Annotated in this window: 54 protein-coding genes and 1 pseudogene (2 of these 55 cut by a window edge); 23 read left to right on the top strand and 32 right to left on the bottom strand. The window is 57.3% G+C overall.

The features are described 5' to 3' along the window. Both ACXJGX_RS05065 and ACXJGX_RS05070 read right to left on the bottom strand, forming a co-directional pair. Positions 1 to 595: the 5' end (the start) of a Mur ligase family protein gene (locus tag ACXJGX_RS05065; RefSeq protein WP_474779297.1), read on the bottom strand. The gene continues 986 nt to the left of window position 1, outside the view; the window shows 595 of its 1,581 coding nt (coding positions 1-595); it begins with the start codon at positions 593 to 595; the stop codon falls past the left edge of the window. Further along, positions 592 to 1,350, bottom strand: a complete 759-nt coding sequence (locus ACXJGX_RS05070) for an alpha/beta fold hydrolase (RefSeq protein ID WP_474779299.1) — start codon at positions 1,348 to 1,350, stop codon at positions 592 to 594. Before ACXJGX_RS05070 ends, ACXJGX_RS05065 begins: the two co-directional genes overlap by 4 nt. Between ACXJGX_RS05070 and ACXJGX_RS05075 the strand changes: the two genes are divergently transcribed. After that, positions 1,288 to 2,625 carry an ATP-binding protein gene (locus ACXJGX_RS05075; RefSeq protein WP_474779301.1) on the top strand — a complete coding sequence of 446 codons (1,338 nt, stop codon included), beginning with the start codon at positions 1,288 to 1,290 and terminating at the stop codon, positions 2,623 to 2,625. The genes ACXJGX_RS05070 and ACXJGX_RS05075 overlap by 63 nt on opposite strands. Here the strand turns inward: ACXJGX_RS05075 and ACXJGX_RS05080 are convergent. From ACXJGX_RS05080 to ACXJGX_RS05105, 6 genes are all read right to left on the bottom strand, one after another. Further along, entirely contained in the window at positions 2,622 to 3,113 is a 492-nt protein-coding gene (locus ACXJGX_RS05080; RefSeq protein WP_474779303.1) for a D-Ala-D-Ala carboxypeptidase family metallohydrolase, read from the bottom strand. The two genes, ACXJGX_RS05075 and ACXJGX_RS05080, sit on opposite strands and share 4 nt — an antisense overlap. Positions 3,114 to 3,170: 57 nt before the next feature. Beyond that, a complete protein-coding gene (locus tag ACXJGX_RS05085) occupies positions 3,171 to 4,286 on the bottom strand; it encodes a transporter substrate-binding domain-containing protein (protein ID WP_474779305.1) in 1,116 nt (371 codons plus the stop codon). Continuing rightward, complete coding sequence (locus ACXJGX_RS05090) at positions 4,283 to 4,981, bottom strand: HAD family hydrolase (RefSeq protein WP_474779307.1); 699 nt, start codon at positions 4,979 to 4,981, stop codon at positions 4,283 to 4,285. The genes ACXJGX_RS05085 and ACXJGX_RS05090 overlap by 4 nt, the downstream gene beginning before the upstream one ends. Further along, entirely contained in the window at positions 4,978 to 6,174 is a 1,197-nt protein-coding gene (locus ACXJGX_RS05095; protein ID WP_474779309.1) for a hypothetical protein, read from the bottom strand. Before ACXJGX_RS05095 ends, ACXJGX_RS05090 begins: the two co-directional genes overlap by 4 nt. Before the next feature lie 8 nt (positions 6,175 to 6,182). Then, complete coding sequence (locus tag ACXJGX_RS05100; protein ID WP_474779311.1) at positions 6,183 to 7,496, bottom strand: SLC13 family permease; 1,314 nt, start codon at positions 7,494 to 7,496, stop codon at positions 6,183 to 6,185. A gap of 181 nt (positions 7,497 to 7,677) precedes the next feature. Then, positions 7,678 to 8,574: a hydrogen peroxide-inducible genes activator gene (locus tag ACXJGX_RS05105; protein WP_474779313.1), complete on the bottom strand. Its 897-nt coding sequence runs from the start codon at positions 8,572 to 8,574 to the stop codon at positions 7,678 to 7,680. A 146-nt stretch (positions 8,575 to 8,720) separates the two neighbouring features. Here ACXJGX_RS05105 and katG point away from each other — a divergent pair, with 146 nt between their 5' ends. Next, entirely contained in the window at positions 8,721 to 10,934 is a 2,214-nt protein-coding gene (gene katG, locus ACXJGX_RS05110) for a catalase/peroxidase HPI (protein ID WP_474779315.1), read from the top strand. Positions 10,935 to 11,004: 70 nt separating this feature from the next. Here katG and ACXJGX_RS05115 read toward each other — a convergent pair whose 3' ends face one another. Together ACXJGX_RS05115 and ACXJGX_RS05120 are read right to left on the bottom strand one after the other, a co-directional pair. Continuing rightward, positions 11,005 to 14,124 (bottom strand): efflux RND transporter permease subunit, encoded by a 3,120-nt coding sequence (locus ACXJGX_RS05115; RefSeq protein ID WP_474779317.1) that lies wholly within the window; start codon positions 14,122 to 14,124, stop codon positions 11,005 to 11,007. Next, positions 14,121 to 15,260 carry an efflux RND transporter periplasmic adaptor subunit gene (locus tag ACXJGX_RS05120; protein ID WP_474779319.1) on the bottom strand — a complete coding sequence of 380 codons (1,140 nt, stop codon included), beginning with the start codon at positions 15,258 to 15,260 and terminating at the stop codon, positions 14,121 to 14,123. Before ACXJGX_RS05120 ends, ACXJGX_RS05115 begins: the two co-directional genes overlap by 4 nt. 601 nt (positions 15,261 to 15,861) lie before the next feature. Between ACXJGX_RS05120 and ACXJGX_RS05125 the strand changes: the two genes are divergently transcribed. The 5 genes from ACXJGX_RS05125 (at position 15,862) to ACXJGX_RS05145 (ending at position 19,667) form a co-directional block, all read left to right on the top strand. Continuing rightward, a complete protein-coding gene (locus tag ACXJGX_RS05125) occupies positions 15,862 to 16,254 on the top strand; it encodes a rhodanese-like domain-containing protein (RefSeq protein WP_474779321.1) in 393 nt (130 codons plus the stop codon). Then, positions 16,245 to 16,973, top strand: coding sequence for a 5-oxoprolinase subunit B family protein (locus ACXJGX_RS05130; RefSeq protein ID WP_474779323.1), 729 nt, complete (start codon positions 16,245 to 16,247; stop codon positions 16,971 to 16,973). Before ACXJGX_RS05125 ends, ACXJGX_RS05130 begins: the two co-directional genes overlap by 10 nt. Further along, the gene (locus ACXJGX_RS05135) at positions 16,973 to 17,980 is read left to right on the top strand and encodes a 5-oxoprolinase subunit C family protein (protein WP_474779325.1); all 1,008 of its coding nucleotides are present in this window, start codon (positions 16,973 to 16,975) and stop codon (positions 17,978 to 17,980) included. The genes ACXJGX_RS05130 and ACXJGX_RS05135 overlap by 1 nt, the downstream gene beginning before the upstream one ends. Positions 17,981 to 17,988: 8 nt before the next feature. Further along, entirely contained in the window at positions 17,989 to 18,747 is a 759-nt protein-coding gene (locus ACXJGX_RS05140; RefSeq protein WP_474779327.1) for a LamB/YcsF family protein, read from the top strand. Between the two features lie 95 nt (positions 18,748 to 18,842). Next, complete coding sequence (locus ACXJGX_RS05145; protein ID WP_474779329.1) at positions 18,843 to 19,667, top strand: bifunctional allantoicase/(S)-ureidoglycine aminohydrolase; 825 nt, start codon at positions 18,843 to 18,845, stop codon at positions 19,665 to 19,667. 98 nt (positions 19,668 to 19,765) lie between these two features. Here ACXJGX_RS05145 and ACXJGX_RS05150 read toward each other — a convergent pair whose 3' ends face one another. Beyond that, complete coding sequence (locus ACXJGX_RS05150) at positions 19,766 to 20,521, bottom strand: LysR family transcriptional regulator (RefSeq protein ID WP_474779331.1); 756 nt, start codon at positions 20,519 to 20,521, stop codon at positions 19,766 to 19,768. Positions 20,522 to 20,665: 144 nt separating this feature from the next. Here ACXJGX_RS05150 and ACXJGX_RS05155 point away from each other — a divergent pair, with 144 nt between their 5' ends. Then, entirely contained in the window at positions 20,666 to 21,001 is a 336-nt protein-coding gene (locus ACXJGX_RS05155; RefSeq protein ID WP_474779333.1) for an MAPEG family protein, read from the top strand. A 107-nt stretch (positions 21,002 to 21,108) separates the two neighbouring features. Beyond that, positions 21,109 to 22,326: an MFS transporter gene (locus ACXJGX_RS05160; RefSeq protein ID WP_474779335.1), complete on the top strand. Its 1,218-nt coding sequence runs from the start codon at positions 21,109 to 21,111 to the stop codon at positions 22,324 to 22,326. Positions 22,327 to 22,339: 13 nt separating this feature from the next. On the opposite strand, the gene ACXJGX_RS05165 is transcribed toward ACXJGX_RS05160, so the two are convergent. Then, positions 22,340 to 23,020, bottom strand: a complete 681-nt coding sequence (locus ACXJGX_RS05165) for an endonuclease/exonuclease/phosphatase family protein (protein ID WP_474779337.1) — start codon at positions 23,018 to 23,020, stop codon at positions 22,340 to 22,342. Between the two features lie 44 nt (positions 23,021 to 23,064). On the opposite strand from ACXJGX_RS05165, the gene ACXJGX_RS05170 reads away from it, so the two are divergent. Continuing rightward, entirely contained in the window at positions 23,065 to 23,724 is a 660-nt protein-coding gene (locus ACXJGX_RS05170) for a DUF2238 domain-containing protein (protein WP_474779339.1), read from the top strand. 3 nt (positions 23,725 to 23,727) lie between these two features. Here ACXJGX_RS05170 and ACXJGX_RS05175 read toward each other — a convergent pair whose 3' ends face one another. After that, entirely contained in the window at positions 23,728 to 24,735 is a 1,008-nt protein-coding gene (locus ACXJGX_RS05175) for an NAD(P)/FAD-dependent oxidoreductase (RefSeq protein WP_474779341.1), read from the bottom strand. Between the two features lie 48 nt (positions 24,736 to 24,783). Between ACXJGX_RS05175 and mnmC2 the strand changes: the two genes are divergently transcribed. Next, positions 24,784 to 25,467, top strand: coding sequence for a tRNA (5-methylaminomethyl-2-thiouridine)(34)-methyltransferase MnmC2 (mnmC2, locus tag ACXJGX_RS05180; protein WP_474779343.1), 684 nt, complete (start codon positions 24,784 to 24,786; stop codon positions 25,465 to 25,467). Continuing rightward, entirely contained in the window at positions 25,457 to 26,332 is an 876-nt protein-coding gene (locus tag ACXJGX_RS05185; protein WP_474779345.1) for a DMT family transporter, read from the top strand. Before mnmC2 ends, ACXJGX_RS05185 begins: the two co-directional genes overlap by 11 nt. Here ACXJGX_RS05185 and ACXJGX_RS05190 read toward each other — a convergent pair. After that, positions 26,329 to 28,317, bottom strand: coding sequence for a lytic transglycosylase domain-containing protein (locus ACXJGX_RS05190; RefSeq protein ID WP_474779347.1), 1,989 nt, complete (start codon positions 28,315 to 28,317; stop codon positions 26,329 to 26,331). The two genes, ACXJGX_RS05185 and ACXJGX_RS05190, sit on opposite strands and share 4 nt — an antisense overlap. Positions 28,318 to 28,486: 169 nt before the next feature. On the opposite strand from ACXJGX_RS05190, the gene dapA reads away from it, so the two are divergent. Continuing rightward, positions 28,487 to 29,359 (top strand): 4-hydroxy-tetrahydrodipicolinate synthase, encoded by an 873-nt coding sequence (gene dapA, locus ACXJGX_RS05195; RefSeq protein ID WP_474779349.1) that lies wholly within the window; start codon positions 28,487 to 28,489, stop codon positions 29,357 to 29,359. 90 nt (positions 29,360 to 29,449) lie between these two features. Here the strand turns inward: dapA and ACXJGX_RS05200 are convergent, their stop codons facing one another. From ACXJGX_RS05200 to ACXJGX_RS05210, 3 genes are read right to left on the bottom strand one after another with little or no spacing between them, the layout of a single operon-like run. Next, positions 29,450 to 30,643: a hypothetical protein gene (locus tag ACXJGX_RS05200; RefSeq protein ID WP_474779350.1), complete on the bottom strand. Its 1,194-nt coding sequence runs from the start codon at positions 30,641 to 30,643 to the stop codon at positions 29,450 to 29,452. Positions 30,644 to 30,694: 51 nt separating this feature from the next. Next, positions 30,695 to 31,900 (bottom strand): winged helix-turn-helix domain-containing protein, encoded by a 1,206-nt coding sequence (locus tag ACXJGX_RS05205; protein WP_474779352.1) that lies wholly within the window; start codon positions 31,898 to 31,900, stop codon positions 30,695 to 30,697. Continuing rightward, positions 31,897 to 32,340, bottom strand: a complete 444-nt coding sequence (locus ACXJGX_RS05210) for an ion channel (protein ID WP_474779354.1) — start codon at positions 32,338 to 32,340, stop codon at positions 31,897 to 31,899. The genes ACXJGX_RS05205 and ACXJGX_RS05210 overlap by 4 nt, the downstream gene beginning before the upstream one ends. A 67-nt stretch (positions 32,341 to 32,407) precedes the next feature. Here ACXJGX_RS05210 and smpB point away from each other — a divergent pair, with 67 nt between their 5' ends. From smpB to ACXJGX_RS05235, 5 genes are all read left to right on the top strand, one after another. Continuing rightward, the gene (smpB, locus tag ACXJGX_RS05215) at positions 32,408 to 32,881 is read left to right on the top strand and encodes an SsrA-binding protein SmpB (protein WP_474780743.1); all 474 of its coding nucleotides are present in this window, start codon (positions 32,408 to 32,410) and stop codon (positions 32,879 to 32,881) included. A gap of 122 nt (positions 32,882 to 33,003) precedes the next feature. Continuing rightward, positions 33,004 to 33,285 (top strand): hypothetical protein, encoded by a 282-nt coding sequence (locus tag ACXJGX_RS05220; protein ID WP_474779356.1) that lies wholly within the window; start codon positions 33,004 to 33,006, stop codon positions 33,283 to 33,285. 169 nt (positions 33,286 to 33,454) lie between these two features. Beyond that, on the top strand, positions 33,455 to 34,321 hold the full coding sequence (sseA, locus tag ACXJGX_RS05225; protein WP_474779358.1) for a 3-mercaptopyruvate sulfurtransferase: 867 nt from the start codon (positions 33,455 to 33,457) through the stop codon (positions 34,319 to 34,321). After that, entirely contained in the window at positions 34,321 to 35,505 is a 1,185-nt protein-coding gene (locus tag ACXJGX_RS05230) for an amino acid aminotransferase (RefSeq protein ID WP_474779360.1), read from the top strand. The genes sseA and ACXJGX_RS05230 overlap by 1 nt, the downstream gene beginning before the upstream one ends. A gap of 139 nt (positions 35,506 to 35,644) precedes the next feature. Beyond that, on the top strand, positions 35,645 to 36,604 hold the full coding sequence (locus tag ACXJGX_RS05235) for an L-malyl-CoA/beta-methylmalyl-CoA lyase (RefSeq protein WP_474779362.1): 960 nt from the start codon (positions 35,645 to 35,647) through the stop codon (positions 36,602 to 36,604). On the opposite strand, the gene ACXJGX_RS05240 is transcribed toward ACXJGX_RS05235, so the two are convergent. Continuing rightward, positions 36,605 to 37,042, bottom strand: a complete 438-nt coding sequence (locus ACXJGX_RS05240) for a hypothetical protein (protein ID WP_474779364.1) — start codon at positions 37,040 to 37,042, stop codon at positions 36,605 to 36,607. Between the two features lie 152 nt (positions 37,043 to 37,194). Here ACXJGX_RS05240 and ACXJGX_RS05245 point away from each other — a divergent pair, with 152 nt between their 5' ends. Next, positions 37,195 to 38,157, top strand: coding sequence for an acetyl-CoA carboxylase carboxyltransferase subunit alpha (locus tag ACXJGX_RS05245; protein ID WP_474779366.1), 963 nt, complete (start codon positions 37,195 to 37,197; stop codon positions 38,155 to 38,157). Positions 38,158 to 38,162: 5 nt separating this feature from the next. Next, positions 38,163 to 38,864, top strand: a complete 702-nt coding sequence (locus ACXJGX_RS05250) for a M50 family metallopeptidase (protein ID WP_474779368.1) — start codon at positions 38,163 to 38,165, stop codon at positions 38,862 to 38,864. Here the strand turns inward: ACXJGX_RS05250 and ACXJGX_RS05255 are convergent. From ACXJGX_RS05255 to ACXJGX_RS05270, 4 genes and pseudogenes are all read right to left on the bottom strand, one after another. After that, positions 38,845 to 39,452 (bottom strand): annotated as a pseudogene (locus tag ACXJGX_RS05255) (pyridoxamine 5'-phosphate oxidase family protein). The gene ACXJGX_RS05250 and the pseudogene ACXJGX_RS05255 sit on opposite strands and share 20 nt — an antisense overlap. Further along, positions 39,445 to 40,173 (bottom strand): lysophospholipid acyltransferase family protein, encoded by a 729-nt coding sequence (locus tag ACXJGX_RS05260; RefSeq protein ID WP_474779370.1) that lies wholly within the window; start codon positions 40,171 to 40,173, stop codon positions 39,445 to 39,447. Before ACXJGX_RS05260 ends, ACXJGX_RS05255 begins: the two are co-directional and overlap by 8 nt. Continuing rightward, complete coding sequence (locus ACXJGX_RS05265; RefSeq protein WP_474779372.1) at positions 40,170 to 41,054, bottom strand: cell division protein FtsX; 885 nt, start codon at positions 41,052 to 41,054, stop codon at positions 40,170 to 40,172. The genes ACXJGX_RS05260 and ACXJGX_RS05265 overlap by 4 nt, the downstream gene beginning before the upstream one ends. Beyond that, positions 41,051 to 41,725: a cell division ATP-binding protein FtsE gene (locus tag ACXJGX_RS05270; protein ID WP_474779374.1), complete on the bottom strand. Its 675-nt coding sequence runs from the start codon at positions 41,723 to 41,725 to the stop codon at positions 41,051 to 41,053. The genes ACXJGX_RS05265 and ACXJGX_RS05270 overlap by 4 nt, the downstream gene beginning before the upstream one ends. Before the next feature lie 165 nt (positions 41,726 to 41,890). Between ACXJGX_RS05270 and ACXJGX_RS05275 the strand changes: the two genes are divergently transcribed. Next, positions 41,891 to 42,679: a zinc-ribbon domain-containing protein gene (locus tag ACXJGX_RS05275; protein ID WP_474779376.1), complete on the top strand. Its 789-nt coding sequence runs from the start codon at positions 41,891 to 41,893 to the stop codon at positions 42,677 to 42,679. A 1-nt stretch (position 42,680) separates the two neighbouring features. Here ACXJGX_RS05275 and ACXJGX_RS05280 read toward each other — a convergent pair whose 3' ends face one another. The 5 genes from ACXJGX_RS05280 to argH form a co-directional block, all read right to left on the bottom strand. Further along, positions 42,681 to 45,209, bottom strand: a complete 2,529-nt coding sequence (locus tag ACXJGX_RS05280) for a TIGR02302 family protein (RefSeq protein ID WP_474780745.1) — start codon at positions 45,207 to 45,209, stop codon at positions 42,681 to 42,683. A 73-nt stretch (positions 45,210 to 45,282) separates the two neighbouring features. Then, positions 45,283 to 46,563 (bottom strand): diaminopimelate decarboxylase, encoded by a 1,281-nt coding sequence (lysA, locus tag ACXJGX_RS05285; RefSeq protein WP_474779378.1) that lies wholly within the window; start codon positions 46,561 to 46,563, stop codon positions 45,283 to 45,285. Positions 46,564 to 46,634: 71 nt separating this feature from the next. Beyond that, on the bottom strand, positions 46,635 to 46,973 hold the full coding sequence (locus ACXJGX_RS05290) for a DUF2834 domain-containing protein (RefSeq protein WP_474779380.1): 339 nt from the start codon (positions 46,971 to 46,973) through the stop codon (positions 46,635 to 46,637). Further along, positions 46,973 to 47,146: a hypothetical protein gene (locus ACXJGX_RS05295; RefSeq protein WP_474779382.1), complete on the bottom strand. Its 174-nt coding sequence runs from the start codon at positions 47,144 to 47,146 to the stop codon at positions 46,973 to 46,975. Before ACXJGX_RS05295 ends, ACXJGX_RS05290 begins: the two co-directional genes overlap by 1 nt. Then, a complete protein-coding gene (gene argH / locus ACXJGX_RS05300) occupies positions 47,143 to 48,531 on the bottom strand; it encodes an argininosuccinate lyase (RefSeq protein ID WP_474779384.1) in 1,389 nt (462 codons plus the stop codon). Before argH ends, ACXJGX_RS05295 begins: the two co-directional genes overlap by 4 nt. A 13-nt stretch (positions 48,532 to 48,544) precedes the next feature. On the opposite strand from argH, the gene ACXJGX_RS05305 reads away from it, so the two are divergent. Then, entirely contained in the window at positions 48,545 to 49,099 is a 555-nt protein-coding gene (locus ACXJGX_RS05305; protein ID WP_474779386.1) for a TlpA disulfide reductase family protein, read from the top strand. On the opposite strand, the gene ACXJGX_RS05310 is transcribed toward ACXJGX_RS05305, so the two are convergent. Then, positions 49,100 to 49,666: a YqgE/AlgH family protein gene (locus ACXJGX_RS05310; protein WP_474779388.1), complete on the bottom strand. Its 567-nt coding sequence runs from the start codon at positions 49,664 to 49,666 to the stop codon at positions 49,100 to 49,102. 105 nt (positions 49,667 to 49,771) lie between these two features. Between ACXJGX_RS05310 and ACXJGX_RS05315 the strand changes: the two genes are divergently transcribed. Then, positions 49,772 to 50,572: a protein-disulfide reductase DsbD domain-containing protein gene (locus ACXJGX_RS05315; RefSeq protein ID WP_474779390.1), complete on the top strand. Its 801-nt coding sequence runs from the start codon at positions 49,772 to 49,774 to the stop codon at positions 50,570 to 50,572. Positions 50,573 to 50,791: 219 nt separating this feature from the next. Here the strand turns inward: ACXJGX_RS05315 and ACXJGX_RS05320 are convergent, their stop codons facing one another. The 4 genes from ACXJGX_RS05320 to ACXJGX_RS05335 all read right to left on the bottom strand — a co-directional run. After that, positions 50,792 to 54,184 carry an efflux RND transporter permease subunit gene (locus ACXJGX_RS05320; RefSeq protein ID WP_474779392.1) on the bottom strand — a complete coding sequence of 1,131 codons (3,393 nt, stop codon included), beginning with the start codon at positions 54,182 to 54,184 and terminating at the stop codon, positions 50,792 to 50,794. Continuing rightward, entirely contained in the window at positions 54,184 to 55,644 is a 1,461-nt protein-coding gene (locus ACXJGX_RS05325; RefSeq protein ID WP_474779394.1) for an efflux RND transporter periplasmic adaptor subunit, read from the bottom strand. The genes ACXJGX_RS05320 and ACXJGX_RS05325 overlap by 1 nt, the downstream gene beginning before the upstream one ends. Positions 55,645 to 55,717: 73 nt before the next feature. Beyond that, on the bottom strand, positions 55,718 to 56,260 hold the full coding sequence (gene moaB, locus ACXJGX_RS05330; protein ID WP_474779396.1) for a molybdenum cofactor biosynthesis protein B: 543 nt from the start codon (positions 56,258 to 56,260) through the stop codon (positions 55,718 to 55,720). Next, a protein-coding gene (locus tag ACXJGX_RS05335) for a uracil-DNA glycosylase (RefSeq protein ID WP_474779397.1) crosses the window boundary here: on the bottom strand, positions 56,257 to 57,032 show its 3' portion. 4 nt of this gene lie beyond the right edge of the window; only the last 776 of its 780 coding nucleotides appear in the window; the start codon falls outside the window, past its right edge — the gene reads right to left on this strand; its stop codon occupies positions 56,257 to 56,259. The genes moaB and ACXJGX_RS05335 overlap by 4 nt, the downstream gene beginning before the upstream one ends.

The raw sequence follows: 57,032 nt of genomic DNA on the forward strand, positions 1-57,032 counted from the left end.
AAAAGACTGGCGCTGATCCTTCGAGGATTTCGGCAAGGATGTGTTTAACCGTGGTTTTCCCAAAGCTGCCAGTGATCCCGATCCGGGTTGGATCCATGCGCGCCAGCTTTTCGCGCGCCTCTACTATATACTTGTCATTGATGCGTTGCTGGAACGGAACCAACACCTGATTTGCGGCGATCAAGGCAAAGGGCGCAAGTTGCAGGGCGACAACGGCGAAAACCACCCAATACGCAGAGGCCACAACGGGCAACACCATGAAGCAAATCGCCAGCACATAGATCCGCCGGGCGCGTTCGGTCATCGCCAATGGTTTTTTGAACCGATAGGTCTTTTCATGCCAGGCAATCGCTGCGAGTGCGCCAGCGAGAAGAAGCGTGATAATCACGCTTGGCCCGGTCAACAACATGATGACAACAGCAATCAGGATCGCGCCACTGGCACGCACGTCATAAAGACGCACGGATCGCAGCGCGCCAACATAACGCCCGCCATCATATTCCTCTTGCTGGAAATAGGCGAGCAAGGTGCGCAGCCGGGTTTGTAGCAAATACCCGAAGGCTGCAAAAAAGATCAGCTTGGCGAGAATGATCATGTGCGGGCCTCGGTCAGGATATCTTTGAGAACGTTCGCGATCTGATGCCGACCACGGGTCAGAACCGACAGGTGATCGAATTCGGGACACTCTATATATACAGAGTTCGGAATCCGGTCATGCAGGATGCGTCCCTCGGCGGGTGGGGTCTCGGTATCTTTGGCACCGTAGATCAAATAGGTCGGCGCAATGATGCGACCGACATCATTTGTCTGATCCTCTTTTACGGTCTGGATAAAGATGTCGCGCATCCCAATCTCGCGGCTATGGACATAATCTGCACTGCCATAGATTTTTTCCAATGCGATGACCTGATAGTCATCTGTGGTTCGGGCTTTTTTGCGTTTGAATTGCGCACTGCGCCATCTGCTGCGCAGCTGCTGCCAGATTGGGCGCGGACGTTTGACCCCTGCCCCCGCAACAATGACCAGATCCGAGATAGGGCTTTGCGGTTGCGCAGCCAGCCTTAGCCCAACGCGCCCCCCGAAACTGTGGCCGACCCAGATGCAGGGCGTGTCGCCGATTTTATCAAGCAACACCTGCCGCATATAATCGGCATAATCATTGGTGTCCCATGCCGTATCAGGGCGCGCCGTGTCGCCAAAACCCGGTAGATCAAACATGATGCAGCGGGCCTGCCCTGCAATTAATTCGGCAACAGGAAGGAAATCCGCGCGGGTCCGGCCCCAACCATGGGCAAACACAATAACAGGCGCATCTGGCTGCCCCAGTTCGACACTTGCGATTGGTTTCATCCGCGTACCCTTTTTATCTCTGGGCACCACCTACTGTGGTGCTTGCCTGCTCTTGACCCTATAACTATCACTGAGGCAAATAATATTCTAGGACAGCACACCGTGACCAAGCTAAATATTGCAGTTGTCTTTGGCGGCCCCACCCAAGAGCACGATGTGAGCGTCGTGAGCGCCCAACAGCTGATGGATGCCGCTGACGCACGCAAACTGAACATCATCCCGGTTTATTTGGATTTTCAGGGGCGGTTTATGCAAGGTCCGCGCCTGCGCGATCTATCCGCATTTCGGCCCAGCCCCAGTGGCTTAAAAGAAGTCATCTTTGCATGGGGCGACAATGGGCCCTGCATTCAGACGCGTGATGGCAGCAGCATGCAAAACATTGATTGCGTCCTGCCGGTGTTTCACGGGCCATACGGCGAAGACGGGCGCATCCAAGGCATGATGGAATTGCTTGGCATTCCTGTCACCGGCTTTAACGCCACCAATTCAGCCATTGCGATGCGCAAAGACGCGACCAAGGCGATTGTGAAAACGGTCGGCGTGAATGTTTTGAACCATGTGGTCGCGAACCATGCCACCCTGCAAAACCCCAAAGCGTTTTCCGCGAAGGTCGCGCAGGAAATCGGCTATCCTGCGATTGTGAAGCCCGCCAACCTTGGGTCAAGCATCGGGGTCGGGATCGCGACGGACCATGATACACTTATTGCGCTCAGCCAGGCTGTGCTGCGCCAGGATGGGTTTGCGCTCGTTGAACCGAAGGTGCAAAATCTTGTCGAATACAATATCGCGCTTACCTATCGTGACGGGCAGATTTGCCACTCTGCGATTGAACGCCCCAAATCTTCCGCCGATTTATTGGATTTCAAGGAAAAGTATCTGGCATCCGGTGACGGCGGCCCACCTAAAAAGGGTGGCAAGCTTGGCAACTCTCCTGTGCCATCGCAAGGTATGTTGTCACTGACACGCGACATCAACCCTGACATCCCGGTCGGTTTGAAGTCGCGTATTCATGAATATGCATCAGCCGCGTTTTCGGTTCTTGGCCTGCGCGGTGCCCCACGGATCGACTTTATGGTCGATGATAAAACCGGCGAACTTTGGTTCAACGAGATCAACCCGATTCCCGGATCATACGGGTTTTTTCTATGGGAAGCAGCAGATCCTCCGTTGCTGTTTTCAGAGCTGATCCAGCACCTTGTCGAAGAGGCTATCCACGATAGCCTGAAAACCTTTGATGATCCGGTGCCGCAGGGCGCGCACCTGCTACCGCGTTAGGACAGATCAAAATAGTGAAAGCCATCATGAAAGGTGTCGCCATCGAAGGTCGACACTTTTTTCCGGTTTCCGCTTTCGCAGCACGACACATGCACCCAGCCATATTCACCACATCGTGGATCGAATTTTTCCAAAATGACTTCATCAAACTGCGTATTGTCGATGATCCAGCGGGCCAACACATCGTTGCCAATTCCGCCCATCATGATGTCCGCGGCCTCTCCTGTCAGATGCTGCGAATTGGGCAGACCGCCGATCTGCGTGTTCAAACGTGGACAGCGATAGCCGCTGGTCACAAACAGCGGCAAATCGAAGTGCGTGATTGCCGGCTGCAAAACCTGCTGACAAAGCCGCGTCAACCTGCTGATAATCGCCGGATCATGCGGTAAGTTATAAATCCCCAGTTCCGCAGCCGTATCACTGTGGCAAAGGGTGAACAGGTCAAGATCTGCCGACAGCATCGGGTTCAGCGGGTTTGCCTTGTACATCGTTGGGTCCGTCATTGTTACGCGGGCAGCCTATACCCTACCCGCGCGTCCTCCAAGTCAGCGCGAACCAAAATACGCCTGCTGGATATCGCGCCAAACAGGATCTTCCAAAATGCTTAAAAGCGTCAAATTGACCGGCTCGCGCAGCGGGCTTTGCGGCGAAAATGCGATCGCATACCGGGTCGGCGCAACCCTGAGCGGGGCCATTTTAACCCCCGTCAACGTCCGCCCGTTTACAAGATACTGCAGGACCGCCTCATCATGCATAAAAACGTCGATCTGGTCTTCGTCGAAATTACGCTGCACCTGCGAAAATGCTTGCATTGGCTGAACATTCAGGCCCGCACGAACGGCCCATTCCGAACCATGGCTTTGGCTGATCACTGCCACAGAGCGATTTTCCAGATCTTCCACGGTGTTTACCTCTGGCTCGAGCGCTTGCAGGGTCAAGCTAGAGGTAATGATCGCGGTGAAACTCGAAATGATCGTCACACCGACGAACATCAAAAGCAGAACAAACAACTGGCCAAAGCGGGACCGAAGTTCAAAGGGATTCCCCTGCCCCTGAAACACCAAAAGCGCGGCCCAGATCATGGATCGGTACAGGCCGGAAAACGGACCTTGGGTGAAAAATTCATTCCCACTGCGCCGTTCCATCCACCAATAGATGAGCCCTACGAAGACCATAAAACCGAACAGGCCGGCAACGATCAGCAGAATATTCGAATGGAATATGCGCGTCAAAAGTACCGCAAAATTGGCCCCGCGACTGCGATCAGGCACCAGTGTGCCTAGCGCGTCTTCAAAGTACGCAAACGAAAAATCCACGATTTTCTCATGCGCAACTGTGATCGGCAAATCCGACATCGCAAGATCGACATTTCCCACAGCCGCAGCCAGCACAAGTTCGGCATTGGTGCCATACTCGACGTAGCGAAAATCAGCAGGGGTAAGGTCAAGACATGCGGCAATCATCCCCCACAAGTCGATGATCAGGCCTTCGGGGGCGTCCTTTGACCCCATGACAAACGGAGGAGAGAATTTCGTGCCCACCGTGATCGGCAAATTGGTCCTGTCAAATGACACTGCGGGGCAGTAAGCCTGCGCCATTGACGTGCTCGCGACGAGGCAAAGCCACATCACCACGGCGAAGTTGGCGATAAACCTGGTCAACGCGGGTACTCCTCTACGGCGATCATCCCGCTCAGTTGCACACGCGCATCGTCGGGTGTTTCAAATAGGTAGGTTGGTGCCAGCGCGCGCAAGGTCACGCGGTCAGTATATCCCCACGCCGCTGCCGCCGTACGACAGCCTGCGGCCTGACCACACTGAATGTCCGCCGCAGCGTCACCGATCAGAATAATATCGCTGACGGTCAGTCCCGTATCTGCCGCAAACCGCAACGCCATTTCCGGATCAGGTTTTGGCGCGCTGACGCTATCGCTGGCGTAAACCGCACAAAAGTAGTCTATTATGTTCAACTGCGTCAGTAGTTCCAACGTCCGTTCAAGATCTTTTCCTGTGGCAATCCCCATCAACAACCCGTTTTCACGCGCCCACGTCAGGATATCCACCGCGCCGGCGTATAGCCGCACATAGGGTGCCAGAATCCTGCTGTGCCGCCGAAACGGATCGAACATGTCTGGTGATAGATCCAGCCTGCGCATAATCTCGGGAAATCCCATGCCAAGGTATTTTTTGTACTCGGCAAAAAGCGCCGCATGCGGCAGTTGCTGATCGCGGTACACATCATCCAAAGCTGCCGAAAACGCCAGTTGCATCACAGGAAGACTGTTGATCAGGACACCATCAAAATCGAAAAGCAGCGCCTTGGGCCTAAACAGCGGATGTGGGTCATGCATGGTCATTTACCCTCACCATCCTGAACCACATAAAGCTGCTCGATAACATCGACAAAAGTGCCAATTTCGCGACTGAACGCCTGATAAATTGCAGGTAAAGCTAGGTCGCGCTTACGCACCAAGCTTTGGTTCATGCCAATCAAAAACTGCTTTGCATCACGCTGCGGGCGCTCTACAGCGCCGCTGATGGCCGACAGCGCGAGGTTCATCGCCACTTCGCCCTGTTCAGACCCCGCGATTGCCACAGTCATCATACCACCGTCCGCGACAAAGCGTGTATTCACGCCAAGCACCGGCAGTTTCGCGGTCAATTCCGTCCACGCGATCAGGGCATCCGCTGGGACCGTTTGCCCACTCGCATCAACCACGTTTTGATAGTTGGCGATCAACAACATCAAATTTCGATCGTTGGCATCGTGAACTGCGGCCTCCCATTGCGCTAGCGTCGCGGCCCCGACCGGGGTGGCCGCCGCGAAGGGCGCCCAATCTTGCGCAAGATAATTTTCATTTTCGGTCTGTCCGGTCGGCGACGCATCATTCAGCATCATGATACCAGCGACATCGCCACCATACGCGTCCCGCAAGGAGACGAGCGTTTCAATCAGCGCTGGATAATTTTTGCGTTCAAAGATGCCAGACACATTGCTTGCATGATCATAGCCGTACAGCCCAACCCCGCCATTCACCCCCGCAAAAACCACTTGCGGCAATGGCGCCTGTGCGGGTTTATCAAGACCGAAAAAATCAACCGATGGGGTTTCACAGCGGCTACCCGAAATCCAGGCATTTAAATCTTGCGCCATTTTGTAGCGATCGACGCCGGCCTCTAAATCAAGCTGATCAAACCCGACAAGCGCCTGCGCAAGATCATCCACCAAAATCACAACCTCTGGCCGCCAATCATCAATCGTAAAACGCACATCTGCAGCAGCATTCTTGTAGAAATTACAGTCAGGATGATTGCGCAGGTTCATGTAGTGGGTGCGCAGATTCAGCCGCGGAAAATCACCCCGCCCGGCAGCAGCGACAGCGCTGCGTATTCCGCCATCAACGTCATTCACCCAAGCAAGGTCGTTATTATACGAATGGACAACCAGCATTTTCACCTGCTCGCTATTCTGGGTAAGAACAAGGCGAACAACCACCGCAAGAAGTGCTGCGATCACAACGTATTTGGCAACAGAAAAGAATTGTCTCATCAGACCCTCTAAATCAGGTTCAGTGCCTTCCAGAACGGAATGCTCAGAAAGATTGCGCCGCAGCGCAGCAGATAAAAAATAACATTGAAAACAATCAGGCTCGACGCGCGGTAGGATACACGATCCGCATCAAGCATCGTAATATTTTGAGAAAAGACACCGTGTTGATAGGGCCAGATAAACCCTTCAGACACGGTAAGAATGACAAAGCCCAACACCCAAGGCGACAGACCAATGGTTTGTGCAAACGGTAACAGCGCACTGGCTAAAATGATGAACGCCGGTGCGCCAGGCACTGCAAGCCTGACCACAAAAACCCCCGCCATCAGAATCGTGATGCCCAGATAAAGACTTTTTTCAAAGATCGGGATCAGCATTGGTAACTGGTTCGCCAAAAGCGTGCTTAGCCCAAGATGATCCATCATCGGACCCCAAGCAACGACTGTCGCGACAAAGATGAGCGTCGGCCAGTCGAACCTATGTCGCAACGTTGCGAGGGACAGTCCGGAAAAAAAGAACACCGCCAAGGCCAAGGACAAAACCAGCCATTCGAGGGGGATTTGGTGGATGGATCGAGATAAAATTGCGATGAACAAGATCGCGTACAGTCCCAGCGTGGCCCAATCCCGGACCGGGTCCGATTGTACGGTCAACGGGATGTCAGGACGCCCGTCTTTTTTGTCAGAACGGGTTTTGATGGAAAAAAAGAACAGCACAGCGATAAACCCTATCGCCAGAACCAAACCGGCCACGCTGGTCGCACGCAACCATCCAAGCCACTGGAATCGTCCGCGCGTTTGTTCGTCAAGCATTCCGATAAGAACGAAATTTAACGGGTTCCCCGTCAGGATGATTGTCGACAGCAGCGTGGTGCCATGAATATGCGCCAATGCAAGAAAGCTATTGTTGCGCGCACGATCAGTGCGAAAGAACCGGTGCACCAACGGTTGAACCATACTGGCCCGGCCCAACGGCGATGGCACCACCAAGGTCAGTAAAACGCCGGACGCGACGACAGCAAAAAGACGTGTCGGAAACGAGGCATCTTTTCGCACCAGCAGCGCCTCGAGCTTATTCAACCAAGACGTTTCAGCCAGTAACGCTGCTAAAATAAATATCCCGAAGACAAGAAAGAAAACCTGAGAGTAAAACCCGCTGAAGGCAATTTCTTGAGGAACGATATCCAACAAAACAACGATAAGAAGCAGCGCAAGTCCCGGCACAAAATCCGGCGTCAGCCGGAATATCCACATGACGATTGCCGCCAAAGAAAAGCATAAAAACTCTGTCTGAGATAAGGGCAGTACCGTCCGCAGTTGCATGTAAAGCAACCAAGGTAGAAGCCCAACCAAGCTCCACGCTATAAAGTCACGAATCGCGGTATAGGGGCGCTGCGCGCCTCCAGAATGAGCGTTATCCGACAAAATTAAATTCCTAAAAATAATCCGAGCACCCTATCCGGCCCTACGTTATTTTTAAAGTCTCATTTTTTCGTAAATACCGTCACGCCTGCAGGCGATGTACCTGCTGCACAATCTCGGCGATCATCGCGAATTGTGCCGCCAGCGGATTTGTTTTGCGCCAGATCATACCCAAGGTGCGCGAAGGCTGTGTCCCTTGAAAGCGACTGATACAAACAGGTGCCGCACGCACCTCGACCGGAATTGCCATTTCGGGGATCAGCGTTACGCCAATTCCTGCACCCACCATCTGAACCAGCGTCGACAGCGAACTACCGTCCAGACCTTCGCGCGGTACAGCCGTTTGCATGTTGCAAAACGACAGCGCCTGGTCCCGGAAACAATGCCCTTCCTCAAGCAGCAAAAGCCGCATTTCTCGCAACGCATCCGGGCTGGGGACCGGCTGCCCGCTTTGGGATTGATGGCGCACCAAAACCATGTCTTCGCTGAACAACGCAAGTTCGGTCAACCATGGCTCTGAAACCGGCAGTGCGACAATTGCAGTGTCGATACGTCCATCCGCCAACTCGTCAATCAGGCGCGGCGTTACCGTTTCGCGAATATGGACATCAATGTCGGGATACGTCCGATCCAGTCGCGCAATCAAACCTGGCAAAAGATAGGGCGCGATCGTGGGAATCACGCCGATGCGCAGCCGCCCAATCAGACCACCATCTGCTGCACGGGCCATCTCGCCCAATTCATCAATCGATTGAAGAATTTGACGAACGCGCCCTGCAAAGCTTTCACCGAAGGACGTCAGGCGCACCATCCGCGGGCCGCGTTCAAACAAAACGGTGCCAAGGCTTTCTTCAAGCGCCTTAATTTGCACGGACAAGGCAGGCTGCGATATCGCGCATGCATCCGCCGCATGCCCAAAGTGACCATGGCGGGCCAAGGCCTCGAAATAACGCAGCTGCTTGAGTGTGAGATTCTTCATAACTTAAATTTATCGCAATGATTAGAAAACGCAACTTATACTAATTCTAAATTCATGGTATCGCACGGGCGACCGGTGGCGTGACACATCGCTCTACCGCGAAAAAATAACGCACGACGAAAAGTGCATCAAATTCGGAGACAGACATGGACGGAAATAACGCTGGAAAATGCCCCGTAGTGCACGGTAACGCTGCGCACACAACATTTGCTGGAAGGTCTAACCGCGACTGGTGGCCAGACCAGCTGAACCTGCGCATCCTGCATCAAAATACGCCTGCGTCTGACCCACTTGGCGCCGATTTCAACTATGCCGAAGCATTCAAAAACCTCGATCTTGCCGCGTTGAAAGCAGATCTGGTGTCGTTGATGACCGACAGCCAAGACTGGTGGCCTGCCGATTATGGTCATTATGGCCCATTTTTTATCCGTATGGCGTGGCACAGCGCGGGCACATACCGGACCGCAGACGGTCGCGGCGGATCACGTTCGGGTTCGCAGCGCTTTGCGCCGCTGAATAGCTGGCCGGACAACGGCAACCTCGATAAAGCGCGCCGTCTGCTGTGGCCGATCAAACAAAAGTACGGCAACCAGATTTCTTGGGCCGATCTGATGATCCTGACCGGAAACGTCGCGCTTGAATCAATGGGCTTTGACACCTTTGGTTTTGCTGGCGGCCGCGAAGACATCTTTGAACCAGAAGAAGACATTTATTGGGGTTCCGAAGCCGAATGGCTGGCGACATCTGATAAAGAAGGCACACGCTATTCCGGTGACCGCGAATTGGAAAACCCGCTGGCCGCTGTGCAAATGGGCCTGATATATGTGAACCCCGAAGGTCCAGACGGAAACCCGGATCCTTTGGCCTCGGCCAGAGATATTCGTGATACTTTCGCGCGGATGGCGATGAATGACGAAGAAACCGTAGCGCTTACCGCGGGTGGCCACACGTTTGGCAAATCGCATGGCGCAGGCGACGCAAGCCTTGTCGGCACCGAGCCCGAAGGCGCGCCGATGGAAGCCATGGGGTTTGGTTGGAAAAACGCGTTTGAGTCGGGGCGCGGTGTGCATACGACGACAAGCGGCATCGAAGGTGCGTGGAGCCCGACACCGATCACGTGGGACATGTCCTACTTGGAAACGTTGTTGAATAACGACTGGGAACTGACCAAAAGCCCCGCTGGCGCGCATCAATGGAAGCCTGCAAATGGCGCATTGTCAGACGCTGTGCCAGATGCGCATGACCCGACACGCCGTCATGCACCCATGATGACAACCGCAGACATGGCGATGAAGCTTGACCCTGATTACGCGCGTATTTCGCAGCACTATCTGGAAAACCCAGAGGTCTTTGCCGATGCCTTTGCACGCGCCTGGTTCAAACTGACCCACCGCGACATGGGCCCGAAATCGCTGTATCTGGGTGCCGAAGTCCCACAAGAAGATTTGCTATGGCAAGATCCGATCCCCGCTGTTGATCATGACCTGATTGACGCGTCCGATATTGCCAAACTGAAATCAGATCTGTTGCGATCTGGTCTGTCTATCTCCGAACTGGTGTCAACGGCGTGGGCCTCGGCTTCGACGTTCCGTGGTTCTGATAACCGTGGCGGCGCCAATGGTGCGCGCATCCGTTTGACACCTGCCAAAGACTGGGAAGTCAACGAACCGGCTAAACTGGCCAAGGTGATCGCGGTTCTGGAGGGCATCCAAAGCACGTTCAACGCGGCGTCCGGAAACAAGAAAGTTTCAATCGCCGATCTGATCGTTCTAGGCGGGTCTGCCGCTGTCGAACAGGCTGCCGCAAATGCGGGCGTCACCCTAAGTGTCCCATTCACGCCCGGCCGCACCGACGCAACCCAAGACCAAACCGACGTCGAAAGCTATGGCGTGCTGGAACCCAGTGCAGATGGTTTCCGCAACTACCTGAAAACCGACTACACCGTACCCGCAGAGAAACTGCTGGTGGATCGCGCGCAGCTTTTGACCTTGTCAGCACCGGAAATGACGGTACTGGTCGGTGGTTTGCGTGTTCTGGGGGCAAATGTGGGTGCGCGTAAACATGGTGTATTCACTGACAAAGTGGACGCGCTGACCAACGACTTCTTTGTGAACTTGCTGGACATGAAGGCAGAGTGGGCGCCTGTTGCCGGCGATTCCAACCTGTTCGTTGGTGTTGATCGTAAAACGGGTGAAACCATCGGTCACGGGACACGCGCTGACCTGGTCTTTGGGTCAAATTCGCAACTCAGAGCGATTGCCGAAGTATACGCGCAGGACGATGCCAAGACAAAGTTCGCGAAAGACTTTGTCGCGGCTTGGACCAAAGTGATGGAGCTGGATCGCTTTGATCTGAAGTAACCACCTGTAAAACAAAACAAAAGAGCGCGGCCATCGCTGGCCGCGCTCTTTTTTGTTCTTTGCGTCAGGGTTATTCCGCAGGCATCGGGGCCGCGCTGCCAATAAACCGTTTCGCGCGGCGTTCGCCCAACATCAACATCGCAGGGGTGACAAGCAAGGTCAGCACCGTCGCAAACACCAACCCACCCGCGATTGCGCTGGACAGTTCGGTCCACCACTGGCTGGACGGCGCGCCATAGACGATTTCACGGGTGAAGAAATTGATGTTCAACCCGATGACCATTGGCATGAGTCCCAGCGCGGTCGTCACCGACGTTAACACCACCGGGCGCAGACGCTGTGCCCCCGACCGCAGTGCCGCCTCGAGCGACGACAACCCCTGTTGTTTAAATTCGTTGAAGGCATCGATCAGGACGATGTTGTTATTCACAACGATCCCCGCCAACGCAATCACGCCGATCCCGCCCATAACGACACCAAATGGGCGGCCCGTCACCATCAGGCCCAGCAAAACCCCCGCGATCGAAAAGATGATCGCCGACATCACAACAAACGACTGCCAAAAACTGTTGAATTGGGTCAACAGGATCAGGAACATCAACCCAATCGCCGAAATGAACGCGCCGACCAAGAAGATCATGGACGATGCCTGATCCTCTGCTTCGCCTCCGAACTTTACGTCGATACTGGGTGGCAGGCCCAAATCATCCAGTGACGTTTGCAACGCAACGGTCAAATCATTCGCCAGCTTTCCGGGCGCCACGTCCGCCGAAATGGTGACGACACGCTCTTGGTCAATGCGGGTAATCACGCCGCTGCGCGGCGCCGGAATGAACGACACAAAATTGGAAATTGGTACAAGGCCCGATGACGTCGGCACCCGTAATGATTCCAACTCTGCAAGGGTACGGTCGACGGCCGGAAAGCGAACAACAATGTCCACCTCTGTATCGGTATCGTCCGGGCGATAATCGGCGACAGTAATGCCCCGCGTTAACAATTGCACCGCTTGCCCCAGCAACGCGATGTCAGCGCCGGAACGGGCGGCTTCGGATCGGTTTACGCTAATTTGCCATTCAACGCCCGGGCTTGGCCTGCTGTCAACAACGTCAATAAAGCCACCGATCTTTTCCATTTCATCAAGCAACAGCTGCACCGCTGCTTCCTGATCTTCTGGGTTTTTCCCGCGCACTTCCAAATTGATCGGCTTGCCCCCGCCCGGCCCACCAGAATCTGTTTGCACCTGCACATCAATACCCGGAATTGTGGCCATATCGGCGCGGATATCCTCGGCGATCAAAGCAACCGGGCGGCGGGTATCCCAATCGCCCAGCTCTAGCTGGATTGAACCAATGACATCGCCACCGCTATTGGTGCTTCCCGACCGCGCATAGATGCTGGCGATTTCGTCGTACGTTTCAAGACGCCCTTCAACTTGGCGAACAAGCTCGTCCTGTTCATAGACAGAAAAATTGTCTTTGGCGCGGACTTCGACCTGGGCATAATCGGGTTCAACCGACGGAAAAAACGTAAGCCCGTTTCCAAAATGACCGTATGCCACGAAAGACCCAACCAGCGCGACCATCGCAAAGCTAAGCGTGATCCATGGGCGCAAGATCGACCATTCCAGAACACGAATGTACCCGCCCATGAACCCGGTCATATTGCGTGGATCACCCATTTCAGCGGCATATAGCTGTGCTTTTGCTTTGGCCGATTGGCTCGGCCGGCGACCAATAAGACCGCCGACAACCGGAATAAAAATCAGTGCCATAAACAATGATGCGATAAGGGTCGCGATGACCGTGATCGGCAAAAACTTCATGAACTGACCGACGATATCGCCCCAGAACAGCAGGGGGAAAAACACACAAAGTGTGGTTAGCGTCGATGCGATGATTGGCCAAGCCATGCGTTTGGCGGCCTCTGCATAGGCTTCTTTTGGGCTCTGACCTTCGTGCAGATACCGATCTGCCAGTTCCACGGTCACAATCGCACCATCCACCAGCATCCCAACGACCAGAATAAGCGCGAACAGGACGATGATATTCATCGTGTAGCCCATCATATATAGCGCCGCGACCCCGGTAAGGAACGCCCCCGGAATAGCCAACCCGACGAGCAGAGACGACCGCACACCCAAAGCGAATACAACAACGACCATCACAAGGAAAATCGCTGCGATGACGTTTGCTTCCAGGTCGGACAACATGGAAATGACGGTTTCGCTTTCGTCTAAGGTATAGCGGATTTGAACGCTTTCCGGCCACGCCCCGCTTGCTGCGGTCACAACATCGCGGACAGCATCAACCGTTTCGATGATATTTGCGCCAGACCGTTTCTTGATCTCAAGTGCCAGTGCCGGCTGCCCGTCGATGCGGGCAAACCCGGATGGGTCCACAAATGTACGCCGAATGGTCGCGACATCAGCGAATGTCACCACCGTCTGCCCGCGCACAAGAATAGGAAGATCCATCACGTCTTCGATATTTTCGATCAGACCCGGCACCTTTAGAACCAAACGCCCGGCTTCGCTTTCGATCGCACCCGCTGCAATCAACTGGTTATTGCGGGTAATTGACCCGATCAGTTCATCAAACGAAATATTATATGTCTCGAATACCGTCGGGTCGATCAGAACCTCAAGCAGCTCCGTCCGCTTGCCTCCGACATCCACCTCAAGAACACCGCCTAGCGCCTCAATATCGTCTTTCAGATCTTCGGCGATCGTATTCAGGGTCCGTTCGGGGACGGGGCCTGACAGGATGACAGTCAAAATCGGAAAAAGCGCGGTGTTGATTTCGGTGATCGTGATGTTCGCGTCTTGCGGCAGCTCGTTTTCAGCCTTGTCGGATGCCTCACGGACTTTATCCAGTGCTTCGGCTGAATCAAACCCCGGCTCAAATTCAAGCTGGACACTTGCATGTCCTTCGCTCGCGTTGCTGGTCATCGACTTAAGACCCGTCAAAGACGCAAATTCGACCTCCATCGGCCCAACAAGCACGTCCTCGGCATCTTCCGGTGAAATTCCGTCAAGACCGGTCGAGACGTAAACAATCGGAATCGGAATTTCCGGGTTACTTTCCTTGGGGATAGCCGAATAGGAGTAGGCGCCAACAGCCAACAGGAAAACCAATATCAGCTGCACGACTTTGCTGCGCTGAAACGCGGCGTTAATTATAGCATTCATTTGGATGCATCCGCTGTTTGCTCCGCCACGGGCGCTTGTGGGTTGACCTCGTCGCCGGCATTCACGAAACCCTGACCGACAGTGATAATGTCCACTTGTTCAGGCAGACCCGTCACCCAAATTCCATCGGGCTGGGCACGCACGATTTCGACCGGACTGAACCCCACTATATTGCCTTCACCTACAAATTTGACCCCAAGATCGCCATTCACCCCCAGCGAAAGAATAGCCGGCGAAACGAAGTGGCCGCGCGCCTGCCCTGTTGGAATTTCGATCCGTGCGCTTAAACCTGCCGGCATCTCGCTCTCGGGGTTATCGACGATCACTTCGACCCGGAAAGTCCGCGTTTGGGAGTCCGCGTTGCTGCCGATAAACCCAATCACACCATCCCGGTTTTCACCGGTGATGAACGCGACGGTCGCTGCGTCCCCTTTGCTGAGCCGCGACAGCACCTGTTGTGGCACCTGCACCACGACTGTCAAAGGGTCGTTATCGACCACTTCTGCGACGGTATCACCGCTGGTGACAAATTCACCTTCATCCAGTGTCAGATCATTCAAACGGCCCGAAAACGGGGCCGTGATGATCGTATTTTCCAACTGCTCTTGCGCCGCCGTAACGGCCGCTTCTGCAGCCGCTTGCGCCGCGCGCGCCTGCGATACGCGGTCTTCGGTGGCAATTCCACGCGCCTGCAATGCAACAGCGTTTTCATAATCGCGGCTGGCTTGTTCTTGCTGCGTCTGCGCCTGCAAAAGCTGCGCCGCGATCGTTTCGGAATCAACGCGTCCGATTTCCTGACCCGCAGCAACCAAATCGCCGCGTTCAACCATGACTTGGGTAACCTGCCCGCCCGCCTTTGCACGGATATCGGTTGCACGGTCTGGGACAGACTGCCCTTCGGCAGCCAAGGTCAATTGCACATCCATCGCAGCAGACGGCAACACCGCAACAGTGACAAGCTTCACCACATTTTCTTCGGCAACGTCTGTTTCTTCGGCAGGTGCGAAATAGCCGCTTGTCATCCAGCCAACCATCGCCAACATCAAAATGATCGAAACCCACTTTGAAAGCCCCGCACCCTTGTCGCTTTCAAAAGTCAATTTTCCGGTCAAATCCGGGGCGCTATCTTGGGACATCTGGGCTTCCTCTAAATTCAAAATAAAGTGAGCGGGATCAAATTGTCGCGCCTTTGTTGGGCATTAATTAGGGGCGCACGCGTTTGGTTGCTAGTGCCGCAAAGCAGAAAACACAGGCAAAAGCGAGACTTTGTGCAACCATTATGCACTAATGCCCAGCAAACTATCATCAGACTTGTGGGATGGTCGCGCATAAGACGCCATATTGACACGCCTGCTGGTCCCTGTCCTGCAACCGGGGCCGTCCGCGACACCCGATATTATCCCACGAAAGAACGGCCAAGATTGATGAGGCAATCGCCAACATGGAAACAGCCGCCGATGGCCGCGTCTGACGCACGCCTATCTGGGCGGCCGGGATCATGACGCGATCCATCTGGAAAAGCTGGGGGTTGCGTGGTTTAGAGCCATCCTTGAATCCCCCGCGCGAGCCAGCGGATTGGTTGTATCAGGAACATCATTAGCGACACTGATCGCGCTTAAGGTGGCGCGCCCGCTTTGCATGTGAACATTGCCAACCAACGCACAACCCGTGCCGATCTGGACATCCGGCTGCAAGGCGTGCGAAACATCGGTGCGCAACTGATTAAGGACGGGCGCTATGCCACAGCTTAGTATGACAGCGGCGGATATGGTCGCAAAGGCCCGCGAAAAGATCATTGAAATATCAACGCCGCATGCGATCGCCATGCTAGACGACCCCAAAGTTGTGTTTGTGGATCTGCGCGATATACGCGAACGCGAGCGAAGCGGCGCAATCCCCGGCAGCTTTCATTGCCCCCGCGGCATGGTGGAATTCTGGGTCGACCCAGACAGCCCCTACTTCAAAGACATCTTCGGGCAGGACAAACAGTTCGTGTTTCATTGTGCTTCGGGTTGGCGGTCGGCCCTGACGGTTGCGACACTGCAGGACATGGGATTTCCCGCGGCGCACCTGAAAGACGGCTTTACCGGTTGGCTTGCGGCGGGTGGACCGGTGATACCTTGCCGCTGACCTCGCCTGAAATCTGCCCGCTGGGTATCAGCGGTCTATTGGTGCGTTTTGCACGCGACCTGTCGGATGAAGCCAACGCGCATGCGCTTGCGTTTCGTGACCAGGTCAGCGCCGCCGCCCTGCCCGGCGTGACCGACGTGATCCCGGCGCTGGTATCGGTGCATGTGACCTTTGACCCCGATCAGACCACCCGCGAACGTGTCACGAAAGACCTGCAACAACTGCTGTCGCGCAACACGGGCGCTGTCATGTCTCCGCGCCGCCAGTGGCGTATTCCCGTGGCCTTTGGCCCCGACCATACCCCACAACTGGCCGAAGCCGCGCAGTTGGCAGGCATCACCCCGGATCAGGCAGTCGCGGACATCCTGACCGCCAAGTTGCGCGTGATCGCCATTGGGTTTGCCCCCGGTCAACCCTATTTGGGCATGTTGCCCGGTCATTGGGATATGCCGCGCCAACCCACGCTAACACCGCAAATGCCCCGCGGCGCGCTGGTCGTGGCTGTACGGCAGCTGATCATCTTTGCGGCCGACGCCCCAACAGGTTGGCGCCACATCGGGCAGACCGCATTCCGCGTTTACCAACCCGATGCGCCTGAACCCTTTGCCTTCGCGCCGGGCGATCTGGTGACGTTTTCGCAGATCGCAGATGACGTGTTGGACGGCCTGAAAAACCGCACCGACACCAATGGTGGCGCGATCTGCGAGGTGCTGCGCTGATGCCGACCCTGACAGTACACAGCGCCGGACCCGGGGTCAGCCTGCAAGATATGGGCAGACCCGGCTTTGCCGCGCAGGGTCTTTCGACGGGCGGCGCGACCGATCGTTTGGCGCTGCTAGAGGCCGCTGCCATTTTGGGAACCCGCCCGGCCGCCGCGCTTGAGATGTTCGGTTTTGGCGGAACCTTTACCACCGATACCTTGACGCGGATCGTCCTGACGGGCGCGCAGATGCAAGCGCAGATTGCCAGAAATCCGGTAAAGCCCAATATCAGCGCCCAGCTACGACCGGGGGAAAAGTTGACCATCGGTGGCACCACCCAAGGCAGTTATGGCTATCTGTCATTTGCAGGGGGGATCACGCAACCACCGGTCATGGGGAGCAGATCAACCCATCTGACCGCCGGAATTGGCCGCGCCTTGCGGCAAGGTGATACCCTGCCGATCGGACACGATCCCCGCCCGCTTACCGGGCCGATGTGCCTGCCACGGGACGATCGATTTTGTGGTGGTGTCATCCGCGTCATGCCCGGCCCCCAAACCGATTTTTTTGATGCCGCGACCCTTGTCAGGTTTCAAGAGACATCGTTCACCCGCAGTCCACGCGCCAATCGTCAAGGGGTGCGGTTGGATCAAGATGGCAGTGGTTTTACGATGACCGACGGACATAACATTCCATCCGATGCGATTGTGTCCGGCGATGTACAGATGACCGGCGACGGCATTCCCTATGTTCTATTAAGCGAATGTCAAACGATGGGAGGCTACCCGCGGATCGCAACAGTGATCCCCGCAGATTTGCCAAAACTGGCGCAGGCCGCAGTGGGCGCAAAACTGCAATTTCAGTGGCTGACAGTCGCCGAAGCCGACGCAACCGCGATCAGTGACACAGCGGTGCTGCGCGCGCTGGTGCAATCTTGCACGCCTGTCGTGCGCGACCCGCATGACATCGCGGACCTGCTTAGCTATCAACTTATCAGCGGTGTAACCGCCGGAAACGACGGATAAGGGCGCAGATGACACGCACGGTAGACCTGAACGCAGACATGGGCGAAGGTTTTGGCCCTTGGGCCATGGGCGACGACGCGGCGCTGTTGGATGTCGTGACGTCAGCCAATATTGCCTGCGGATTTCATGCGGGCGATCCTGACATCATGGCACGCACGATGGGGCTTGCGGTTGCGAAAGGTGTCGGTATTGGCGCGCACCCCGGCTTTGCAGACCTGAAAGGGTTCGGTCGGCGGCAATTACCACTGGCGCATGATGAAATCGCCAATGCCGTGGCTTATCAACTGGGCGCGGCACAGGCGATGGCACGGCGCGCGGGTGGCAGCGTGCGGCACCTAAAATTGCACGGTGCGCTGTCGAATATGGCGAGCATCGACGCCGATTTGGCCCGCGCCTGCTATCAGGCTGTGCTGGCAGTCGATCCCGATATTACGATCATGGTGCTGGCCGCCACGGCAATGGAACAGGTTGTGCGCGACTTGGGCTGTGCGTGGGCTGGCGAAATTTTCGCCGACAGGGCCTATAATGACGACGGCACCTTGGTGGACCGAAGTTTGCCCGGCGCTGTGCTGCACGACGCGGACATTGCCGCGCCGCGTATCCTCGAGATGGTGACCGCGGGCGCAATCATCGCCCAAAGTGGCAAACATATTCCTTGCCGGATCGACACCATTTGCCTGCACGGCGACACGCCGCAAGCCGTGTCAATGGCGCGGGGCGTGCGCCGCCATCTCGAAACGGCTGGCCTGACGCTGAAACCGCTCTAGCGACCTTCAAAGATTTCCGAATTATCCTATTCTGCCTGCACATCTATCATTTGCGGTCCGAACCGCATTAGATGGACGAAAAAAGGAAGCAATCCATGACGCAATCGCCATATTATAGTCCCAAGGGTGGCCTGCCCCCACAGACACAGCTGCTAACAGATCGCGCCATGTTCACCGAGGCCTATGCCGTCATTCCCAAAGGGACGATGACAGATATCGTCACCAGCTACCTGCCATTTTGGGACAAAACGCGGGCTTGGGTCATTGCGCGCCCCATGTCCGGTTTCGCGGAAACCTTTAGCCAATATATCATGGAAGTCGCCCCCGGCGGCGGAAGCATCCGCCCCGAGCCAGACGCGACAGCCCAAGGGGTGCTATTCGTTGTGGACGGCGGGTTCACCTTGCGGATCGCCGGCGAAACGCACGAACTGACCACGGGCGGCTATGCCTACTTGCCCGCGGGATGCGATTGGTCGCTGTCCAACACCACTAAAACCGCCGCAAAATTCCATTGGGTGCGCAAGATTTATCAGGCGGTGGATGGGATCGCCGCGCCGGAACCTTTTGTCACGCACGAGGCACAAGCAACCAAAGTTGCGATGCCAGACACCGATGGCAAATGGGCCACCACCCGTTTTGTTGACCCGACAGACATGCGGCACGATATGCATGTCAACATCGTGACATTGGAACCGGGCGGCGTGATCCCGTTTGCTGAAACCCATGTGATGGAACACGGTCTTTATGTGTTGCAGGGCAAAGCCGTTTACCGCCTGAACCAAGACTGGGTCGAGGTCGAAGCAGGCGATTTCATGTGGCTGCGGGCGTTCTGCCCCCAAGCCTGTTACGCAGGCGGGCCAGAGCCGTTTCGATATTTGCTATATAAAGACGTCAATCGGCACATGCCGCTAAAACGATAGCGTTGGCATCCTGACTTTACGACGCCGCAAGCAGCCGTTGGCCAAATTGCAAAATTTCATCTTCGATGCGCCCGATAACGGCTGACCCACGGCTATCCTTATTGCGCAACAGCCAAACGGACCGTGTTGCGTCCAGAGAAATCGTGCGGGAGCACGGCGACCCCCATGCCATGCCGGACAACGTTCACAAGTGTTGCAAAGTCGTTGACTGTGATCGTGCGCTGGAACATCTCGTCTTTCACAGGCCATATTTCACCATGTTGCGATTGGCCGTGCAGCCGGACGATTGGGATATTTTGCGTGCGATCAGCATCGAGATGGTCAATCAAATGAGCCCTGCCATAAACGCCCATGGCAAGCTGGCCAACTTTACGTCCCAGCAAATCAAGCGGCGGCATGTCGACGACCCGCAAAGCCAAATCAGCATTGCCGCTTTGCACATCCAGTGGATCATCGCCCGCAATCAGATCAAAGCCCAAATCAGGAAAGCTGTGCCGCAAGTCCCGTAAAACAGGCAAAACCAGCAGGTCAAATCCCCACGCGTTGCTCGCAATTGAAACCCGCGTAACCATATCGCGTTGTTCGCTTTGTACGTATCGCGCCACATCCCGCGAGACGGCGTTCATACGCGCGGCGTATGCGCAAACCGACTTGCCTTTCTTGGTCAAAATCCACGGGTGCCTTTCACGATTGACAAGCCGCAACCCAAGCACATCCTCCAGCCTACTCAAGCGACGCGAGACGGTTTGATGGCTCAGGCCCAGTGCAGCGCCCGCATTTGATGCACCGCCGTAGTCTTGAATGAGCAAGAGTACCCGTAAGTCAGACCAGTCGAGCCGGGAAAGTTTGTCCATAATCGCACCTAGTATGGGTGAATTTATCCATATCAGCACTTTCATGCTGTTGGTATGAAAAATCAAACACGCAAGGAGCGCGCATGAACCCGTCAATAATTTTAGTGATCGCCGGATTACTACAACTGACCCTACTGCTGATGCATGGGCTTTATATTGCTTTTGCGCATGGTGTCCTTTGGGGGGACGGGGCGACGAACGACTACTGCGAACCTCACAGATCTGGATCGCCGCTTTGAGCGCACAATCGTGAACAATTCCGAAAGCATGATCGCTTTTTTACCAGTCTTTGTGGCTGCAACGATGATCGGGCCTCTACCGAAGGTCGCGCTGCTTGCGGCAACGATCTACCTTGCGGCCCGGCTGGCCTTCGCGGTCATATACCTTTTGAACGTTCCCTATATTCGGACAGCTATCTGGTTTGTGAGCGTTGTTTGTATCATCATTATCGCGGCAACCACACTTTGGAACATGCGCTAAACGATGGCATGACCCGCCTTGAAAATACGGGTACATCGGGCGTTTGGCGTTGACTGCACGACAGGGGCAATCGCACTGTTGTTCGTGCAGATCGCAGGAACGTCACAATGACCTCGTCTCTTTTAATGCGGAACCGGAATTACCGCCTTTTGCTGACGGCGGGGTCGATGACCAACCTCGGTGATGGGATGGTTGCGCTTGCGCTGCCGTGGCTCGCATCTCTTATCACCCGCGAACCGCTGGCCATTGCATCGGTCGCGGCGGCGGGGCGCCTTCCGTGGCTGTTCTTTTCGATACCCGCAGGTGTTATCGTCGACCGGACCGACCGGCGCATGTTGATTGTGCGCGCTGATCTAATCCGCGCGGCAACGGTGTTTGCCATTCTGCTGCTGGCGCTTAGCGAACCTGCGGCTGGGACGATCTGGGTCTTGACCGGGCTGGCCTTCGTCCTGGGTTCTGCCGAAGTGTTAAGGGATAATGCCGCACAGACAATCCTGCCGTCTATCGTTGCCCAAAGCGACCTTGAGGCAGCGAATGCCCAGATGTGGAGCGCCGAGCAACTGACGGGCCAGTTCATAGGGCCGCCGCTTGCCGGTGTATTGATCGCGATTGGCATCGGTCTGCCCTTTGGGCTTGACGTCGCGGCGCTTGTTCTTGCGGCAGGTTTGATCTGGTTGATCACGGCGCAGCCCCATCAACCGTCCCGCGCACGGTTTTTCAGCGCGCTAACCGAAGGTGTCAGTTACATGCGATCTGACCCGATGCTTTTGCGGCTTGCCATTGTGCTGGGGGTCGCAAACTTTCTGGCGACGGCCACGATCACTGTTCAAATTCTATTTGCACAGGATGTATTGGACCTGAGTGCGGTCGCCTACGGCTATGCCCTATCTGTTCAGGCCCTTGGCGCGATTGTTGGCAGCTTGTCCGCGCCCTATTTGATCGCAAAGCTTGGCATGCACCGTTGTCTGTTTCTGTCGGTTGGAATCTGGGCGATTGGCTATGCCACCGTCGGTCTGAGCAGCAGTGTTTTTCCCATGGCGACAGCCCTATTCGCCGTGATCGCCGCTGCGATGGTATGGAACGTCATTACCGTATCATGGCGCCAGCGGCGGATACCACCTGCCCTGCTGGGCCGCGTGAACAGCATTTACCGCTTTTTCGGCTGGGGTTCGATGCCGCTTGGTGCGCTGGCAGGCGGGTTTGTTGTCTGGCTGATCGAGGACAGTGCCGGCAGGGAAATTGCGCTGCGTGCGCCGTTCCTTTTGGCGGCAGTGTGCTGTGCCGCACTTTTCGCGTACGCGGTGTCCCACCTTCGGCTTGATTAGTTGCCAGCCTATATCAAAGCAAATCCGCCCAGATTGGCAAGTGATCAGAGGCATGGCGCGCGGGCCCGTCTTGCACGACGCCAGCATCGTGCAGCGTGATCGCTGCAGAGTGGGCGATGCGGTCCAGCGCCGCAATGGGTCGCGCGGCGTGAAAGCTGTGTCCGGGGGAATGCACGGTAAAATGGCTTAGGCTTTCAAGCCCCTTATGCGGCGACCATTCATTGAAGTCCCCAGCAACAACCACACGTTCCGTCCCGTCCACGGCTTTGGCAATGGCATGCAATTGGTGCACGCGATTTCGCCGCATCAGCCCCAGATGCGCCGCCACAAATGTGAATGCGGGCAGTTCGACACGGACCGCGCCGCGCGGCTCTAACCCCGGCAGATCAATATGGTTGACCGCGCCGATTTCCATGCCTTTACGGACCAAAATCGCGTTTCCGTGCCAGCCAATGCTGACCGCATTGCGCGCAACGGGCACGATTTCGAAATCTGTTTCGGACTCGATCAAGTTGCGCGCAAGCGCCGAAGGCCGCGCCCCAAGACGCATATCTGCCTCTTGCAATGCAACCACATCGGCATCAAGTCCGTTAAGAACTTGTAAAATACGCATCGGGTCACGACGTCGGTCAAGGCCCTTTGCTTTTCGGATATTATAACTGGCGACCCGAAGGCTCTTATTTGATGGTTTCATGCTATTAAAATGGGGCCGCCGTCACAAAATGGAAAGGGCACCACATGCATTTGAATCAGGTTTACGGCCAAAGCCGTGTAATGCTGGTACTATGGGGGCTGTTGTTACTGGCCGCGCTCAGCGCGTTGATCACGGGACGTTGGTCATTGGTTTTCGTGTCCCTTAGCACACTTGCGCTCGCGTTGACCCCCGTCATATTGGCATCGCGGTTCCACTTGACCCTTCCGTTGCCATTCTTGCTGGCGACAACCCTGTTTACATTTGCGACCGTCTTTCTGGGTGAAGCATTTGATTTTTATAACAAATTCTGGTGGTGGGATATCTTTTTGCACGGCGGCTCCGCCGTTGGTTTCGGACTGATGGGATTTCTATTCGTCTTTATGCTGTTCGAGGGTGACCGCTATGCCGCCCCACCCATCTTTATTGCCTTCATTACATTTTGCGTTGCGATGACTGTCGGGGCAACGTGGGAGATTTTCGAATTTCTCATGGACAAGTCCTTTGGGCTTAACATGCAAAAGTCGGGCCTGCCTGACACTATGGGCGACCTGATTGTCGATGCCATGGGCGCGATGTTTGCCGCACTGTGTGGATTTATCTATCTGAAGGGACAGAAAGCCGGGGTCATGACAGGGTTGATTCAGCAATTCGTTGAACTGAACCGCCAACTGTATCGCAAATCAAAGAACCGGCTGCGCAAATAGGGTTCAGGTCGACCGAAACCCGTCTGGGATCGTGTCGCGCCCATCCAACAGAAGGTCGGCCATAACGACACCTACTTTTGGCGCCATACCAAAGCCGATTTTGAAACCGCCATTGGCCACAAATTCACCGCGCCGCAATGGATGCGCCCCCAAAATCGGCGCACGACTGCGGCTGCGGGGGCGCACCCCCGCCCAGCGCTCTAGAACCGGGGCATTTGCCAAGACAGGAAATGCGGCAAACGCCCGTTCCAGAACGTCATCCAGTTGTGTGTCAGTCGCCGCGGGGTCACTAAAATCACGCTCCGAGGTGGAGCCGATAGCGACGGTCCCGTCATAATGCGGGATAATGTGCAGTGCGTCCGCAAAAAGCTGCGGTTTTCCGACGGCATTATGGGCCAGCACAGCTGCTTGCCCTTTGACGCCTCCGCCGCCCAATTCAGTGACGCCGTGCCAGCCGGTTGCCCAAACGACCATGCCTTGGGCGGACCCCGCGCGCACGACCGCGCCGCCTAACGCGGTCACCGCTTTGGCAAGCGCTCGCGTCGCGCGGCGCGGATGAATAAGGGCCGACAGGGTGTCATGCACCACCAACCCCGTGGGCGATGCCGGCATCCATGACGCATCACCTGCCGGGACCACCGCCCAGGTGGCTTTGCCTTGCCACAGATCACCCGCGGTCACTGCACGTGCCTGTGCCAGTGCGACCGCCCTTTCATCCAGCAAAGGTTGCAGACGCCCTGACCGGCTATAACCCACGTCAGCGCCGGTGATTTGTTCGACCCGAGCCCAAAAATCAGCGGCCATCATCAGGCTTTCGAATTGGAATGCCTTTTTTTCGTTCCAGTTTTCGGGGACATGGGGCGCCAATGCGCCGACAACGCCACCGCTTGACCCGGATGCGACACCATTGGGATCAATCACCTGCACTTTGGCCCCGCGCTGCGCACAGGCATAGGCGACCGACAGACCAAAGATGCCCGCACCCATTACCGTCACATCAGCCGTTGCCATTCCGTGCCCTTCCGCCCAAAGATGGGGCAACACCTAAGGCATGGCTTCATGACAGACCAGACAGCAAAACTCGACTGGCGCGACGGGCGCGTGCCGATCTCGACCCAATTTGACGATCCGTATTATTCGCTGGATAACGGTCTGGATGAAACGCGACATGTGTTTTTGGCTGGCAACGATTTGCCCGCGCGCTTTGGCGATGATTTCCAGATCGCGGAACTGGGGTTTGGAACAGGTCTGAACCTGCTTGTGACATGGGCGTTGTGGGATCAATGCGGGCGACCCGGCACCTTGCGGTTTACGTCGTTCGAAGCCTATCCGATGGCCAAAGACGATATGCGGGCAGCATTGGCACATTTCCTCGAAATCGCGGCCTACAGCGCAATTCTACTGGAACACTGGTCACCCGGTGACGGACCGACGCACCTACCTGATGGTCCCATTCTGGAAGTCATCATCGGGGATGCCCGCCAAGCCGTGCCCAATTGGGAAAGGATGGCGGATACATGGTTTTTGGATGGCTTCTCGCCCGCGAAAAATCCTGAATTGTGGGAACCCGCGTTGATGATTGCCGTCGGGCATCACACGCATTCGGATGGCACCGCCGCGACCTATAGCGCCGCCGGTCATGTCCGCCAAAGCCTGACTGCTGCGGGGTTCACCGTTGACCGGATACCCGGTTACGGCCGCAAACGTCACATGACCCGCGCAAGGAAAAACAATGCAAAATAACGCCCGTCTGGGGATCATGTTGATGATCGCCACGACTTTTATCTTTGCGATCCAAGATGGAATCTCGCGCCATTTGGCAGGCAACTACAACGTGCTGATGATCGTCATGATCCGCTACTGGTTCTTTGCGGCCTTTGTGATCACCGTCGCCACACGGCAAACCGGGTCGATCCGCGCTGCTGCTGCCACCAAACAGCCCATTTTGCAGATCACCCGTGGTGTGCTGTTGTCGCTGGAAATCTGCGTCATGGTCACAGGTTTTGTGGCGCTTGGGCTGGTTGAAAGTCACGCGGTCTTTGCGTGTTACCCGCTTTTGATCGCCGCCCTGTCCGGCCCTGTTTTGGGCGAAAAAGTCGGCTGGCGCCGCTGGGCCGCGATTGGCATCGGCTTCGTGGGGGTAATGATCATCCTGGAACCGGGTTATGCGGTCTTTGCACCCGCTGCCGTCATCCCGCTGATTGCGGCCCTGATGTTTGCGCTATACGGACTGCTGACACGCCATGTATCGCGCAAAGACACCGCAGCCACATCGTTCTTTTGGACAGGCGTTGCGGGCGCCGTGGTGATGACCGTTGCGGGCGCTTGGTCATGGGAACCGATGACAGCGGGTGATTGGGTCTGGATGTCCACGCTTTGCGTCACGGGCGCCGCAGGTCACTGGCTTTTGATCAAAACTTACGAAGTCGCCGAAGCCAGCACCGTGCAGCCCTTTGCCTATCTGCAACTGGTTTTTGCCAGCGCCATCGGCATATTCCTGTTGGGCGAAACGCTGCGCCCCAATGTGGCGGTTGGCGCAGGGATCGTCATTTGCGCGGGGCTGTTTACGCTATGGCGGGCGCGGGCCAAAACGATCGCACACACCTAACCATCTTCGACAGACTGCGCGGGATCAGTGTCTTCAACAGTTTGTGCGACGGGACGGGTGCGGGGGCGCAACAAAGGTTTTTCGCCGATCAGCAGCGCGGTGAAATCAAGAGGGCCAGTGGCTTTGGTCAATCGCGCCTCGTAGACCGGAATGCTTTCGGTGACGCGCATCACATAATTGCGGGTTTCCCGAAACGGGATGTGTTCGATCCAGTCTATCACATCCATTTCGCGCAAGCGCGGGTCGCCGCGTTCTTCCATCCATGTTCGTGGTCGTCCGGGGCCTGCGTTATATCCTGCCGCGATCATCACAGGGGTCGGGCCAAAGGTTTCTTGCAAGCCCGCAAGATACGCCGCGCCTAACGTCGCGTTATACTGCCAGTCGTTCGTCAACTGTGCTTTGGAATAGGGCATGCCCAAATTGGTCGCGACCTCTTCGGCGGTGCCGGGCATCACCTGCATCAGGCCCAACGCCCCAACAGGGCTGCCGATTGTCGTGTTGAATTCGCTTTCGCGGCGCGCGATCGACAACGAAAGGCTGGCGTCGACGGGCAAATCCATCTGCGCCAGATCATGGATGGGATAGTAGATCGCAGGGATCACGATGCCACGCGTCGCGGCGGTCTTGCCCAACAAAAGCATGTAATACTGTTCGTCAATCTCGTTCAGGTAGGCGCCGATTTGCCCAAGCTCTGCTGGATCAAGAGTTTGACCGAGCTGCGCAAAAAACGTCACGGCCGCGCCGCGTTCGCCAGCGGCCAACAGAAGAAATGCGGCGCGGGTCAGGTCTTGGTCAAAGACCGCCGCGCCTTGCCACGCGACATCTTCGCCTGCCAAAACAGGGTCCAAGGGACGCCCGAGTTTTTCAGCGGCAAGCAGCCCATAAAAGCTGGTCTGATGTGCTGCCGCGGCACCATAAGCCAGTGCTGCCTGCGCGGAATCATTCATCACGGCATAGGTACGGCCCAGCCAATAATACATCCGGCTCAGCGATATCGGGGTGCCGACCGCATCTGCGGCTTTTTGAAAATGGTCCAGCGCGCGTGGCGGATCACCCAAATAGGTTAGCGCGATATAGCCCGACAGCCATTCCAGATCGGCATACGCCTCGCCTTCTGTTGCAGCCAGATAGTGGCGCGATGCGATGATATAAGCCTGATCGGCGCGGCCTTCGCGCATTTCCCAACGCGCCAGTTCACGCCGCCAGCCCGCCCAGCGAAACGGTTCCCCCAACGCCGAAGCACTGGTGGACCGGTCCCGCAGCATGGCCACCGCATCGGTCCAGTCGCCACGCTGCGCGTACCAGTTATAGCGGTCATATGCGAACCCGGGGTCTTCGCGCAGGCCAGCACGCACGGCAGTGTACAGCGGCAACATGTTGCGGGTGCCCGCGATATAGCCGATGCGCGCCGCGGCAACTGCACGCTGATCAGTGTCTAACAAAGGTAACATGCGGGTGGCATCGCTGCGGCGCGATCGCCATAGCATCGCATCGGTACGCGCCCAATGGAACGGGGCAAGCACATCCGCGAACCCTGCCATCAACGCAGCCTGCCCGTCGTCTGTCAGCCCCAAATCAAGCCAAGCACGGCGTAGCACGGCATGGGCCTGGTCAATCTGGCCGGTCGTCATCAGCGCCTCGGCCAGACGGGTTGCCCCCTCGCCCGTTTGCGGCGCGTCATTGGCAAACCACGCGATCACCTCTGATGCAGGGTGCCCTTTGGGGATCAGCGGTTCAGCGGTCGAGCGCAGGCGCGACACCCCCGGCCAATCAGGTTTCGCCGCGACAAAGGCTTGGTAGTCCGCAAACGCGGCGTCGCCCGCGCGCAACCGCAACCACATGATCACGTCCGCAGTCAAAGGGTCCGACTGCGCAGCCAGATCAGCCGCAGCCTCCCAATCGATGCTGGCGGTGCTGACAGCGGTCACAGCTGCAGGATCAGCCTCTTGCCCAGAGACCGCCCCCGCCCAGCATGTGAAGGCCATCAAAATGGTCGTTTTTTGCATAAAAGTCACCGCGCTGCCTGTTTTGAAAATAAACTAACGTGAGGCGGCGCAATAACAACTCACAAACTTGGCAATCGGCAGAAACCCCGTTAGGGTCCGCGCGATTTTACCCGGGCGATTCAGCCCATACACACAAAGGAAGCGCGTCATGTTCAAAGGGTCTCTCCCTGCACTCGTCACGCCGTTTAACAACGGCACAGTGGACATTGATGCGCTGAAAAAGCTGGTGAACTGGCACATCGCCCAAGGTTCGCATGGGTTGGTACCCGTGGGCACAACTGGCGAAAGCCCGACACTGACCCACGAAGAACACGACCAAGTCGTTGAAATCGTGGTTAAAGAGGCGGCAGGACGCATTCCGGTCATCGCTGGTGCGGGGTCCAACAACACCATTGAAACCGTCCGTTTGGTGCAGGCTGCCAAGGCAGCGGGTGCGGCAGCGGCGCTGGTGGTGACACCTTATTACAACAAGCCAACCCAAGCAGGGTTAATTGCCCACTTCACGGCTGCCGCGAACTGTGGCCTGCCGATTGTGATCTACAACATTCCTGGCCGATCGGTGGTTGATATGACCCCCGCGACCATGGGTGAACTTGCGAAACTGGACATGATTATCGGCGTCAAAGATGCGACCGGTGATCTGTCGCGCGTCCCCAAGCAGCGGATGACCTGCGGCACAGGCTTTGTGCAACTGTCTGGCGAAGACGCAACCGCGCTTGGCTTTAACGCTCACGGCGGGGTTGGCTGTATTTCGGTGACGGCGAACGTCGCGCCGAAACTTTGCGCGGAATTTCAGGCCAGTACGTTGGCAGGCGACTACGCCACGGCGCTGACACAACTGGACCGCCTGATGCCACTGCACGAGGCGATCTTTACAGAGCCGGGTGTGGCGGGTGCGAAATATGGCATGTCGTTGCTGGGACTATGCAGCGAAGACGTACGGTCGCCGCTGACGCCACTGACCGACGCCACCAAAGCAAAAATGCGGGCGGCGATGGTGCATGCAGGTCTGCTGAACTAAACCTTTGGGGATCGATGGCCCGCGCGCGGCGTGTTCGTGTACGGGGCCACCGCATGGGGTGGGTTCGAACCCACCCCCGGTTTCACGTTGTTATTCAGCGGATTCGAACCAGATGTGGTTCAGTCGCCACAGACCGAAGGCCAACGGAATTGCCGCCAAGCCAGCGATCACATATGCCAATGGTTGGTCGTAAAAGCTTTCGAACATCTGGGTGTAGGCATGGATCCCTGCAAAGGTCATGCCCGCATTAAACAGCCCACGGCGATTCGTCATGGCGGCCCACACGATCAATCCAATCAGGATCACCGCCCAAACGATGCTAAAGACATGTTCGCTAATGACAAATGCGTTTGCGACAAACGCTTCATGCGCGCGCTGCCATTTGTCATAGTCATCATTGTAGACATAGCGCCCTGGCCCCCAAAGCGTTTCACCAACGACATCGCCCCACAGGCTGCCCACAAGGAATGCGAGGCTCGCGACGATAAACGCCATCACCGCCAAGATACCGGCATTGCGTGCGATCCGGCCCGTCCACCGGTTCGCCGCCCACAAGGACACGCCAATCAGGACCGACATTTGCAGAATAGTGAGCGCGGATTCAGGCGAATAAAACACATATGCGGCATGGAAATATCCGGTGCCAGCGTCCAGCATTTGCGCGAACGGAGCAATGGCAAGTGCCGTCACCAGTCGGACATCCAAAAGCATCCCGCAGGCCGCGACAATTGCAAATGCGTAGAAGTTAACAACCGGCGAGACCCAGTGCGCATAGGTCTGACTGTAATCATCCGCAAACACATATGCGCCGCACAAATGCATGGCAGCGCCCATCAACAGCACCGCCCCATAAGAAAAGCGCAAGTGCGCCAACGCCACGGTGAAACGCCATGCGCACAGACCCGCAATGATGCCCCCCATTGCAAACATCACCGCACCTGCCAGGTCCGGGTGCTTGTCCATCAATTCAATGCCAGACCCGCTGATCAGCATTCCCGCCCCGATCAGCGCGCTTGCGTTGCCGAACATCCGGTAGACCGGCGTGCCGAAGCGTAAGATCAGCAGCCCAACCCCAAGGAACAAACCGCCGCACAGTGCGACGCTAAGCGCGCTGGCAAGGTAAAACACCAGACCAAGCGTCGCGGCGAGGATCCCCGCGATCAGCAGCGTATTCACGCAAAGGGCAATCATTGCCCCACGCGCACGATGTTTGATTTCGGCCGCCTGCGCGGGGTTAATCACCCCGTCGGCAACCAGTTTTCCTGTTTCAGCGACGTAATACATTGATGTCTCCGCGTTTGTATTTCCACGGGCTAACACAATATTGAACGACGTTCAATTCATATTTAGTGACTGTTCGCGCAGCCAATCACGATTGTACACAACGTCTTCGCATCGCCCAAATCGGGCGGCGCGCTGTAGCTCGGATTGCAATGCGTTTAGCCGTGCAGCGCCCATCCGCACGCCCGCTTCGGGCCAGAACGCAATAACATTGAGCGTGGTTCCGTCCCGTTTCATATCCATGCGGCCGATCATTTGGTCGCCTTCCATCACCGGAAAAACGTAGTATCCATACTGCCGCTGCGGTGCGGGCACAAAGATCTCGATCCGGTAGTGAAAGCCGAACAGCCGTTCTGCCCGTTTGCGGTCGCGCAGGGCCGGGTCGAACGGTGACAGAATGCGCAGGCGTGGGCTGGGCGTGATGATTGTGTCCATCACATCAGGCCAAGCAAAGGACCGGCGCAGGGTTCCATCAACGCTCGTGACGTCCACCGCGATGATCCGCCCTTGGGCAAGCGCATCTGCGCACCATATCCGTGCCTCTGCGGGGGTCACTGTTGCCCAAAACGCGGCGAGTTCGCCGCTGGTCGCGAACCCCAACCGGTCGAGCGCATTGCGACAGCACCAGTCAACTGTCTGTTGCGGATCGGGGCGATGGGCGCGCAGGTCGGCGGGGATCACACGGTCGGTCAGGTCATAAACCTTGGTGAACCCGTCGCGGCGCATCACAGATAATTGGCCCGACCGCCACAGATATTCAAGCGCGGTTTTCGATGGGTGCCAGTCCCACCAGCCGCCCGATCCGCGGCTTTCGTCGGTACCAACATCGCCAGATGTGCAGGGCCCGTTGTCAGAAATGTGGCGCAGCACGTCATCGATTTTCGACATAAAGTCGTCACGGCGACTGTCTTTCCAACGGCCCTCAAGCCGTGCGGCATCACGTGCGAACCGCAAGTGCCAATGTGGGAACTGCGCCATCGGGATAACGGCAGCGTCATGGGTCCAGTGTTCAAACACGGCACGGTCGCGGTGCAGCAGGTTTTGCAGCGCATCGGGGCGGTACTGCTGCCTGCGCGACCACAAGATCAGGTCATGGGCGCGGGCAAAGGTATTCACACTGTCAAGCTGCACAAACCCAAGGTCGCTGATCAATCCCGCCAAATCAGCGCCTTTACCCGGCCCCGAAGGCCGTGTCGCCAACCCGTGCCGGTCCAGAAAGATGTGGCGGGCGGCGCGGTTGGTCAGGATTGGGGTGGTCATTGGGCGCGCCTGCGATTGGCCAATTGCTGCAAGCGGACTTGGCGCAATGCCTCGACCAGCAGCGCGGTGACCAGCCCGATATTCAGCAATCCGTTCGCGGCAGCCATGCCCCCTAGCAATCGCCACTCCATCGGCAGCAAAATGTCCCCGAACCCAAGCGTAGTGAAAGCGACAAGCGAGAAATAGACGGCTGGTTCAAGGTCGGTGAACACCCCAAGGCCAAGCAACGTCAACGCCCAAAGCCAGACCCCCAGCGTCATTTGTGCAAGTATCCAGATCGCGGACAGGCACAGAACCAGCATCAGCTTTGGTCGGTGCGGTTCCCGGGCGAGCCATGGATGCAAACGCATGATGATTTCCTCCATCGCCCAAAAGCTAAGGCCGGCGATCAGGATCGACAAAAGCAAAAGGCCAGTGCCAAGTGCAAGCTGAATAAGCATGTATCGTTTCCTTGTCCTGCTGCGGTCTCTTGTCCCGACGGTCGTTCTGCCCTATCTCATCGCGACCATGGCAAAGAAACAAGAAAACAAAAACTATAAAGTCATCGCTGAAAACCGGCGTGCCCGCTACGACTATGCGATTGAATCCGACCTTGAGGTCGGGATCATGCTGAACGGGTCCGAGGTGAAGTCGCTGCGCACGGGCCAATCCAACATCGCGGACAGCTATGCGTCTGTTGATGAAGGCGAATTGTGGCTGACCAACGCCTATATCGCCCCTTATGAACGCGCCATGTTCGGGCACGAACCCCGTCGCAAGCGCAAGTTGCTGGTCAGCCGCAAAGAGCTGTCCCGCCTCTGGAGCGCGACAAAGCGCGAGGGAATGACGCTTGTTCCGCTGGTCATGTATTTTAACGACCGTGGTTTGGTGAAGCTGAAAATCGGCGTCGCCAAAGGTAAGAAAAATCACGACAAACGCGCGTCAGATGCCAAGCGTGATTGGGGTCGCCAAAAGCAACGGTTATTGAAACACGGCGAATAATTCGGCCTACACCGCAAGGTAGTTCTTGCCACAACACCAATCATCGTTAACGTTTCCTTCACGCGCGGCTTTAGATCACGCCGGCGCGGGCAAAAATTAAGATCTGTAGGAAGGGACGAAAAATGGAACAACTTATCATTCAGCTTATCTCTGGTGCTGTTGGTGGTAACGCCGCTGGTGCTGCGATGAAGGACTTGTCGCTGGGTACATTGGGCAACACCATCGCTGGCCTTATTGGTGGCGCAGGTGGCGGCCAGTTGATTGCGATGCTGGGCAGCGGTGCTGCGATGGCCGCTGGTGGCACCGACATCATGGGTATGGTCACACAGATCGCTGGCGGCGCTGGCGGCGGTGCAATCCTGACTGCCATTGCCGGCATGATCAAAAACAAGATGGCAAGCTAAGCTTGCGTGTTGGTGCGTCCCGCACGCCGGGGCGCAGCAACACTCTTTCGGCCGGGCGTTTGATTTCGCATCAAAATGCGCCCAGATGGTCTTTGCATTCGCGGCACCCACTTGTCATGATCGGCTGCGCAGGCTACCCCTGCGGCGATTTCAAACAAAGGTGACCGCGATGACGACGACTGCATCCGATGATCCCAAAACGCTTGTCAGCACCGACTGGCTTGCTGCGCACATCAAAGATCCGGACCTAAGAATATTTGATGCCTCTTGGTATATGCCCGACAGCGGGCGCGACGCGCTGGCGGAATATACCAAAGGCCACATTCCGGGCGCACGTTTCTTTGACATCGACGAAATTAGCGATTTGCGCTCTGAACTGCCACATATGGCGCCCCCAGTGGAAAAATTTATGTCCCGCATGCGTGCGATGGGCGTCGGTGATGGCCATCAAGTGGTGGTCTATGATGGCACCGGGCTGTTTTCTGCCGCGCGCGTGTGGTGGCTGTTTCGACTGATGGGCCAAACCAATATTGCGGTGTTGGACGGCGGGTTACCGAAATGGTTGGCAGACGGTCACAAGACCACCAAAACCATGCCCACCATCCGCGACCGCCACATGACGGTCAAACCCCGTAATGCATTGGTCAAAGATGTCACCGAAGTCGCCCGTGCCGCCAAGTTGCGCGATCACACCATTGTTGATGCCCGGTCGCCTGCGCGTTTCAAAGGCGAAGTGCCTGAACCACGCGAAGGTCTGCGTGCCGGCCACATCCCCGGTGCGCGTAATGTGTTCTATCAGGACCTGCTGAACACGGACGGCACCATGAAAGCCCCCAACGCACTGCGCACGATATTTATCGATGCGGGCGTTGATTTACAAAAGCCCGTAATCACCACTTGCGGGTCGGGGGTGACAGCCGCGATCCTGTCTCTCGCCTTTGAACGGATCGGCAAAACCGACCATTCGCTATACGATGGCTCATGGTCCGAATGGGGCATGTACGCCGACCTTCCCATCGCTACCGGAGCCGCATAATGCTGGAAACCCTCACGTCCCTGCCTGCCGATAAAATCCTCGCCTTGATGGCGCAGTTCAAAGAAGACCCGCGCACAGATAAGGTTGATCTGGGCGTCGGTGTTTACAAAGATGCCAGCGGCAACACCCCCGTCATGCGTGCCGTGAAAGAGGCAGAGCGCCGGATTTTGGCAGAGCAAACCAGCAAATCCTACACCGGCCTTGCGGGTGATCCTGCCTTTGGCGCGGCGATGCGCGAACTGGTGCTGGCTGACAGCGTCCCTGCCGCACGTGTGGCCGCTGTTGCCACGCCCGGCGGTACAGGTGCCATTCGTCAGGCGCTTGAGCTGATCAAAATGGCATCCCCTAACGCCACCGTCTGGCTGTCCAATCCGACATGGCCCAACCACCCGTCGATCATCAAATACCTTGGGATGAAGATGGCGGAATACCGCTATTTCGACGAGGACACCCGCGGTGTGGATTTTGACGGATTGCTTGCCGATCTGGACGGGCTTTCCGCTGGTGATGTGGTTCTGCTGCACGGGTGCTGCCACAACCCGACCGGCGCAAACCTGACATATGCGCAAATGGCGCAGGTCATCGCCAAGATGCAGGAAAAAGGCGCGGTGCCGTTGGTCGATATCGCCTATCAGGGCTTTGGCGATGGGTTGGACGCGGATGCGTTGATCACCCGTCAAATCGCCAGCAGCTTTGAAAATGTGTTGATCGCCGCAAGCTGTTCCAAGAACTTTGGGATCTACCGCGAACGCACTGGCCTGCTGATGGCCATTGCCAAAGACGCGGACCAGCAAAAGCTGGCGCAGCAGACACTGGCGTTCTTGAACCGCCAGAACTATTCCTTTCCACCCGATCATGGCGCACGGATTGTCACGACAATTCTGAACGACCCTGACCTGCGTGCAGATTGGGAAGCCGAATTGGAAGAAACCCGCAACGGGATGCTGGCCCTGCGTCAACAGTTGGCGGACGAGCTGAAGCGGCTGACGAACAGCGACAGGTTCAACTTTTTGGCGGATCACCGGGGCATGTTCAGTCGCCTTGGCACCACGCCAGAAAAGGTCGAAAAGCTGCGTGCAGAGCATGGGATCTATATGGTCGGGGACAGCCGGATGAACATCGCCGGGCTGAATGCGCAGACAGTCCCGATTTTGGCCAAAGCCATCATCGACGCAGGCATTTAATCCGCCACATACGGGAACGTTTTTTTGCGCCCGCAGCATAACTTGCTGCGGGCGCACTCTTTTTGACTTGCGATTTGCAGCGCAACATTATACCAAAATGAACAACCGTTTTGGAACTTTGATACGCTAGGAAAACCGCATGTCCTTTCGCCTGCAACCAACGCCGCCTGCCCGTCCAAACCGCTGCCAATTGTTTGGCCCCGGGTCCAACACCAAATTGTTTGCGAAAATGGCGGCAAGCGCGGCAGACGTGATCAACCTTGATCTGGAAGACAGCGTTTCACCGTCGGACAAAGACACGGCGCGCGCAAATGTCATCGCGGCGATCAATACGGTCGACTGGAACACCAAATACCTGTCAGTGCGTATCAACGGTCTGGATACGCCCTATTGGTATCGGGACGTGGTGGATTTGTTGGAACAGGCAGGCGATCGGCTGGATCAAATCATGATCCCAAAGGTCGGCTGCGCCGCCGATGTTTATGCAGTTGACGCGCTGGTGACGGCGATTGAGCGCGCCAAGGGCCGGACCAAGCCGATCAGCTTTGAGGTGATTATCGAATCTGCGGCAGGCATCGCCCATGTCGAAGAAATCGCAGCAAGTTCCCCGCGGATGGCAGCGATGTCGCTGGGGGCTGCGGATTTTGCGGCATCGATGGGGATGCAAACCACCGGGATCGGCGGCACGCAGGACAATTACTACATGCTGCACGGCGACACCCGGCATTATTCTGACCCGTGGCACTGGGCGCAAACCGCGATTGTCGCTGCATGCCGCACGCACGGTGTGCTGCCCGTTGATGGCCCGTTTGGTGATTTTTCGGATGATGAAGGCTACCGTGCGCAGGCGCGTCGGTCGGCCACATTGGGGATGGTAGGCAAATGGGCAATCCACCCGAAACAAATCGCACTCGCCAACGAGGTGTTCACACCGTCTGACGCCGCTGTAGCAGAAGCACGCGAAATTTTGGCGGCAATGGAAGACGCCAAAGCCCGTGGCGAAGGGGCCACCGTCTACAAAGGCCGCTTGGTCGATATTGCGTCGATCAAGCAAGCCGAAGTGATTGTGCGTCAATCCGAGATGATTGCCGGGGCCTGATTAATAGTCCCGCAAGCTGACGATACCCGCGTCGCAGAAGCGGCTGCAATCGGACGCATCGCTGCCGGTGTGCTCTTGTCCGACACTTGACGCCATACCGATGCCTTCAAAACGCGCATCGTCGCATTCGTCGTCGTTGGCGAATTCACCAGAGTCATCGCCAAAGTCGATGGCTTCGCAGGCGGTCGCCTTCAGGGATGCCGCCAATGACCACACGCGCAACGCGCCGCTTTCAACGCCCGCCTGACAATCGGTGGCATCGCGGCCCACGTCTTCGTTATTCAGAATCGCGGTCATGGTTGCCCCGATAAAGCGGCGGTCGTCGCACTCGTTGTTGTTGGCCCACTGGCTGGAATCGTCGCCATAATTGACGTCTTGGGCAACGGCAGCGCCAGCGGCAAATACAAAAATGGCGCTCATCATACTAATCTTTCGCATCGCGAGAGTTCCTTGTTGGTAAAGCAAGAGCAAATTGCTCGCGACCTCATACAATGTGGCACCAGCCAGCGCCAACAATTTGCGCGTCCCGTTGCCATCGCGGTGACGTTACGCCATATATCACCTAGCTAGTTACAAGGTGCGCATCGCTCATGACCCAATATCTTGATTTCGAAAAACCCCTGGCCGAGATTGAAGGCAAAGCCGAAGAGCTGCGCGCAATGGCCCGTGATAACCCCGAGATGGATATTGAAAAAGAGGCGAAAGCCCTTGATAAAAAGGCCGCCGACCTATTGGTGTCCCTGTACGCTGACCTGTCGCCTTGGCGCAAATGCATGGTCGCGCGCCACCCGGAGCGCCCCCATTGCAAAGATTATATCGAGGCTCTTTTTACCGAATACACGCCGCTGGCCGGTGATCGGAATTTCGCCGATGACCACGCGATCATGGGCGGAATCGCGCGATTGAACGGTAAACCTGTCATGGTGATCGGCCATGAAAAGGGCAACGACACCAAATCCCGCATTGAACGCAATTTCGGCATGGCCCGTCCAGAAGGCTACCGCAAAGCGATCCGTCTGATGACCCTTGCCGACCGGTTCGGGATTCCCGTGATCACGTTGGTCGACACTCCCGGTGCTTACCCCGGTAAAGGCGCCGAAGAACGTGGCCAATCCGAAGCGATCGCCCGCTCGACCGAGAAATGCCTTGAACTGGGTGTGCCGTTGATCAGCGTCGTGATTGGCGAAGGGGGATCCGGTGGCGCGGTCGCATTTGCCACCGCCAACCGTGTTGTGATGTTAGAGCATTCGATCTATTCCGTCATCAGCCCCGAAGGCTGTGCGTCGATCCTGTGGAAAGACGGCGCAAAGATGCGTGAAGCAGCCGAAGCATTACGCCTGACCGCCAAAGATTTGAACGAACTGGGCGTCTGTGATGTGATCATCCCCGAACCCAAAGGTGGCGCGCACCGCAATGCGGATGCTGCAATCAAGGCTGTGGGGGCCAAGCTGCAAACATTGCTGGCTGAAATGGACGGTAAAACACCCGCCAAACTGCGCGCTGACCGTCGTAGCAAATACCTAAAGCTCGGGTCCAAGGGCCTCGCGGCCTAGGGGCCATGCTGGCGTTCTTTAGGGGGCATTGGCAGTTGGTCGGCCTGACCGCCATTGTCTTTGCCCTGTGGCCAACGCCTGTGGTCACACCGCTGAAAATTCTGATCGTGTTTTTGCACGAAATGTCCCATGCGATCGCCACGGTTTTGACAGGTGGTAAGGTGATCGACCTGACGATTAGCCCGGCCCAAGGCGGGATGGTCATCAGCCAAGGCGGCAGCCGATTCATCACTCTCACAGCGGGCTATCTGGGGTCGCTGGTGATCGGGGTGGCGTTGCTGGTCACGGCCCTGCGCACCAATGCCGACCGGGTGATCATGGCGGGCTTTGGCGTGATCATGTTGGTGGTATCCCTGCTGTATATCCGGTCCGCTTTTGCACTGTCGTTTGCGATTGGGACTGGGGGCGCCATGCTGATAACCGCACGTTATTTCGGGCATACAGTCAACGATTTGGCCCTGCGGGTGATCGGCCTAAGCAGTATGTTTTACGTGCCGTATGACATTGTCAGTGACACAATTTTACGGTCTCACCTGCGGTCTGACGCCCGGATGCTGGCCGAAGAAATAGGCGGCGCGACCATTTTGTGGGGACTGATTTGGCTGGTGATCAGCCTTGGCGTGATTGGTCTGTGCCTGCGCTATGGGCTGGGGCGCAACAGCAACGTTGTGCTACGCCCTGCGTCGCCTACCACATCGTCTCTTTAGCGCGCGAGCCCCAGCTCGCGTCATACTCAGCCCCGTCGAAACCTGCCTTTTGTTCGGCTAGCATTTCACCCACAGTCGGCACCCTGCGCTTTCGTCGTCCGCCCCCCAAAGCCCGGCCCGCATCAAAGCACGCGCACACTGACTGTACACTTCGGCGATGGTGATGACGGCAACGCTGCGGGGGTGTTTGCCGTTTTGGTCAAAACGCCTGATCAGCGCAGGGTCTAACGACACAATACCGCGCCCGTTGACGCGGATCACGTTGTTCGACCCGGGCACAAAGAACATCAGGCTGACGCGTCCATCAGTGACAATATTGCGCAAGGTGTCCATCCGGTTATTGCCGCGCCAATCGGGCAGCAGCAGGGTGCGGGCATCCAATGCCTGCACCACCGGACCGTCATCGCCGCGCGGGCTTCCATCCGTTCCGTCAGCACCCACCGTCGACACCACGCAGAACCGTGACGCCATGACCCATTGCTGATAAAGCGGGGTCAAATGATCAGCGACCTTGATGATGGATGCTTCGCCGGGGGTCCCGTAAAGCGCCTCGAGTGCGGCAACATCGGTGATGGTGTGGTTAGCCATGAAACCCCGCCTCTGCGTTGAGGCGATCACATGCGTCTTCGATCTGTGCTTCGAGTGTTTGCATAAATTCCGAGATTTCAAGACCCGGCGCGATGCGCGGTAAAAACTCGAACACGGCAGTGCCGGGTTTGCGGTAAACGCCACGTTTTGGCCAAAATACCCCGACGTTGGTCGCCACAGGCACAACAGGCTGATTCAGTTCACGATAAAGCGCGCCCGTGCCAATTTTGTATTTGGCTTTGACACCCGGTGCGATCCGCGTGCCTTGGGGATAGATGATCAACTGTCCCGGCAGGGCGCGCCCGGCGTTAACGTCTGCCAGCATCCGTTTGATCGCCATGCCGCGTTTGCCGCGATTGACGGGAATGCACCCGATCCGCAAACCGAACCAGCCGATAATCGGCGCATATTTCAAGATTGCCTTCATGATGAATTTACCACGGGGGATCGAATGGAACACCGACAGCACATCCAGAAACGACTGGTGTTTGGCGGCTACCATCACCTCGTCGGTGGGGGGGGTGCCGCGGATTTCGACCTTAAGCCCGATCATCCACCGTGCGGACCATTGAATGTAGGCGCAATAGGCGTGACAGGCGGCCAGCGCTCCGTCGCGCGACAGGATGGCCGCAGGCAGATAAAGCACCCCGACGACCAACATGGCGACATACATCTGGAGATTAAAGATCAGGGATCGCACCCATTGGATCGCATACTTCATGTCTGTTCCCTTAGCCTTGCAAACGCCGCAGCGCGGGTCGCGAAAAACGCCACAACGGCGGCCAGCAGCGGAACAATGACCGGCCAAATCCAACCCGCGCCCGCAAATCCGACCTCGGCGATAAAGCCACCATCGTCCGGCAGAAGTTGCAACACAATCAACGCCGACACAACGCCAACAATCGCGCCAAGCCCCGTGCGCAGCGTATAGCGCCGCACGAAAGCGCGGGCGATATAGACGTCACGCGCACCGATTTGGCGCAGAACCCGGATCACCTGCGCATTCGCGGACAGGGACGCATGAGCGGCCAGCGTGATCATCGCGGCAACGCTGGCCGCGATCAGTAGGATCACAGCCCCGCCAATCAGCCGCACGCGACTGGCCGCGGCCAGCAACGGCGCGCGCCAACTGCCATGATCATCCAGCACTGCCCCCGGAATTTCTGCCGTCAGACGGGCCTGAAGCCCCGCAGGATCATAGGGGTCTTCGGCCGCGATCACTTCGATCAATTGCGGGATCGACAGCGTATCAAGCGGCAGATCAGTGCCGAACCATGGCGCGAGCAGAGCTTGTTGTTCTTCTGATGACAAGGCGCGTGCGCTTGCAACACCGGGGGTGGTTTCAAGCACCTCTAGCGCCTTGATCAGGATCCCGCTGGCCTGATCTGGATCGGCAGGCAAGCGTAATGTGGCGGCCTGTGCCAGCTCGTCCGCCCAGCGGTCGGCAACACGTCCGGTGGTGAGCGAGATCGCCAAGGCGATCAGCGCCAAAAACGCCATGACGCCCGCTACAAATACTGTCAAACGCGCCGTGATCCCGGTGGGTGGCACCACGCGGTCCGCCTGCGGATCACCCACGATCAGATCCAAAAGCCCCTTCATAGCGCCGCCCCCGCCGCTGTGATCTGCCCGTCCTTTAACCGCAATACCCGTGCATCCACATCCGATTTCAGTGACCGGATCATCGTCAGGTCATGCGTTGCAATCAGCACGGTTTTTCCCATCCTGTTCAATTCCACCAACAGCGCCAGCAGGCGTTGCGACATTTCCCAATCGACGTTGCCTGTTGGTTCATCTGCAATAATGACGTCAGGCGACATGATGACCGCACGTGCAAGGGCCGCGCGCTGTCTTTCCCCGCCAGAGAGTTGCGGCGGCAATCGCCCTGCCTGCGGACCCAACCCGACCCAAGATAGTAGTTCTTGCAAATTTCCATCTGCCTCGGCGGAACGGCCGGCGACCGTCAGCGGCAAGGCAATATTTTCAGCCACGCTGAGGTGATCCAGAAACTGGCATTCCTGATGCACAACTCCGATCCGTCGGCGAGACATCGCCACACCATCACGGTCCAGCGTCCCTGCATCCTGCCCAAACAGGCGCACTTTGCCGGTCTTGGCCTGCAAGTCACCGTAGCAGAGCCGCAGCAATGTGGTCTTGCCCGCGCCCGATGGTCCCGTTAGAAAATGGAACGAACCGGGTGCAAGTGTAAGAGATAGCTGTGAAAAAAGTGGACTACCACCATAGTCATATGACACGTTATCAAATTCGATCACGGGTTTTCCTTTGCGTCACGGACAGGTTTTGCATAAATCAGCGCGCGGATACAATGACAGTGACGCGATGGCCAACGCAAAACCTTTGCGTTTGCCGTTATGCTTGTTAGATTGCAGGCGATTAATTTGTTTTAACATTTTTGTGTGGGGCCTAAGGATATGAACATGCGGCTAGTTTGCCCAAACTGTAATGCGCAATACGATATTGCCAGCGACGCTATTCCTGAAGGTGGGCGCGACGTGCAGTGTTCAAGCTGCTCTCATACCTGGTTCCAAACTGAAAAAGTTGAAAAACCCGCGCAAAAATCCGGCATTGCGATGCACAAATCCCAACCTGCCGCTTCAGAGCGCAAACCGTTGGATTCGTCGATCGCAAATATCCTGCGCCAAGAGGCCGCACGTGAAAACGCGGTCAGCGCAGGACAGGCCGCGCCAGCGCAAAAACCGATAATGCCTGACGAAAGTGAAACGCGCCGCCGGATTTCAATGATGGCCAGCACGGAAAATGCATCGTCGCGCGCCACGGTCGCCGCTGCCGCGACAGGTGCAGTCGCAGAACACACGCTGCGCACGGTTCCCAGCATCGACGAAATCAATGAAAAGCTGCGCGCGCGCGCGCAAACTGACAACGAACAATATTTGACACAGACCGAACAGCAAGAAGCCGTCCAAAGACGCGGGTTTCGGCGGGGGTTTTCCGTCGTGCTGCTGGTGATGGCGATATTGGTCCTACCTTACATTTTCGCAGACAGAATTGTGGCCCAGTTTCCGCAAACGGAATCAGCAGTCGCGACCTATGTTGAAACGGTCAACGAAGCCCGCTTGTGGCTGAACGCGCAGTTCCAAAAGGCCCGCGACATCATGCAGGGATTCACCGCACCAGACGCGCCTGCGGGCGATGCACCACGGGTCGAAACAGTACCGCCCGCCGCACCAGTCACCCCGACAGAATGATTTAAAACTGATCCAGAAGCCGGCGCAGATAATCGCGTTCGACTTCTGGGCGTTCTTGCTGCGACGACCGCCGCCGGATTTCATCCAGCAGTTCTTCGGCGCGGCGCTGAATGTCTTCGCCGTTCAGCAATTCCTGATCTGTCCCCAGACGCCCCATATTTCCCATTTCGCGCCCCAGTGGGTCACGCGATCCCGGAACCGGACGCGCATTCGCTTCGCCCTGCTCGGTGCCTTGGCCGGGTTCAGCGGTGTCGTTTTCGGCCAGCGCCTGCCCCAATTCGCGCATCCCGTTGCGCAGCGCATCCATGGCTTCGGCTTGACGATCAATCGCTTCGGCCAGATCACCTTCGCGCAGCGCCTGTTCCGCGCCGTCCATCGCGCCTTCGGCCCGTTCAAGCGACTGCCGCGCAATATCACCTGCCTCGCCTTCAAGGCTCGGGAGACCGTTCCGCAGGCGCTGTAATTCGTCGCGCAGCGCTTGCTGACGTTCCGATAAACTGCCACCCGGACCTTCGCCGTCGATATCGTCATCCATCGTGCCGCCGGGCTGCCGCCCGTCTTGGCCGTTTGGCGCGCCGTCGGACCCAGGTTCCTGACCGGGTTGCTGCCCCTGTCCGGGCTGTGGCTGACCCGGCTGTTGCCCGGGCTGCTGTTGGTCGGGGTTAAACTGATCTTGCAGTTCACGGAACGCGTCGTCGGACAAATCCTGCTGGTCCCGCAGCGTTTCCGCCAAGTCCTGCATCGATTGCTGGCCGGGCGTTTGCGGACCATCGCCGCCTTCGCCTTGTGTGACGCGCATGTTTTCCATCATCTGGTTCAGCTGGTCCATCAATTCTTGCGCTTCAGCCATCCGGCCTTCTTCCATCAGCTCTTGGATGCGGTCCATCAGCGCCTGAATTTCGCTCATCGACATTTCGGTGGTATTCTCACTGTTGTCAGCCTGATCGGTGCCATCGCTTGGCTCTGCTTCCTCGGCCAGCATCCGCATGTAATCGTTTGTCGCCTCGCGCAGTTCCTGCATCAGTTCGGCGATTTCTTCGTCAGAGGCGCCGTTGCGCATCGCCTCGGCCAACCGTTCCTGCGCGCGTTCAAGTCGTGCGCGCGCGTCCGCCAAGCGCCCGTCTTCCAACTGAATCGCAAGATCCCACAGCGCTTGGCTGATCTCGGCTTGACCGTCGTCGTTCATGCCAAATTCGGCCATCCGGTCCAGCTGACGGATGATCGTGCGCAAACGCAAATAATTGCTTTCGTTCGAAAACAAACCCTCGGGGTGGTTTGAGACCGCCCGTAACACCTGATCCACGCGGCGCACGTTTGCCTTGGACCACAGCAGATCGCGGCGCTGTTCGATCACTGCCTTGGCGAAGGGTTGAAAGAAACGGCGTCCGGGCAGAATCAGCGGTTCAGCCGGGGTTGTGCCAATTTGGCCTGCGGCGTCTGTGACCTGCAATTGCAGGGTGACAGGCAGGTTTGCCAAAGGATGTTCGCTCAGATTTTCAATCAGGAAATCTTCGAAATCGGTCCGGTCGCCCGAAAAAGGCATCGGCAGGTCCAGCACCAGCGGATCGATGGGATCGGGGTCGATCTGCAAACCATGTTGTCGGGTCACTGCCGCGAGATCAAGCGTGATGGTCGCTGTGCCGGATTCGATCCCATAATCATCAACCCCCTCAAACGGCTGAGAAAGTTCGCCCATGGCGTCCGCCTCGATTGGTCCTGTCAGATCGACCTCGGGCGGGGTGTCGGGAATTGCAGAGATCGTCCAACCCATGCCATTTTCACCCACAATCGACAGCGCGCCATCTTGTGTGACGTCGAACTGCTGTTGCGCATCAGATGCGGCGCCAATGTTGTCGATCCGCCCCGAGATCGTTTCATCGACGGTCAGCGCGCCCACTTCGCCGTAGAGGCGCAGGGTCACGCGGCTGCCAACGGGAACAGTCAATTGACCTGCCGGCACGTCGTTCAGGTAAATCGCCGGTTTTCCAGTGTAGGTGGGTGGTTCGATCCAGCCTTCCCAAACGGCGCCTGTCGCCAATGTTGGCTCGTCCCCTGTGATCGCGTCGGTCGCGGTTGTAATCCGCAACAACGACCCGAAGAGCAAGGCCATGACAAAAAAGAGAAGCGCGATAAACCGCAGCCCAAAGGGGTCGCGGTCCGAAATACGCAAGTTTGGTGCCACAGCTTGCGCGGTTTTGGTCCGTTCGGCCATGCGCGCCATATGGGCCTGCCACACCGCAGCAGAGGCAGGGTCACTTGCACCAATCGCCTGACTGTCAGCAATTGCCGCAATGGGGCGCCCGGGTATTGACGCATCGACGCGGGCGACCGCATCCGCACGCGACGGGATGCGGAACCAGCGCAGCCCCCAAAACAGGGTCGCAAAAACAGCAACTGCCGCGACAATAACCCCCGCCCAAGCCGCCTCGAGGGGAAGGTTTTCATGCCAGCCCATCATCAACGGGGCCAAGATCAACAAAAGAACCGTCCACAGCGGCCAAAACGCACGCACGGCCTGTTCAGCGATCATGCCCGTAAGGGTCAGCGCCACAGGCCGCCGCAGATGGCGCAATTGGTCTGGTGGGTTCTTCAGCGGGCCTCTCCTATTGGTGCGACGATGCGAGCCATTCTGGCAGCTTATCGCGGGCAATCATGTCTTCATAGGTAGGACGACCGCGAATAACTGCAAATTGATCCCCGTGAACCAGAACCTCGGGAATCAGAGGCCGCGAGTTATATTCAGAGGCCATCACAGCCCCGTAAGCCCCGGCCGACCGGAACGCGATCAGATCATCGGGACCAACCGCAGGCATTTCACGCGCCTTGGCAAAGGTATCCCCGCTTTCGCAGATCGGGCCGACGATGTCGTATTTCGCGGGTTCAGCCCCCGGTGTGGATTCAACGACCGGCACGATATCATGCCAAGCATCGTACATCGCGGGGCGTATCAGGTCGTTCATGGCGCCATCGATGATCAGGAAGTCGCGGTCTTCGCCGGATTTCACATAGATCACTTTGGACACCAAGATGCCGGCGTTGCCGGAAATCAAGCGGCCCGGCTCAATTTCAATTTCACAGCCCAAATGCCCGACGGTGCGTTGAATCAGCGCGCCATAATCGGTGGGCAGCGGCGGGGCTTCGTTGGTGCGGGTATAAGGAATGCCAAGCCCGCCGCCCAAATCCAGACGCGTGATGTCATGACCGTCTGCGCGGAGCTGTTCGGTCAGTTCGGCAACCTTGTTATAGGCCGCCTCGAATGGGGCAAGTTCGGTCAGTTGCGACCCGATATGCACGTCAATCCCGATCACCTTCAGGCCCGGCATATTGGCAGCCATCGCATAAACTTCGCGGGCGCGCGAAATCGGAATGCCGAATTTGTTTTCGGATTTACCGGTGGCGATTTTCGCGTGGGTTTTTGCGTCAACATCGGGGTTCACCCGCACCGTAATTGGCGCGACGACCCCCAGCGACTGCGCGACGCGGTCCAGCACCACCATTTCAGGTTCGCTTTCGACGTTGAATTGACGGATACCGCCCGTAAGCGCGACCCGCATTTCGTCAGCGGTTTTACCAACGCCGGAAAACACGATGCGGTCGCCGGGCACGCCTGCGGCCTTTGCGCGCAAATATTCCCCGACAGACACGACGTCCATGCCCGCACCCAGATCGGCCAGCACCCGAAGCACTGCCTGATTGGAAAGCGATTTCATCGCAAAACACACAAGGTGATCGCCCCAGGCCAGCGCGTCATCAAACAACGTAAAGTGACGTTTGAGCGTGGCTGTCGAGTAGACATAAAATGGGGTGCCTACCGCCGCTGCAATGTCAGCTACGGGCACATCTTCGGCGTACAGCGCGCCGTCACGATACAGAAAGTGGTCCAACCCAGTCGTCCTTGTCCAAAATCATGTTCGGACATAGCAGATCACCGGAAAAGACCAACCCTTGATTGTCGTTACAGACCGCGCACGCCACGACGATCGGGCGTATAAATCACTCGGTTCCGCAAATAGAGATAGAGCGGCAGCCCGCAGCTGACGCCGATGCAAAATGTGGCGGGAATTGCGATCATACTAAGCCAGTTTTTTGCTTTTACGGCTTCGGATAAAATCCAGACGGTCAGCGCGATCGCCGCGATTGTCAGATCCCAAACCAGTCCGGAACTGGCCGCGTTTGCGTGCCAAGCGTCGATCATTTTTGGCAGATCAAAACCTTCGGCATCAAACCACGTGATGAAGAAATACATTGGGTGCACAGCACCCCATATCGCCAATCCAAGATAAAGTTGCCGCATCAGAAACTGGCCCCCAAGCTGACCGCGCCATTGCTGGCCCCAAGGTTGGTGCTGGTGCTGACGCCACCGGTTCCGACGTTCAGCCCGACATTTGCGTAGGGGCGCAGGGGCGCACCATCCGCACCACAGCCTGTCAGGCCGGCCACTGTCAAAATCAACGCAATCCGTTTCATTTTAACACCTCTTTCCAATGCGCGACCTGCGCGCGGACCTGCGCCGGGGCTGTGCCGCCATAGCTCATCCGCGAGGCGACGGAATTTTCAACACCAAGCACATCAAACACGTCAGCGCGGATTTCGGCATGAACAGATTGCATGTCGCCAAGCGTCAGATCCGGCAAATCACATTCTTTGCCTTCGGCCATCGCGACAAGCGACCCGGTCACATGGTGCGCATCCCGGAACGGTAGCCCAAGCTCGCGCACCAGCCAATCCGCCAGATCGGTGGCAGTCGAAAATCCGCTGGAAGCCGCCGATTTCAGGCTGGCGCGGTTTGCGGTCATATCGGTGACCATCCCCGCCATGGCCGCCAAAGCCAGCATCAGGCTATCGGCCGCATCAAACGTCTGCTCCTTGTCTTCTTGCATGTCCTTGGAATAGGTCAGCGGCAAGCCCTTCATCACCGTCATCAGGGCAACATTGGCGCCAAAAATCCGGCCAATCTTGGCGCGGATCAGTTCTGCCGCGTCGGGGTTGCGTTTTTGTGGCATGATCGACGATCCGGTGGACCATTTGTCGGACATTTTCACAAACCGGAACTGGGCGGATGACCAAATGACCAATTCTTCGGCCAGACGTGACAGATGCATGGCGCAAATACTGGCTGTTGCCAAATACTCTAACGCGAAATCGCGGTCAGCGACGGCATCCAGCGAATTCGACATCGGACGGTCAAAACCAAGCGCTTTGGCCGTCATGTCTCGGTCAATCGGGAACGATGTTCCCGCCAGCGCCGCAGCACCCAAAGGAGACGTATTCATGCGTTTGCGTGCATCAGCGAAACGCGAGCGATCCCGGCCAAACATTTCCACATAGGCCAGCATATGGTGGCCCCATGTGACGGGCTGCGCGACCTGCAAATGGGTAAAACCGGGCATAACCCAATCCGCGCCCGCTTCGGCCTGACCCAGCAGCGCCTTTTGCAGCGCAGCTAACGCGTCGTCGGCTTGGTCACATTGGTCACGGACCCAAAGGCGAAAATCGACCGCAACCTGATCGTTGCGGGACCGGGCCGTGTGCAACCGGCCCGCTGGTTCGCCGATCAAATCTTTTAACCGGGCCTCGACGTTCATGTGGATGTCTTCAAGCGCGGTTGAAAATGGAAACACGTCGGTTTCAATCTCTGACAACACCGTGAGAAGGCCTTCACGAATGGCTTCGGCATCGTTATCGGTAATGATGCCTGTGGCGGCGAGCATTGCCGCATGGGCACGTGAACCTGCGATGTCTTGCGGCGCAAGCCGGCGATCATACCCGATTGAAGCGTTAATCGCCTCCATAATCGCGTCTGGTCCGGCGGCAAAACGCCCGCCCCACATCGTGTTTGCGGTCTTGGTCATGAGGAAAAAGCCTATGCGGAAGTTACTATCAGCCCTGCTTTATACGGCCCTAGCTGTTGTTGCAAACACTGCCAGCGCCGACACCGCCGCAATTGCGGACTTGCGCGACGGTGACATGCGTAAGCTGGTGTTCCATGACGCCCCGATGCAAACAACTGACGTGGCCTTTGTCGGTGAGGACGGTCGTATGATGACGCTGGCCGATTTTGAGGGCCAATATGTTGTGCTGAACTTTTGGGCGACGTGGTGTGCGCCCTGCCGCAGTGAAATGCCGCACCTGTCTGCATTGCAAACGCAGCTTGGTGGCCCGGATTTTCAGGTCGTGACCGTTGCAACCGGGCGGAACCCGGCCCCCGCCATGGACCGATTCTTTGAAGAGATCGGCGTGGATAACCTGCCAAAACACACCGACCCCCAGCAGGCACTGGCACGAAGCATGGGGGTTTTAGGGCTGCCCGTGACAGTCATTCTGGACCCCGCCGGTCATGAAATTGCGCGGATGCAAGGTGACGCAGATTGGTCGAGCGACAGCGCAGTTGCGATCATGCAGGCATTAATCACGCCCTAATCAGGCCCGCCCCGCCGATGACGACAGTCGGACCGGGTCAATCCCCATCTGCCGCAGTGCCGCTGTCCACTTATGTTCGTTCGCGCGGCCAAAGATAATGTCACGATTGGGGTCACAGGTCAGCCACCCGTTATGGGCGATCTCTGCCTCAAGCTGGCCGGGGCCCCAGCCCGTGTAACCCAACGCCAACATTGAATTTTCGGGACCGACACCTTGGGCGATATCTTCGATGACGTCCATTGTCGCGCTCATCGACAGGGTATCGTCGACCTGCAACGTCCCGGCGTGTGCGGCATAGTCGCCTGTGTGCAGCACAAAGCCGCGCGCACGATCCACGGGTCCACCAAAATGCACACGGATGTCCCGCACGCCTTCGGCTTTTTTAACACCCAACTGATCAAGCAGGTCCGAGAACTGCACATCCGGCTGTGGTTTGTTGATGATAAGCCCCATCCCACCATCGGTGGAATGTGCGCACATATAAATCACCGCATGCGCAAACCGCGGATCATCCATGCCGGGCATGGCAATCAGCATTTTACCAACGAGGGACACATTTTCTTTCATACTTTGTAAAATGTGCTGCCCGGCGGTGTTGTGCAAGTGCCAAGATTACAAACGATCGCCCGAACGTGACTTCCCATTACGTTAAAGATGCATAATGAAAGTGGGATGTATAATCTGATCCTGATCACACTTGCCTTGATGGCGTTTTCAAGTCCCGCAGTCGCCACGCCGTCAGGACCGGTTGCGCAAATCGAAGTCCTGCCCGGATGGCGCACATCCGATGGCGATCATATGGCGGGCCTGCGCATTTCGCTTGCGCCCGGGTGGAAAACCTATTGGCGCGCGCCGGGTGACGCAGGCATTCCGCCCGCATTTTCATTTGCAGGGTCAGAAAACATCACCGGGGTTTCGCCGCATTGGCCTGTGCCCGAAGTTTTTGAAACCAACGGCATGCGCACAATCGGCTATCATGACAGCGTGGTGTTTCCGATCACGATCCTGAGCGATGCCCCCGATCAACCGATGCGCATTATGGGCCAGCTCGAGATCGGCGTCTGCGAAGAGATATGTGTTCCGGTCACGTTAACATTTGACAGGCTCCTGCCACCCGGTGGTGACATGAACAGCGCGATCACCGCCGCCCTGATCAACCAGCCCCTGACCCAAGCGGACGCGGGCGTCGGCAAAGTCACTTGCGCAATCGAACCGATCCGCGATGGTCTGCGCCTGACCGCCGCCTTTGATATCGCGCAGAGCGGTCAGTCAGAGGTGGTCGTGATCGAATCAGGCGATGCGCAAATTTGGGTATCCGAGGCACAAACAACGCGCAATGGCAGCCAGTTGCGCGCCACCGCCGACATGGTCCACGTCAGCGGCGCCGCGTTTGCGCTCGACCGGTCCAAGGTGCGGATCACCGTTCTAAGCGGAAATCATGCCGTCGATCTGCGCGGCTGCACAGCGGGTTAATTCCGCGGCGCGGCATGTCTGGTATCCGCCATTTCGTCTTGTTGTGTTTTGGTTTAAAATCGCCGTTCTTTTCAGGCTTGCCTTGACTGTGTCGGATCGCGCTGCGCGACAGGACAATGACACCCCAAATAACACACTGACAGGCACAAGACCTGCGCATCATTCGCGCAGGTCAGGCCGGGTTGCGGAGCTTGTAATGTGGTCGCCAATCCGTGCAGGTTATATCCGCCCGCGCCGCATCCCGATGCTCGCGATGATGTAAACTGCGGTTAGTGCCAAGACGAGCAGGATGACGAAGACCCCAAACGCCGCCCCGAATCCACCGGCGGCAAGGCTGGGCAGCGTGGCAGCGGCAACGCTCCATGGTGCGCCGGTGATGATCAGCGGCAAGATCAGCGCCCCGAATAGCAGCAGCGCCACGACGCCCGCAGTGGCCGCTGGCAATAGCATCGCCAGACGCCGTCCACGCAGCGCCCGTTTAGCGGCCTGCATTTGACGGTGGAAATCAGCTTGCATCGCCATCACAGCGGGGACGACCATCAGCACCAGAACAAACCCGAACGCCAGACCATAGACCAAGGTGATCACTGTCGGTTTTAGAAATTCGGCTTGGGTTGATCCTTCATAAAGAAGCGGGGCAAGGCCAAGCACGGTGGTCAGGGTTGTCAGCATCACCGGGCGCAACCGATCCACGGTCCCGTCAACAATCGCAGGTATCAACCCCCGTTCCGCGGCGTATTCATCGATGGTGGTGACCAGAACGATGCTGTCGTTGATGATGATCCCCACCATCCCGATCAGACCGACCACAGTGAACATGCTCATGGGGATGCCCCATAGGTTATGCCCAAAGATCGTCCCGACCAGCGCAAAAGGAATGATCGACATCACCACCAAAGGCCGGGTCCAACTGCTAAAGATCCACGACAACACCAGATAAATTCCAAGCAGGGACAGAATCAGCCCGGTGCGGGCGTCATCCAAAAATGCCCGCTCCTGTTCGCTTTGGCCCGACAGTTGGGTGTTGATGCCGTACAGGCTTTCGATGCGGGGAAGGATATCGTCATTGATCAAGGTCTGGATTTCAGCGGCACGGGTTGCATCGTCGCCGTCCAGATCGCCGGTGACGGCCAGCAATTGCACACCGTTTTCGCGGCGCACGGTTGAAAATCCAGTGCGTGTCTGCACGGTGACAACATCGGCCAGCGGGACATAAATGCCGTCAGCCGTTCTGATTTGGGTACGCTCCAGAAAATCAGCCGCAACCTCGTCGTCGGGAAGCTCCACTTGCACCGTGGCGGATCGGGTGCCGTCGGGATATGTCGCGGCTTCGATCCCACCAAGCCGTGTGCGCAGAATGTTTCCAAGACCGCCGATAGTCAGCCCAAGCCGTTCCCCTTGCGGGGTCAGTTCAAGGATCATTTCTTCTTTGTCGTAAGACAGCGAATCTTCGACAGCGGACACTTCGGGGAATTGCCCAAGTTCGGCTTTCAACGCCTCTGCCGCCGCTTTGAGGGTGTCGCTGTCGGCCCCGAACATCTGCACCGACAGGCTGTCGCCCCCCGGCCCGCTGCCCCAACTGCGAAAGCTGACGGTTTCGGCCATCGGGTGCTGCACGATGCTGTCCTGCAGGGCGCTGACAAAGGCTGCGCTGCTGTAGGGGCGGCTGTCACGGTCGATCAATTCAATGGTAATCGCGCCCAGTTGATCGGCGTCTTTGGTGTCGGATCCGGCAATCGCGCGGCCCGCGTTGCCACCAATTTCAGCCACCACAAACTTCAAAGGGTTGTTGCCGTATTCGGCCTCGTATTTTGCGCCTAGTGCATCCGCAGCACGCTGCATTTCGCGCATCATCGCCACCGTATCGTCGCGTGTCGCACCGGGCAGCATCGCAAAGTTGCCTGTGACCTGGCTTTGTTCTGGCGCGTTAAAGAACCGCCATGTGACGTCACCGCGAATAAACAACGCCACTTGCGACGCCAGCAAAAGCAACGCGAAAGCAAAGACCGGATAGCGCGCCCAAACCACAAACTGCATGAAGGGCCGGAACAGCGTTTGCCTGACCCATTCAAACCCGCGGTTCACAAAACGCGATGGCATGTCGTACCAGTGGTGTTTGGCCGAGTGCCCGATACTGTGGGACAGATGGTTCGGCAGGATCAGGAAACATTCCACAAGGCTGGCCATCAACACCACGATCACCGTGAACGGGATATCCCCGATCAGGCTGCCAAAGCGGCCCCCGATCAACACCAGCCCATAAAAGGCGATGACGGTGGTCAATGTCGCCGACAACACCGGGCTAAACATCCGTTTGGCGGCGCTTTCGGCGGCGGTTACAGGGTCTTCGCCCAGATGTCGAACGCGGTAATCGGCGTGTTCGCCCACGACAATCGCGTCATCAACCACAATCCCCAGCGTGATGATCAGCGCAAAAATAGAGATCATGTTGAACGTGATCCCGGCCACATGCATCAACGCAATCGCCGCCAGCATCGCCACGGGAATACCGGCTGCCACCCACAGGGCTGTGCGCGCATTCAAGAACAAGAACAGCAAGACCAGCACAAGCAGCAGACCGGTCAGGCCGTTTTCCAGCAAAATCTCAAGCCGCGCGGTGATCAGTTCGGCCCGCCCATTGGTCAGTTGAATTTGCACGCCCGCAGGCAAAGACGCCACCAATTCATCCGCAACGGCTTGCACGCTGGCTTGCATGTCGATGGCATCGCCCAGCGCCGACCGCGCCACCCTAAGCTTAACAGCGCCGTTTTCATCTACAAAATACGCGCGTTCGCGGTCGGTGCCTTCGACGCGAATGGTGGCCACATCACCGATGGTCAGTTGCGACCCATCGTCGTTCGACCGCAAAACGATGTTGCCGATGTCTTCGGCTGTGCGTTTATCAACACCTGTACGGACACGGGCGGTTCCGCCGACTTCACCCGCCGGGGATGCAGTGGATTCCTCTGCGATCCGGGCGGCAATATCGGACAGGCCGATATCGTGTTCAATCAGGGACAGTGACGGAACCTCGACGATGGTCGATGGTGCGGCAACCCCTTGGATCGTGACCTGCGTCACACCTTTGGCAAAAAGCCGCGTTGCCATATCATCGGCAAAGCGCCCTAGTTGGTCGACGCCGACGGGACCGGAGATCACAACATCCGTGACGGTGTCAGACCAACCGCCCCGCCGCACGCTGGGGTCTTCGGCGTCGTCGGGCAAGTTGTTCGTGCTATCAACGGCGATCTGCACATCTTCGATCGCGCGTTCGATGTCGTATCCGGGTTCAAACTCCAGCCGGATCGATGCGCGGCCTTCAACCGACGTTGCAGTGGATGATGCCACGCCTTCGACGACCAATAGGGCCGGTTCAAGAACTTGGACGATGGCCGCATCAACGTCTCCGGCCCCTGCCCCAGACCAGCTGACCGATACCGTCAAATCGTCGACGATGACATCAGGGAAATATTGCGCACGCATTTGCGGCAGTGCCAGAAACCCTGCGGCAAGCATCAGCACCAAAAGCAGGTTGGCCGCAGTCCTGTGCCGCGTGAAATAGCCCAATATGCCGCTGGCACGATTGGTCAGTTGTTCGCCGCCGGTTCCCATCAGCTGCCCATCCGGCTTTCCAGTCTTTCGACTGTTTCCGTGGCCACTTCGTCTTGTTCAAGCTGGCTGAGAATGCGCGCTTTGACATCGTCAGACATCGGGCCTTCGGTAACAAAGGCGATCAGCCGCGCGCGCCGGTCTGGATCAAGCGCGATCATTGCAGGTGCTACAGGGACCGCGGCGGTTTCACCGACTGGCGCGACCCGGCTAACCTTGATCCCTACGCCCAATAACGGCGAACGTTCTGCCACAATTGCGCGTCCGGTCAGGTCACCGAAACTGACGATTACATCGTCGCCTTGACGGCGCAGTAAACGCACATGTCCCAGCTCCAACCGGTCGTCTTCACCGATCAAAAGCACTGTTTCATCGGCTGCGACCGCCGTTGCAGGCACCCGTGCCACGTTTTCCAAAGCCGGTTCATCAATGCGGACGGTCACAAAATCACCCGGCCGGAACCCCACGGCCGTATCAAGGCGCGCAAACAGCAAGCGCCCGGTTTGGCCGCTGGCCACAGATGCGCTTTCGCGGGTGATTTCCCCCGTGGCATGCAGATCAAGCCCTGACACATCCAAGCTGACCGTCACCGGCCCTTTGACCAAATTGCCCTGATCATCCAACAACCGGGCATATTGCGATGTTGAAACCCGAAACGCGACCTCGAGCTGGGTAGTGTCGATCAATTGCGCAAATAATTCATTGGCCGTGACCCGCCCTCCGATGCTGACCGTCACATCCGACAAAGTCCCATCGAAGGCCGCGTAAACTTCGGTGTCGGCCAGATCGCGCTCTGCCTCGGCCACGTTGATCTGCTGGCGCGCAAGGCTGGTTGTGGCCTGATCGATCCGCGCCTGTGCAGCGGCGGCTGATTGGCGTTGCGACAACACCGATGCCTGTGCCGAAGATGACGCCAGTTCGGCGGTTTCAACGGCGGCGGCGGTGCCGACACCGCGCTGTTCCAGATCTTTGGCACGCGCCAAGGCCTGATCGCGCAAGGCTGCCTGTGCGCGGGCGGCTGTTAGGTTATCTTCGGCCAGCACCAAGGCGCGTTCGGCGTCGCGCAGTTCGGCCTCTGCGTCTTGCAAATCGGCGCGGACGCGACTGAGCGCGGCTTCGGCCACGGCAGGATCGATTTTCAGCAACAGTTGACCCTTGGTCACGGCGCCACCGTCAACCAACGTATCACTCACCTCCAGAACCGTGCCGCCTGTTGCGCTGCGCAGATCAAGCGTGCGCTGGCTGCGCAATTCGCCATACGCGGTCAGTTCAGGGATGATCGTTTGCGGCGTCAGCACGGCGACGTTCACCGAAAGTATGCGTTCGCGCTGCGGAAAGCTGCGGGGTTCTTGGTTCATTTTGGCAACGACGGCGTTGCGTACAAGGTTGCCTGCCAACGCCAACAGCACCAATGTGACAGCCAATAGAAATATGCCCGTCAGGCTTCGCCGCAAAAACCGCATCTATTCATCCTTGTTCAATGCCGTTGATCAATCGGCCCAGCGCTGTATCTGTATCGTTGAACGGACAAGGCCACTATTTCCGGCGCAGATGTTCTTCCAATCGCGGCATTATCTCGACAAAGTTACAGGGCCTGTGCCGAAAATCGAGCTGTTTGCATAAAATTTCATCCCAGGCATCCTTGCAGGCACCCGGACTGCCCGGCAGCGCGAACAGATATGTTCCCTGCGCCACGCCCGCCGTTGCCCGGCTTTGCACAGCGCTGGTGCCGATCTTTTGCATACTGACGATGGTGAACACTGTCCCAAAGGCGTCGATCTCTTTCTCGTAAACATCACGGTGGGCTTCGACGGTCACATCGCGCCCGGTCAACCCGGTGCCGCCAGTCGAAATGACCACATCAATCCCGTCATCGGCACACCACGCCCGCAGTTGATCCGTGATCAGCGCCCGTTCATCCGCGACGATCTTGCGGTCCGCCAGAATATGCCCCGCCGCCGTGATCCGGTCGACCAACGTCTGCCCCGATTTGTCATCGGCCAATTGCCGGGTGTCGCTGACCGTCAACACGGCGATCCGCACAGGCATGAATTCAAGGGTCTCGTCAATCCGGCTCATGGTTTTAACCTTGCATTGAGGTCCAAAAGATCCGCCCAAGCCTCGCGCTTGGCGGCGGTATTGCGCAACAAATATGCCGGGTGGAACATTGGCAGGCAAGGTTTGCCCAAAACTTCGGTCCATGTTCCGCGCAACTGGCTGATCCCGGTGCGCCCCAGCAAAGCCTCACAGGATGTGTTGCCCATCAGGATCAGCACATCAGGATCAGCCAAGGCGATATGACGTTCCAAAAACGGCAACATCATCGCAATTTCCGCAGGCTCTGGTGCGCGGTTTGACGGGGGCCGCCATGGAAGCACATTGGTGATATACACCGACCGCGCGGGATCGTCCTGCACGCGGCCCAGATTGATCGCACCCAGCATCTTGTCCAGCAATTGCCCGGCCCTCCCGACAAAGGGTTTGCCTGCGCGGTCCTCTTCGCTACCCGGTGCCTCGCCGATAATCATAACGCGGGCGCCTGGATCACCGTCCGAAAACACGAATGAGCGCGCGCCGCGTTTGATTTCGCACTGTTCAAACGCCTGCATCGCCGCAGCCAGACTGGGTAAATCAGCCGCGTTTTGCGCTGCCATCCGCGCAATACCGACCGCGTCCACCTCGACCTTGGCCGGAATAGCAGGCGGGCCAGACGGTAGCGCAGGTTTGACCACAGGCGCTGCGGGTTCCAGCGCATAGCGGTCGACAGGTGTGTCCTGAATGGCATCCGTTGCCCCCAGTTCAACCTGCCATTCCAGCAGCGCGCGGTCATCCCAATATGTGTTGCCCGAAT

The organism is Yoonia sp. SWMV100 (genome assembly GCF_056108365.1).

Coding starts and splice junctions, on each gene's coding strand:
- ACXJGX_RS05075 (WP_474779301.1), top strand. CDS start 1,288: ATGGGCAAACACAATAACAGGCGCATCTGGCTGCCCCAGTTCGACACT.
- ACXJGX_RS05070 (WP_474779299.1), bottom strand. CDS start 1,350: ATGAAACCAATCGCAAGTGTCGAACTGGGGCAGCCAGATGCGCCTGTT.
- ACXJGX_RS05080 (WP_474779303.1), bottom strand. CDS start 3,113: ATGTACAAGGCAAACCCGCTGAACCCGATGCTGTCGGCAGATCTTGAC.
- ACXJGX_RS05090 (WP_474779307.1), bottom strand. CDS start 4,981: ATGACCATGCATGACCCACATCCGCTGTTTAGGCCCAAGGCGCTGCTT.
- ACXJGX_RS05095 (WP_474779309.1), bottom strand. CDS start 6,174: ATGAGACAATTCTTTTCTGTTGCCAAATACGTTGTGATCGCAGCACTT.
- ACXJGX_RS05100 (WP_474779311.1), bottom strand. CDS start 7,496: ATGCAACTGCGGACGGTACTGCCCTTATCTCAGACAGAGTTTTTATGC.
- ACXJGX_RS05105 (WP_474779313.1), bottom strand. CDS start 8,574: ATGAAGAATCTCACACTCAAGCAGCTGCGTTATTTCGAGGCCTTGGCC.
- katG (WP_474779315.1), top strand. CDS start 8,721: ATGGACGGAAATAACGCTGGAAAATGCCCCGTAGTGCACGGTAACGCT.
- ACXJGX_RS05115 (WP_474779317.1), bottom strand. CDS start 14,124: ATGAATGCTATAATTAACGCCGCGTTTCAGCGCAGCAAAGTCGTGCAG.
- ACXJGX_RS05120 (WP_474779319.1), bottom strand. CDS start 15,260: ATGTCCCAAGATAGCGCCCCGGATTTGACCGGAAAATTGACTTTTGAA.
- ACXJGX_RS05125 (WP_474779321.1), top strand. CDS start 15,862: ATGCCACAGCTTAGTATGACAGCGGCGGATATGGTCGCAAAGGCCCGC.
- ACXJGX_RS05135 (WP_474779325.1), top strand. CDS start 16,973: ATGCCGACCCTGACAGTACACAGCGCCGGACCCGGGGTCAGCCTGCAA.
- ACXJGX_RS05140 (WP_474779327.1), top strand. CDS start 17,989: ATGACACGCACGGTAGACCTGAACGCAGACATGGGCGAAGGTTTTGGC.
- ACXJGX_RS05145 (WP_474779329.1), top strand. CDS start 18,843: ATGACGCAATCGCCATATTATAGTCCCAAGGGTGGCCTGCCCCCACAG.
- ACXJGX_RS05150 (WP_474779331.1), bottom strand. CDS start 20,521: ATGGACAAACTTTCCCGGCTCGACTGGTCTGACTTACGGGTACTCTTG.
- ACXJGX_RS05155 (WP_474779333.1), top strand. CDS start 20,666: ATGGGCTTTATATTGCTTTTGCGCATGGTGTCCTTTGGGGGGACGGGG.
- ACXJGX_RS05160 (WP_474779335.1), top strand. CDS start 21,109: ATGACCTCGTCTCTTTTAATGCGGAACCGGAATTACCGCCTTTTGCTG.
- ACXJGX_RS05165 (WP_474779337.1), bottom strand. CDS start 23,020: ATGAAACCATCAAATAAGAGCCTTCGGGTCGCCAGTTATAATATCCGA.
- ACXJGX_RS05170 (WP_474779339.1), top strand. CDS start 23,065: ATGCATTTGAATCAGGTTTACGGCCAAAGCCGTGTAATGCTGGTACTA.
- ACXJGX_RS05175 (WP_474779341.1), bottom strand. CDS start 24,735: ATGGCAACGGCTGATGTGACGGTAATGGGTGCGGGCATCTTTGGTCTG.
- mnmC2 (WP_474779343.1), top strand. CDS start 24,784: ATGACAGACCAGACAGCAAAACTCGACTGGCGCGACGGGCGCGTGCCG.
- ACXJGX_RS05185 (WP_474779345.1), top strand. CDS start 25,457: ATGCAAAATAACGCCCGTCTGGGGATCATGTTGATGATCGCCACGACT.
- ACXJGX_RS05190 (WP_474779347.1), bottom strand. CDS start 28,317: ATGGCCTTCACATGCTGGGCGGGGGCGGTCTCTGGGCAAGAGGCTGAT.
- dapA (WP_474779349.1), top strand. CDS start 28,487: ATGTTCAAAGGGTCTCTCCCTGCACTCGTCACGCCGTTTAACAACGGC.
- ACXJGX_RS05200 (WP_474779350.1), bottom strand. CDS start 30,643: ATGTATTACGTCGCTGAAACAGGAAAACTGGTTGCCGACGGGGTGATT.
- ACXJGX_RS05205 (WP_474779352.1), bottom strand. CDS start 31,900: ATGACCACCCCAATCCTGACCAACCGCGCCGCCCGCCACATCTTTCTG.
- ACXJGX_RS05210 (WP_474779354.1), bottom strand. CDS start 32,340: ATGCTTATTCAGCTTGCACTTGGCACTGGCCTTTTGCTTTTGTCGATC.
- smpB (WP_474780743.1), top strand. CDS start 32,408: ATGGCAAAGAAACAAGAAAACAAAAACTATAAAGTCATCGCTGAAAAC.
- ACXJGX_RS05220 (WP_474779356.1), top strand. CDS start 33,004: ATGGAACAACTTATCATTCAGCTTATCTCTGGTGCTGTTGGTGGTAAC.
- sseA (WP_474779358.1), top strand. CDS start 33,455: ATGACGACGACTGCATCCGATGATCCCAAAACGCTTGTCAGCACCGAC.
- ACXJGX_RS05230 (WP_474779360.1), top strand. CDS start 34,321: ATGCTGGAAACCCTCACGTCCCTGCCTGCCGATAAAATCCTCGCCTTG.
- ACXJGX_RS05235 (WP_474779362.1), top strand. CDS start 35,645: ATGTCCTTTCGCCTGCAACCAACGCCGCCTGCCCGTCCAAACCGCTGC.
- ACXJGX_RS05240 (WP_474779364.1), bottom strand. CDS start 37,042: ATGCGAAAGATTAGTATGATGAGCGCCATTTTTGTATTTGCCGCTGGC.
- ACXJGX_RS05245 (WP_474779366.1), top strand. CDS start 37,195: ATGACCCAATATCTTGATTTCGAAAAACCCCTGGCCGAGATTGAAGGC.
- ACXJGX_RS05250 (WP_474779368.1), top strand. CDS start 38,163: ATGCTGGCGTTCTTTAGGGGGCATTGGCAGTTGGTCGGCCTGACCGCC.
- ACXJGX_RS05260 (WP_474779370.1), bottom strand. CDS start 40,173: ATGAAGTATGCGATCCAATGGGTGCGATCCCTGATCTTTAATCTCCAG.
- ACXJGX_RS05265 (WP_474779372.1), bottom strand. CDS start 41,054: ATGAAGGGGCTTTTGGATCTGATCGTGGGTGATCCGCAGGCGGACCGC.
- ACXJGX_RS05275 (WP_474779376.1), top strand. CDS start 41,891: ATGCGGCTAGTTTGCCCAAACTGTAATGCGCAATACGATATTGCCAGC.
- ACXJGX_RS05280 (WP_474780745.1), bottom strand. CDS start 45,209: ATGATCGCTGAACAGGCCGTGCGTGCGTTTTGGCCGCTGTGGACGGTT.
- ACXJGX_RS05290 (WP_474779380.1), bottom strand. CDS start 46,973: ATGCGGCAACTTTATCTTGGATTGGCGATATGGGGTGCTGTGCACCCA.
- ACXJGX_RS05295 (WP_474779382.1), bottom strand. CDS start 47,146: ATGAAACGGATTGCGTTGATTTTGACAGTGGCCGGCCTGACAGGCTGT.
- argH (WP_474779384.1), bottom strand. CDS start 48,531: ATGACCAAGACCGCAAACACGATGTGGGGCGGGCGTTTTGCCGCCGGA.
- ACXJGX_RS05305 (WP_474779386.1), top strand. CDS start 48,545: ATGCGGAAGTTACTATCAGCCCTGCTTTATACGGCCCTAGCTGTTGTT.
- ACXJGX_RS05310 (WP_474779388.1), bottom strand. CDS start 49,666: ATGAAAGAAAATGTGTCCCTCGTTGGTAAAATGCTGATTGCCATGCCC.
- ACXJGX_RS05315 (WP_474779390.1), top strand. CDS start 49,772: ATGTATAATCTGATCCTGATCACACTTGCCTTGATGGCGTTTTCAAGT.
- ACXJGX_RS05320 (WP_474779392.1), bottom strand. CDS start 54,184: ATGGGAACCGGCGGCGAACAACTGACCAATCGTGCCAGCGGCATATTG.
- ACXJGX_RS05325 (WP_474779394.1), bottom strand. CDS start 55,644: ATGCGGTTTTTGCGGCGAAGCCTGACGGGCATATTTCTATTGGCTGTC.
- moaB (WP_474779396.1), bottom strand. CDS start 56,260: ATGAGCCGGATTGACGAGACCCTTGAATTCATGCCTGTGCGGATCGCC.